50 protein-coding genes (1 of these 50 running past the window's edge) are annotated in these 56,659 nt (G+C 66.4%); 21 read left to right on the top strand and 29 right to left on the bottom strand.

The annotated features are described in order from the left end of the window. Both CupriaWKF_RS00470 and gatB read left to right on the top strand, forming a co-directional pair. On the top strand, positions 1–684 hold the 3' portion of the coding sequence (locus tag CupriaWKF_RS00470; RefSeq protein ID WP_276099104.1) for a dienelactone hydrolase family protein. The gene continues 387 nt to the left of window position 1, outside the view; 684 of the gene's 1,071 nt are visible here — the last part of the coding sequence; the start codon falls outside the window, past its left edge; its stop codon occupies positions 682–684. A gap of 87 nt (positions 685–771) precedes the next feature. Next, a complete protein-coding gene (gene gatB, locus CupriaWKF_RS00465) occupies positions 772–2,229 on the top strand; it encodes an Asp-tRNA(Asn)/Glu-tRNA(Gln) amidotransferase subunit GatB (protein WP_276099103.1) in 1,458 nt (485 codons plus the stop codon). 94 nt (positions 2,230–2,323) lie between these two features. Here the strand turns inward: gatB and CupriaWKF_RS00460 are convergent, their stop codons facing one another. The 6 genes from CupriaWKF_RS00460 to CupriaWKF_RS00435 form a co-directional block, all read right to left on the bottom strand. After that, positions 2,324–3,250 (bottom strand): alpha-E domain-containing protein, encoded by a 927-nt coding sequence (locus CupriaWKF_RS00460; RefSeq protein WP_276099102.1) that lies wholly within the window; start codon positions 3,248–3,250, stop codon positions 2,324–2,326. 63 nt (positions 3,251–3,313) lie between these two features. Then, positions 3,314–4,225: a transglutaminase family protein gene (locus CupriaWKF_RS00455; protein WP_276099101.1), complete on the bottom strand. Its 912-nt coding sequence runs from the start codon at positions 4,223–4,225 to the stop codon at positions 3,314–3,316. Continuing rightward, complete coding sequence (locus CupriaWKF_RS00450; RefSeq protein ID WP_276099100.1) at positions 4,222–6,861, bottom strand: circularly permuted type 2 ATP-grasp protein; 2,640 nt, start codon at positions 6,859–6,861, stop codon at positions 4,222–4,224. Before CupriaWKF_RS00450 ends, CupriaWKF_RS00455 begins: the two co-directional genes overlap by 4 nt. Before the next feature lie 57 nt (positions 6,862–6,918). Next, entirely contained in the window at positions 6,919–10,371 is a 3,453-nt protein-coding gene (locus CupriaWKF_RS00445) for a transglutaminase family protein (protein ID WP_276099099.1), read from the bottom strand. A 72-nt stretch (positions 10,372–10,443) separates the two neighbouring features. After that, positions 10,444–11,193, bottom strand: coding sequence for a tetratricopeptide repeat protein (locus CupriaWKF_RS00440; RefSeq protein WP_276099098.1), 750 nt, complete (start codon positions 11,191–11,193; stop codon positions 10,444–10,446). A gap of 150 nt (positions 11,194–11,343) precedes the next feature. Beyond that, positions 11,344–12,315 (bottom strand): magnesium and cobalt transport protein CorA, encoded by a 972-nt coding sequence (locus CupriaWKF_RS00435; RefSeq protein WP_276099097.1) that lies wholly within the window; start codon positions 12,313–12,315, stop codon positions 11,344–11,346. 198 nt (positions 12,316–12,513) lie between these two features. On the opposite strand from CupriaWKF_RS00435, the gene minC reads away from it, so the two are divergent. From minC to CupriaWKF_RS00415, 4 genes are all read left to right on the top strand, one after another. Continuing rightward, positions 12,514–13,314: a septum site-determining protein MinC gene (gene minC, locus CupriaWKF_RS00430; protein ID WP_276099096.1), complete on the top strand. Its 801-nt coding sequence runs from the start codon at positions 12,514–12,516 to the stop codon at positions 13,312–13,314. Positions 13,315–13,381: 67 nt separating this feature from the next. Then, on the top strand, positions 13,382–14,197 hold the full coding sequence (gene minD / locus CupriaWKF_RS00425) for a septum site-determining protein MinD (protein ID WP_276099095.1): 816 nt from the start codon (positions 13,382–13,384) through the stop codon (positions 14,195–14,197). Between the two features lie 24 nt (positions 14,198–14,221). After that, on the top strand, positions 14,222–14,476 hold the full coding sequence (minE, locus tag CupriaWKF_RS00420; RefSeq protein ID WP_006164360.1) for a cell division topological specificity factor MinE: 255 nt from the start codon (positions 14,222–14,224) through the stop codon (positions 14,474–14,476). A 294-nt stretch (positions 14,477–14,770) separates the two neighbouring features. Continuing rightward, the gene (locus CupriaWKF_RS00415; protein ID WP_276099094.1) at positions 14,771–15,886 is read left to right on the top strand and encodes a porin; all 1,116 of its coding nucleotides are present in this window, start codon (positions 14,771–14,773) and stop codon (positions 15,884–15,886) included. Positions 15,887–15,992: 106 nt separating this feature from the next. On the opposite strand, the gene CupriaWKF_RS00410 is transcribed toward CupriaWKF_RS00415, so the two are convergent. Beyond that, entirely contained in the window at positions 15,993–16,700 is a 708-nt protein-coding gene (locus tag CupriaWKF_RS00410; RefSeq protein ID WP_276099093.1) for a response regulator transcription factor, read from the bottom strand. 191 nt (positions 16,701–16,891) lie between these two features. On the opposite strand from CupriaWKF_RS00410, the gene CupriaWKF_RS00405 reads away from it, so the two are divergent. Beyond that, the gene (locus CupriaWKF_RS00405) at positions 16,892–17,593 is read left to right on the top strand and encodes a response regulator transcription factor (RefSeq protein WP_276099092.1); all 702 of its coding nucleotides are present in this window, start codon (positions 16,892–16,894) and stop codon (positions 17,591–17,593) included. Here the strand turns inward: CupriaWKF_RS00405 and CupriaWKF_RS00400 are convergent. Next, a complete protein-coding gene (locus CupriaWKF_RS00400; protein WP_276099091.1) occupies positions 17,580–18,566 on the bottom strand; it encodes a tripartite tricarboxylate transporter substrate binding protein in 987 nt (328 codons plus the stop codon). The two genes, CupriaWKF_RS00405 and CupriaWKF_RS00400, sit on opposite strands and share 14 nt — an antisense overlap. Before the next feature lie 86 nt (positions 18,567–18,652). Continuing rightward, on the bottom strand, positions 18,653–18,937 hold the full coding sequence (locus tag CupriaWKF_RS00395; protein WP_276100867.1) for a hypothetical protein: 285 nt from the start codon (positions 18,935–18,937) through the stop codon (positions 18,653–18,655). A gap of 360 nt (positions 18,938–19,297) precedes the next feature. On the opposite strand from CupriaWKF_RS00395, the gene CupriaWKF_RS00390 reads away from it, so the two are divergent. Then, positions 19,298–20,053: a hemerythrin domain-containing protein gene (locus tag CupriaWKF_RS00390; RefSeq protein WP_276099090.1), complete on the top strand. Its 756-nt coding sequence runs from the start codon at positions 19,298–19,300 to the stop codon at positions 20,051–20,053. Here CupriaWKF_RS00390 and CupriaWKF_RS00385 read toward each other — a convergent pair whose 3' ends face one another. The 3 genes from CupriaWKF_RS00385 to CupriaWKF_RS00375 all read right to left on the bottom strand — a co-directional run bounded on the left by CupriaWKF_RS00385 (position 20,054) and on the right by CupriaWKF_RS00375 (position 23,313). Then, positions 20,054–21,427, bottom strand: a complete 1,374-nt coding sequence (locus tag CupriaWKF_RS00385) for a GAF domain-containing protein (protein WP_276099089.1) — start codon at positions 21,425–21,427, stop codon at positions 20,054–20,056. Positions 21,428–21,449: 22 nt separating this feature from the next. After that, positions 21,450–21,968, bottom strand: coding sequence for a hypothetical protein (locus CupriaWKF_RS00380; RefSeq protein ID WP_276099088.1), 519 nt, complete (start codon positions 21,966–21,968; stop codon positions 21,450–21,452). A gap of 112 nt (positions 21,969–22,080) precedes the next feature. Next, a complete protein-coding gene (locus tag CupriaWKF_RS00375) occupies positions 22,081–23,313 on the bottom strand; it encodes an MFS transporter (RefSeq protein WP_276099087.1) in 1,233 nt (410 codons plus the stop codon). A 126-nt stretch (positions 23,314–23,439) separates the two neighbouring features. Here CupriaWKF_RS00375 and CupriaWKF_RS00370 point away from each other — a divergent pair, with 126 nt between their 5' ends. Continuing rightward, a complete protein-coding gene (locus tag CupriaWKF_RS00370) occupies positions 23,440–24,267 on the top strand; it encodes a helix-turn-helix transcriptional regulator (protein WP_276099086.1) in 828 nt (275 codons plus the stop codon). A 32-nt stretch (positions 24,268–24,299) separates the two neighbouring features. On the opposite strand, the gene CupriaWKF_RS00365 is transcribed toward CupriaWKF_RS00370, so the two are convergent. The 3 genes from CupriaWKF_RS00365 to CupriaWKF_RS00355 all read right to left on the bottom strand — a co-directional run bounded on the left by CupriaWKF_RS00365 (position 24,300) and on the right by CupriaWKF_RS00355 (position 27,377). After that, positions 24,300–25,523: a M20 aminoacylase family protein gene (locus CupriaWKF_RS00365; RefSeq protein WP_276099085.1), complete on the bottom strand. Its 1,224-nt coding sequence runs from the start codon at positions 25,521–25,523 to the stop codon at positions 24,300–24,302. A 277-nt stretch (positions 25,524–25,800) separates the two neighbouring features. Continuing rightward, positions 25,801–26,643 (bottom strand): fumarylacetoacetate hydrolase family protein, encoded by an 843-nt coding sequence (locus CupriaWKF_RS00360; RefSeq protein WP_276099084.1) that lies wholly within the window; start codon positions 26,641–26,643, stop codon positions 25,801–25,803. Continuing rightward, entirely contained in the window at positions 26,640–27,377 is a 738-nt protein-coding gene (locus CupriaWKF_RS00355) for a GntR family transcriptional regulator (RefSeq protein ID WP_276099083.1), read from the bottom strand. The genes CupriaWKF_RS00360 and CupriaWKF_RS00355 overlap by 4 nt, the downstream gene beginning before the upstream one ends. Before the next feature lie 180 nt (positions 27,378–27,557). On the opposite strand from CupriaWKF_RS00355, the gene CupriaWKF_RS00350 reads away from it, so the two are divergent. The 6 genes from CupriaWKF_RS00350 (at position 27,558) to gstA (ending at position 33,910) form a co-directional block, all read left to right on the top strand. Beyond that, the gene (locus tag CupriaWKF_RS00350) at positions 27,558–28,856 is read left to right on the top strand and encodes an MFS transporter (protein ID WP_276099082.1); all 1,299 of its coding nucleotides are present in this window, start codon (positions 27,558–27,560) and stop codon (positions 28,854–28,856) included. Positions 28,857–28,943: 87 nt separating this feature from the next. After that, a complete protein-coding gene (locus CupriaWKF_RS00345) occupies positions 28,944–30,140 on the top strand; it encodes a serine hydrolase (protein WP_276099081.1) in 1,197 nt (398 codons plus the stop codon). Positions 30,141–30,205: 65 nt separating this feature from the next. Continuing rightward, positions 30,206–30,934 carry an aspartate/glutamate racemase family protein gene (locus tag CupriaWKF_RS00340; RefSeq protein WP_276099080.1) on the top strand — a complete coding sequence of 243 codons (729 nt, stop codon included), beginning with the start codon at positions 30,206–30,208 and terminating at the stop codon, positions 30,932–30,934. Between the two features lie 32 nt (positions 30,935–30,966). After that, on the top strand, positions 30,967–32,388 hold the full coding sequence (hydA, locus tag CupriaWKF_RS00335) for a dihydropyrimidinase (RefSeq protein WP_276099079.1): 1,422 nt from the start codon (positions 30,967–30,969) through the stop codon (positions 32,386–32,388). A 24-nt stretch (positions 32,389–32,412) separates the two neighbouring features. Next, a complete protein-coding gene (locus CupriaWKF_RS00330; RefSeq protein ID WP_276099078.1) occupies positions 32,413–33,150 on the top strand; it encodes an aspartate/glutamate racemase family protein in 738 nt (245 codons plus the stop codon). A gap of 133 nt (positions 33,151–33,283) precedes the next feature. After that, positions 33,284–33,910, top strand: coding sequence for a glutathione transferase GstA (gstA, locus tag CupriaWKF_RS00325; protein ID WP_276099077.1), 627 nt, complete (start codon positions 33,284–33,286; stop codon positions 33,908–33,910). Here the strand turns inward: gstA and CupriaWKF_RS00320 are convergent, their stop codons facing one another. The 8 genes from CupriaWKF_RS00320 to CupriaWKF_RS00285 form a co-directional block, all read right to left on the bottom strand. Beyond that, complete coding sequence (locus CupriaWKF_RS00320) at positions 33,911–34,702, bottom strand: MBL fold metallo-hydrolase (RefSeq protein ID WP_276099076.1); 792 nt, start codon at positions 34,700–34,702, stop codon at positions 33,911–33,913. It abuts the gene before it with no gap. Positions 34,703–34,837: 135 nt separating this feature from the next. Further along, complete coding sequence (locus CupriaWKF_RS00315; RefSeq protein ID WP_276099075.1) at positions 34,838–35,476, bottom strand: glutathione peroxidase; 639 nt, start codon at positions 35,474–35,476, stop codon at positions 34,838–34,840. A 91-nt stretch (positions 35,477–35,567) separates the two neighbouring features. Then, the gene (locus CupriaWKF_RS00310) at positions 35,568–37,133 is read right to left on the bottom strand and encodes an MDR family MFS transporter (protein WP_276099074.1); all 1,566 of its coding nucleotides are present in this window, start codon (positions 37,131–37,133) and stop codon (positions 35,568–35,570) included. Positions 37,134–37,422: 289 nt separating this feature from the next. Continuing rightward, positions 37,423–37,860 (bottom strand): CBS domain-containing protein, encoded by a 438-nt coding sequence (locus CupriaWKF_RS00305; RefSeq protein WP_276099073.1) that lies wholly within the window; start codon positions 37,858–37,860, stop codon positions 37,423–37,425. 149 nt (positions 37,861–38,009) lie between these two features. After that, positions 38,010–39,428, bottom strand: a complete 1,419-nt coding sequence (dbpA, locus tag CupriaWKF_RS00300) for an ATP-dependent RNA helicase DbpA (RefSeq protein WP_276099072.1) — start codon at positions 39,426–39,428, stop codon at positions 38,010–38,012. A 36-nt stretch (positions 39,429–39,464) separates the two neighbouring features. Then, positions 39,465–40,400 (bottom strand): DUF72 domain-containing protein, encoded by a 936-nt coding sequence (locus CupriaWKF_RS00295; RefSeq protein WP_276099071.1) that lies wholly within the window; start codon positions 40,398–40,400, stop codon positions 39,465–39,467. Positions 40,401–40,554: 154 nt separating this feature from the next. After that, the gene (locus tag CupriaWKF_RS00290; protein ID WP_276099070.1) at positions 40,555–41,769 is read right to left on the bottom strand and encodes a DUF4382 domain-containing protein; all 1,215 of its coding nucleotides are present in this window, start codon (positions 41,767–41,769) and stop codon (positions 40,555–40,557) included. A 145-nt stretch (positions 41,770–41,914) separates the two neighbouring features. Beyond that, a complete protein-coding gene (locus CupriaWKF_RS00285; protein WP_276099069.1) occupies positions 41,915–42,082 on the bottom strand; it encodes a hypothetical protein in 168 nt (55 codons plus the stop codon). 198 nt (positions 42,083–42,280) lie between these two features. On the opposite strand from CupriaWKF_RS00285, the gene CupriaWKF_RS00280 reads away from it, so the two are divergent. After that, positions 42,281–44,080: a methyl-accepting chemotaxis protein gene (locus CupriaWKF_RS00280; RefSeq protein WP_276099068.1), complete on the top strand. Its 1,800-nt coding sequence runs from the start codon at positions 42,281–42,283 to the stop codon at positions 44,078–44,080. Positions 44,081–44,110: 30 nt separating this feature from the next. On the opposite strand, the gene uraD is transcribed toward CupriaWKF_RS00280, so the two are convergent. Beyond that, entirely contained in the window at positions 44,111–44,638 is a 528-nt protein-coding gene (gene uraD, locus CupriaWKF_RS00275; protein ID WP_276099067.1) for a 2-oxo-4-hydroxy-4-carboxy-5-ureidoimidazoline decarboxylase, read from the bottom strand. A 127-nt stretch (positions 44,639–44,765) separates the two neighbouring features. Further along, positions 44,766–45,713 (bottom strand): LysR family transcriptional regulator, encoded by a 948-nt coding sequence (locus tag CupriaWKF_RS00270; protein WP_276099066.1) that lies wholly within the window; start codon positions 45,711–45,713, stop codon positions 44,766–44,768. Positions 45,714–46,118: 405 nt separating this feature from the next. Here CupriaWKF_RS00270 and CupriaWKF_RS00265 point away from each other — a divergent pair, with 405 nt between their 5' ends. Genes CupriaWKF_RS00265 through uraH (CupriaWKF_RS00255) form a run of 3 tightly spaced genes read left to right on the top strand, consistent with a single transcriptional unit; the run spans position 46,119 to position 48,334 of the window. After that, entirely contained in the window at positions 46,119–47,459 is a 1,341-nt protein-coding gene (locus CupriaWKF_RS00265; protein ID WP_276099065.1) for an MFS transporter, read from the top strand. 1 nt (position 47,460) lies between these two features. After that, positions 47,461–47,967: a hydroxyisourate hydrolase gene (uraH, locus tag CupriaWKF_RS00260; protein WP_276099064.1), complete on the top strand. Its 507-nt coding sequence runs from the start codon at positions 47,461–47,463 to the stop codon at positions 47,965–47,967. A gap of 31 nt (positions 47,968–47,998) precedes the next feature. Further along, entirely contained in the window at positions 47,999–48,334 is a 336-nt protein-coding gene (uraH, locus tag CupriaWKF_RS00255) for a hydroxyisourate hydrolase (protein WP_276099063.1), read from the top strand. 174 nt (positions 48,335–48,508) lie between these two features. Here the strand turns inward: uraH (CupriaWKF_RS00255) and CupriaWKF_RS00250 are convergent, their stop codons facing one another. Both CupriaWKF_RS00250 and CupriaWKF_RS00245 read right to left on the bottom strand, forming a co-directional pair. Then, a complete protein-coding gene (locus tag CupriaWKF_RS00250; protein WP_276099062.1) occupies positions 48,509–49,387 on the bottom strand; it encodes a restriction endonuclease in 879 nt (292 codons plus the stop codon). Positions 49,388–49,524: 137 nt separating this feature from the next. Further along, on the bottom strand, positions 49,525–49,848 hold the full coding sequence (locus CupriaWKF_RS00245) for a nucleotide pyrophosphohydrolase (protein WP_276100866.1): 324 nt from the start codon (positions 49,846–49,848) through the stop codon (positions 49,525–49,527). 277 nt (positions 49,849–50,125) lie between these two features. Here CupriaWKF_RS00245 and CupriaWKF_RS00240 point away from each other — a divergent pair, with 277 nt between their 5' ends. Together CupriaWKF_RS00240 and CupriaWKF_RS00235 are read left to right on the top strand one after the other, a co-directional pair. Further along, on the top strand, positions 50,126–51,772 hold the full coding sequence (locus CupriaWKF_RS00240; RefSeq protein ID WP_276099061.1) for a hypothetical protein: 1,647 nt from the start codon (positions 50,126–50,128) through the stop codon (positions 51,770–51,772). Between the two features lie 129 nt (positions 51,773–51,901). Beyond that, complete coding sequence (locus tag CupriaWKF_RS00235) at positions 51,902–52,561, top strand: isoprenylcysteine carboxylmethyltransferase family protein (protein WP_276099060.1); 660 nt, start codon at positions 51,902–51,904, stop codon at positions 52,559–52,561. A gap of 109 nt (positions 52,562–52,670) precedes the next feature. Here the strand turns inward: CupriaWKF_RS00235 and ltrA are convergent, their stop codons facing one another. Beyond that, positions 52,671–54,035 carry a group II intron reverse transcriptase/maturase gene (gene ltrA / locus CupriaWKF_RS00230; RefSeq protein WP_276100660.1) on the bottom strand — a complete coding sequence of 455 codons (1,365 nt, stop codon included), beginning with the start codon at positions 54,033–54,035 and terminating at the stop codon, positions 52,671–52,673. Between the two features lie 504 nt (positions 54,036–54,539). Beyond that, positions 54,540–56,471 (bottom strand): hypothetical protein, encoded by a 1,932-nt coding sequence (locus CupriaWKF_RS00225; RefSeq protein ID WP_276099059.1) that lies wholly within the window; start codon positions 56,469–56,471, stop codon positions 54,540–54,542. Positions 56,472–56,659 lie beyond the last annotated feature (188 nt).

The raw sequence follows: 56,659 nt of genomic DNA, 5'->3' as shown, positions 1-56,659 counted from the left end.
GCCGGCCACGCCGGCGACGGCGATGCCGCGTCCGCGCTGCAGCCGCGTTATCGCGAGTACGCCCAGTGGCTGGCCGAGCGCGGCTACGCCGTGCTGATGCCCGACAGCCTGTCCGCGCATGACAGGCTGCAAGGCTGCGGCGATTCGCCCGAGGCGCGTGGCCTGGACGATCGCCTGCGCCGCGCCGATGCGCTGGCGGCGCTGCGCTGGGTGGCGCGTCAGCCCGGCATCGATGCCGCGCGCATCGTGCTGCTCGGCTGGTCCAACGGTGCGCAGGCGGTGCTGGCCACCGTCGATGCGAGCCGGCCGTGGCCGGCCAACACGCCGCAAGTGGAACGCGCCGTGGCGTTCTATCCCGCCTGCAAGCGGGCCGTGCAGCAGCACAATTTCCGCTTGCGCGCACCGGTGCTGCTGATGATCGGCGGCGCCGACGACTGGACCCCCGCCACGCGCTGCGCCATGCTGCAGAGCGCGGTGCTGGCGCGCCAGCCGAACGCACGTTTCCGGCTGGAGATCTACCCTGGCGCATATCACGGCTTTGACGGCACCAGCGAATTGCAGGTGCGCCGCGACGGGCCGGGCGGATCGCGCGCCGGCCGCGGCGTGACGATCGGCGGCGATGCCGTGGCCCGCGTGGCCGCCATGGCCCAGCTAGACTCCTGGCTCGCCAGTCCCGACCCCTGAGCGCGCGCCAACACAGATACATGGGCCCGGCGCCTGCGCCGGCCCTTTGCAACAGACAGAACCCAAGAACCGAACAGGAATACCGCCATGCAATGGGAAGTGGTGATCGGCCTCGAAACGCACACGCAGCTCTCGACGGCCTCCAAGATTTTCTCCGGGACCTCCACCGCCTTCGGCGCCGAGCCCAATACACAGGCCTCGCCGGTTGACCTCGCGCTGCCGGGCGTGTTGCCCGTGCTCAACAAGGGCGCGGTGGAACGCGCCATCCAGTTCGGGCTGGCGATCGGCGCCACTATCGCGCCGCGCAGCATCTTCGCGCGCAAGAACTACTTCTACCCCGACCTGCCCAAGGGCTACCAGATCAGCCAGTACGAGATCCCCGTGGTGCAGGGCGGCAGCATCACGATCCAGGTCGAAGGCAAGAAGGGCGAGGTGTACGAGAAGACCGTGCAACTGACGCGCGCCCACCTGGAAGAAGATGCGGGCAAGTCGCTGCACGAGGACTTTGCCGGCATGACCGGCATCGACCTGAACCGCGCCGGCACGCCGCTGCTCGAAATCGTGACCGAGCCCGACATGCGCAGCTCGGCCGAAGCCGTGGCCTACGCCAAGGCGCTGCACTCGCTCGTGGTGTGGCTGGGCATCTGCGACGGCAACATGCAGGAAGGCAGCTTCCGCTGCGACGCCAACGTCTCGGTGCGCCCGGTCGGCCAGAAGGAATTCGGCACGCGCCGCGAGATCAAGAACCTGAACTCGTTCCGCTTCCTGCAGCAGGCCATCGACTACGAAGTGCAGTGGCAGATCAACGAGATCGAAGATGGCCGCAAGATCCAGCAGGCCACGGTGCTGTTCGACCCGGACACCGGCGAAACGCGCGCCATGCGCACCAAGGAAGACGCGCACGACTACCGCTACTTCCCCGATCCCGACCTGATGCCGCTGGAGATTGACGCAGCCTGGGTCGAGCGCGTGCGCGGCGAGCTGCCGGAACTGCCGGCCGCCATGCAGGCGCGTTTTGTTTCGCAATACGGCCTGTCGGCCTATGACGCCAGCATGCTGACCGCCACCAAGGCGCTGGCCGGCTACTACGAAGCCGTCGTCACCGACGCCGGCGCGGCCAACGCCAAGCCCGCGGCCAACTGGCTGATGGGGGATGTCGCCTCGCAGCTGAACCGCGAAGGCATCAGCATCGATGCCGCACCGGTCAGGCCGGCGCAGCTCGCCAGGCTGCTTGCACGCATTGCCGACGGCACGGTGTCGAACAACACCGCCAAGAAGGATGTCTTCCCGGCGATGTGGGCTGGCGAATCCGACGGTGACGCCGATGCGATCATCGCCGCCAAGGGGCTGAAGCAGATGTCCGACACCGGTGAACTTGAAAAGATCATCGACGATGTGCTGGCGGCCAACGCCAAGTCGGTGGAAGAGTTCCGGGCCGGGAAGGAGAAGGCCTTTAATGCGCTGGTCGGGCAGGCTATGAAGGCGACCAAGGGGAAGGCTAATCCGGCGCAGGTGAATGAGTTGTTGAAGAAGAAGTTGGGGTGATCCCCGTGGTTTGATTGCCGCCTCGTGCTTTGGCAGATGCTGCTGTTCCGGCGGAACAGCAGCATCTGGAAGCACACCTCCCCCATCCGACAAATCAAGCCAACAAAAAGTCCCCCCGGATCCCCTCCCCCACCTCCCTGACCTTCCCAAGAAAGTCCCCAAGCCACCCGTGGATTCCCACGGCAAGGATGTCATCGATACGCGCGAACTTCAGTTCAGCATGGAGCCGTCCCGCCCGCCTCTCGGTGTTGGTCGAATGCCGGTTCCGAATCTGCGCGAGGATCGCCACCACCTCCTGCATGCTCGCCGCCAGTGAGCGCGGCATGGCCGGATTCACGATCAGCAGTTGCGCCACCCGCTCCGGCGTAATGGCGGAACGATAGACCTTGCGATACGTTTCCAGCCCCGACAGCGCGCGCAGCACCGCCGCCCAGTAGTAGGAATCCTCCTCCTGCGGCACACCGCCGGCGGTGTGGAATTTCACGTCGAGCAGCCGCGCGGTGTTGTCGGCACGCTCCAGGAATGTCCCTAGCCGCAGGAAACAGAAGGCTTCGTCCTTGAGCATCGTGCCGACTTCGACGCCGCGCGCGAGGTGCGAGCGGAATTTGACCCATTCGAAGAATCCGGAAGGATCGTGCACCGGCATGCCGTCGCCGACCCGTTGGTTCGCTTCGAGCCACGTGGCGTTGATGGTTTCCCACAATGGCGTGGTGAGCGCGCCCCGCACCGCACGCGCGTTCTCGCGCGCGGCGCGCAGGCAGGAGAGGATCGATGCGGGATGGCTCTGATCGCCCGACATGAAGGCGATCATGGCCTCATGCCCGAGACCGCCATGGCGCGCGGCATAGCAGGGCGTGAGTTCGGTGATGTCGAGCATGGCGCGCCAGCCCTGCTCGGCCGCGTCCGCGCCTTGCGGCAGCAGCGCGGTCTGGTAGTTGACGTCCAGCATGCGCGCGGTGTTTTCCGCGCGTTCGGTGTAGCGGGCCATCCAGTACAGGTGGTCGGCGGTGCGGCTCAGCATGGCGGCTCCCGTGGTATTGCCCATCATCGGTCAAGCAATTGCCTTGCCAGCCTGCGGGATCGCTCAGTCCACCGGCACCACCGTCACGCCGACGTCCACGCCGTGCGCGCCACCGCCTACGATCACGCCATGCAGCAGCGGCACGTCGCTGTAGTCGCGGCCCAGCGCCAGCGTCACGTGGCGCGTATCCGCCAGCACATTGTTGGTCGGGTCGAGGTCGACCCAGCCTGCGACCGGGCAATACACCGACACCCACGCGTGCGAGGCGTCGGCGCCGACCAGGCGCGGCTCGCCGGGCGGCGGCTCGGTGCACAGGTAGCCGCTGACGTAGCGGGCCGCCAGCCCCACGGAACGCAGGCAACCGATCATCACCTGCGCAAAGTCCTGGCACACGCCGCTGCGCTGCGCGAATGCCTGCATGGCCGGCGTGTCCACTTCGGTGGATTCGCTGTGATATTCGAACTCGGCATGGATGCGCCCCATCAAATCCATCGCGCCGGCCACGACAGGCACGCCTGCGCCAAAACTGGGCAGCGCGTACTCGCGCAGGCTCGGATGCAGGGCAATGTTGGGCGAGGCAAAGACGAACTGCGTGGCCGGCTCGAACGGCTGGCCCGCGTGGAAGCGCAGCGATTGCGCCACCGTCTCCCACGGCGCGGACGCGGCCGGGTCCAGCGCCTGCCAGCGCGGCGTGAGCACCACGGTGCTGGTACAGGTCAGCTGCATCTGCGTATGCGGTACGTCGAGCATGAAGTGCAGTACGCGGTTGCCGAACGCATCGGTACGCACATGCTGGTGCGTGGGCGCGGGCTCGATGCGGGTGTCGTGCTCGGTCACGGCCTGCCACGGCAGGTCCGGCGGCGTGGCCACGGCACGCTGTTGGGCATGTTCGACCGGCTGCGAATAGCGGTAGGCGGTGGTATGCAGCACGTGGAGCGTGCTGCCGCCGGCGGGAGATATCACGGCGTCGGTCACGGCTGGTCGGCTTCCGGGTTGGCGCCGGCATGGCTGAAATAGCGTGCGCTGATCTCGTCGGAGATGCGTGCCATGCGCTCGAGGAACTGGCCGCACAGCGCCGACAGCGCGCCCGCATCGCCGCCCGCAGCGTTTAGCGCCTCGCACAGCGCCGCGCGCGTTGGCAGGGCGCTGGCCGCGGGCAGCAGTTCCGCGAGCGGCACACGTGCCTGCGCGCTGCCTCCGGGCGCAAGCTGCTCGAGCTTGCTGCGCAGCCGTTCCAGCAACCCATAGAGGCAGCGCGGGTTGGTCGGCTCCAGCACGAGCAGGTCGACCAGCGCGGCCAGGTCGCTGCGGCCCGGATAGAGCGAGCGATAGGTCAGGGTGCAGTCGAACAGGTGCAGCAGCAGCTCGAAGCCACTGCGCGAGCGCAACGCGCCCGTGTCGATCGCGGTCAGCAGGAAGCTGCTCATGGTAGCCAGGCGCTCGATATGGCGCCCGATGAATACCAGGCGCCACGCTTCGTCGCGCGACATGCGGTCGCCCTGCGCGCCGTTGATGGCGCCAAGCTGCATGGCCAGGTGCTCGAGCGCGGCCAGCACGCGCGCGCGGTCGTAGCTGGCGGTACCGCCGTCGTCGAGAGACAGCGTGGCCTCCATCATGGCGTCGCCGAAATCGTTGCGCGCGGCGAGGATGGTGCGCCAGTGGTCGTTGGACAGGCGGTTGCGGATCTCATTGGCCGCGGCGGCATGCGCGGCAAGGTTCTGCACAAGGCCAGTGCTGCCTCGAACGTCGGCCAGCGTGGCAACCAGGCTGCGCTCGAACAGGCGCAGCGACATTTTTGGCGACGGCGCCTCGGCGGGCACCAGGCCCGCCATCTGCGCGAGCTGGCCGAGCATCGATAGCGTGCCGTCATCGGTATCGTCGCTGCTTTCGATGGAACCGAGGATCTGCCGGCACAGCCTCACATTGTTCTCGGCGCGCTCGGCATAGCGCCCGGCCCAGAACAGGTTCTCGGCAGCGCGGCTCGACACCACCAGCGCCCGCGCCGGTGTCGGCGCCGCGAGCCCCGCGCGCCCGGCCAGCGGCGCGGCCGGCACCGGCTGGCTGGACATCACCCAGGTATCCGCGCTGGTGCCGCCGAGCTGCATCGATACCGACTCGAGCTGCGGCGCCGCGAGCCGGCTGAAGCCGCCCGCCATGACCTGCCAGCCGCCATTGCCATCCGCCACCGCGAATACGCGCAGCATGGCCGCGCGCGAACCGATCCGGTCCCCTTCCCAGCATGGCGTGTGCGACAGCGGCAGGGGCGGCTGCAGCGTGTAGCGGTCGGGCATGCGGGCGATGCGCTCGCGCCAGCCGTCTAGCGCCTGCAGGCCCAGCTCCATGCCCACCGCGGGCTCGTCGCTCAGGTCGGCGCGGCGCGGGTAGGTCGGCATCACGAAGGCTTCGGGCAGCGTGGCCAGCGCCTGCTCGCGCGCGGCGTCCTCCCCGCACCACCAGCTGGGCACGCCTGGCAGCAGCAGCGGCTCGCCCAGCAGCGCTTCGGCAATGCCGGGCAGGAAGCCGTGCATGGCCGGGGATTCCAGGAAGCCGGCGCCGGGCACGTTGGACACCATGACATTGCCCGCGCGCATCGCCTCCAGCAGCCCGGGCACGCCCAGCGTGGAGTCGTGGCGCAGCTCGAGCGGGTCGCAGAAGACATCGTCCAGGCGCCGCAGCACCACGTCCACGCGTTCGAGTCCGCCGAAGGTCTTGAGGTAGACCACGTCATTGCGCACGGTCAGGTCCTTGCCCTCGACCAGCGTGATGCCAAGGTAGCGTGCGAGAAACGTGTGCTCGAAGTAGGTCTCGTTGTAAGGACCAGGCGTGAGCAGCACGATGTGGTGGCCGGTAGCGGACGCAGCCGTCCCGTCGCGCCCGCTGCCAGCCTCGGTCGCGGCGGCCAGTGGCGCATGCGCGAGCGTGGACACCAGTTGCGCGAACGCCGGCGGCAGGCGGCGCACATGCAGGTCGCGGAAAGCATCGGTGAACAGGCTGGAGATGATCAGCCGGTTCTCGAGCGCGTAGCCCATGCCCGAAGGCGTATCGGTACGGTGCGCCATGACGGTCCAGCCGTCTTCGGTGTGCACCAGGTCCACCGCGACGATCTGCAGGAAGCTGCCGCCCGGCGGCTGGTAGCCCCGCAGCGGATGCAGGTAGCCCGGATGCCCATACACCAGCCCGGGCGGCAGCAGCCCGCGCGCGAGCAGCGTCTGTTCGCCATAGATGTCGGCCAGGATCGCATTGGCCAGCGTCGCGCGCTGCGCGGCGCCGCGCTCGATGACCTGCCAGTCCTGTTCGGTGACCAGGAACGGAAACAGCTCCAGTGGCCACGCGCGCGCCGCGCCCTGGTCGGCATAGACGTTGTAGGTCACGCCGTTGTCGCGGATCTGCCGCGCCATGGCCGCCGCGCGCGGGGCCAGCTCCACGGCGCCGGGCTCGCCTACCACGGCGAAGAAGCGCGCCCACGCCTCGCGCAGCGTGCCGGCCGGCAAACGCAATTCATCCAGGTGTCCGGCAGGCACCGGCTGCGCGAGGCGGGCAGCGGCGGCAATGGCCGCCGTGGCGTGAGGGGCGTCGGTGTCGTCGGCGGGCCGCGACAGGGGCTGGGCCAAGGTCTGGTCTCCTGTTGGCGGCTGCGCCGGTCCCGGCGCAGCCGCGCTGCTGCATGTCTACCCCTGGCGCAGGTCCAGCGTGAAGGGAAACTCGAGGCTGCGCCGCGGCGCCTGCGCAACGGTGCGCCCCGGCGTGTGCCCGTAGGCCGAAAAGCGTGCCAGGCGCCGGCTTTCCGCCTCATAGGCGTTGACGGGGAAGGTCTGGTAATTGCGCCCACCCGGATGCGCCACATGATACTGGCAGCCACCGATACTGCGCTCGCTCCAGGTATCGACCACGTCAATGGTCAGCGGCGCATGCGGCGCAATGGTCGGGTGCAGCGACGACGCCGGCGCCCATGCGCGGTAACGCACGCCCGCGACGAACTCGCCCGTGCGCCCGGTGGGTTGCAGCGGCACGGCCTGGCCATTCACGGTGACCACATGGCGGCTGTCATTCATGCCGAGCACGTGCACCTCGAGGCGTTCCACCGACGAATCCACGAAGCGCACCGTGGTGCCGGCCGCGCCTTCCTCGCCCATTACATGCCACGGCTCCAGCGCGCCGCGCAGCGTGAGTGCCAGGCCACCGGCGGCAAGTTCGCCAATGCGCGGGAAGCGGAATTCGAAATGCGGGGCAAACCAGCCGGCATCGAAGGCAAAGCCGGCAGCGCGCATGTCGGCCAGCACGTCGTCGAAATCCATCTGCACGAAGGTGCCCAGCATGAAGCGGTCGTGCAGCGCCGTACCCCAGCGCGTGAGCGGCGCCTGGTACGGCTCGCGCCAGAAGCGTGCCACCAGCGCGCGCAGCAGCAACTGCTGCACCAGGCTCATGCGCGCATGCGGCGGCATCTCGAAGGCGCGCAGTTCCAGCAGGCCGAGCCTGCCGGTCGGGCCGTCCGGAGAGTAGAGCTTGTCGATGCAGAACTCGGCGCGGTGCGTGTTGCCGGTGACGTCGATCAGCAGGTTGCGCAGCACGCGATCGACCAGCCACGGCGGCACGTAGCCGTTCGTGCCGTCCAGTTCGCGCCCGGCAAGCTGGCGGCGCAGTTCGGCGAATGCGATTTCCAGCTCGTAGAGCTGGTCGTTGCGTGCCTCGTCCACACGCGGGGCCTGGCTGGTCGGCCCGATGAAGAGCCCGGAGAACAGGTAGGACAGCGACGGATGGTTGTGCCAGTACGCAATCAGGCTGGCCAGCAGGTCCGGCCTGCGCAGGAACGGGCTGTCGGCCGGCGTGGCCCCGCCCAGCACGAAGTGGTTGCCACCGCCGGTGCCGGTATGCCGGCCGTCGAGCATGAACTTCTCGGTCGACAGGAAGCACTCGTGCGTGGCCTGGTAGAGGAACTCGGTGTGGTCGACCAGTTGTTCCCAGTTGGCGGCGGGATGGATGTTCACCTCGATCACGCCGGGATCGGGCGTGACCTGCAGCACCTTGAGCCGCGCATCGCGCGGCGGCGGATAGCCTTCCAGCACGATCTGCACGCCAAGGGAGGCGGCAGTGGCTTCCACTGCCTGCAGCAGAGCGAGGTAGTCTTCGAGCCGGGGTAGCGGTGGCATGAAGACGTAGATGACGCCGCGCTTGTCGTCCGCCTGTTCGGCCTCGACACGCGGGCCTGCCGCGCGCGCCGGATGGCGGACCTCGACGCACAGTGCCGTGCGCACGACGCCGGTCGCGGATTGCCCGCGTGCGGGCTCGACCTGCGCTGTGCCACTGGTGCCGCTGCCCGTACCCATTGCAGCGGTAGTGGTGGCGGCGTGCCGCGCCGGCGCCGCCGATGTCGCGGACAAAGGTGCTGGTGACTGTCGGCGCAGACCCGCTGCTGCCGGCAGCGGCGCGCGCGGCGCGAAGGGATCCTGCTCGAACTGCTGCTCCCGGTCGGCCGGACTCGACCACGGGAGGGCATCGAGCGGCAGCCGGTAGCCCATCGGCGAATCGCCGGGCAGCAGATACAGCCGCTCGTCGCGCAGGTACCAGCGGCCGCTGGTCCAGCCGCCCGCTTCGCCAGCCTGCTCCGCCTGGCTTTCGTCCCGTGCCAGCGGCAGCACATAGCCAGTCACGCTCGCCAAGCCCGCATCGAACACGCGGCGCAGGCGCATGCGCTCCATTTCGTCATCCAGGCGCGAAGCATGCGGATCGACGTTGACGGGCAGCCGCCGCTCGCGCCACAGGTAGTACCAGGCATCCTCATAGCCTGGCAGCGCATAGGAGGTGTCGAGCCCGAGCCGGTCGCACAGGGCCATCATGAAGCGGCGCGCATCGGCGTCGGTATAGTCGCCGGGATGGCGCTCGTCGGCAAAAAGCGCCGGGTCCTGCCAGCAGGGCGCGCCGTCGGCGCGCCACGCAATCGTCAGCGCCCAGCGCGGCAATTGCTCGCCCGGATACCACTTGCCCTGCCCGAAATGCAGGAAGCCACCCGCTCCGTAGCGCTCGCGCAGGCGATGCACCAGTTCGGCGGCCAGGCCGCGCTTGGTCGGCCCGAGCGCATCGGTATTCCACTCGGCGCCGTCACGGTCGCGCGCCGAGACGAAGGTCGGCTCTCCTCCCATCGTCAGGCGCACGTCCATCGCCTGCAGTTCGCGGTCCACCGCGGCGCCGGCGGCGCTCACAGCCTGCCACTGGTCCTCGGTATAGGGCAGCGTCACGCGCGGCGACTCATGGACGCGCGTGATGGTCATCGCATGGCTGAACTCGGCTTCGCATTCCTCGACCTCGCCGGTCACTGGCGCGGCGCTGCCGGGCTCGGGCGTGCACGCGAGCGGGATATGCCCCTCTCCCGCAAGCAGGCCGGAGGTGGGATCCAGCCCGATCCATCCTGCGCCAGGCAGGTAGACCTCGCACCAGGCATGCAGGTCGGTGAAGTCGCGCTCGGCGCCGCTCGGGCCGTCGATGGCCTTCACGTCAGGCGCCAGTTGCAGCAGGTAGCCTGAAACGAAGCGCGCCGCCAGGCCGAGGTGGCGCAGCGTCTGCACCAGCAGCCAGCCCGAATCGCGGCACGATCCCGAGGCATTGGCGAGCGTGGTTTCCGGGCTCTGCACGCCCGGCTCCATGCGGATCAGGTAGCGGATTTCTCGTTGCAGGCGCTGGTTCAGCGCCACCAGGAAATCGAGCGTGCGGCATTCGGCGCGATCGATGCTGTCGACAAAGGCCGCGAAGCGCGGTGTCAGTTCTTCGCGCACCAGGTAGGGCGCCAGGTCATGTGCGAGGCCGGCGTCATACGCGAAGGGAAAGCGCTCCGCCGAAGGCTCCAGGAAGAAGTCGAACGGGTTGTAGACCGACATCTCGGCCACCAGGTCGACCGTGACCTTGAACTCCGTCGTCGCTTCCGGGAAGACCAGGCGCGCCAGGTAATTGGAGAACGGATCCTGCTGCCAGTTGATGAAGTGCTGCGCCGGCTCGATGCGCAGCGCGTACGACAGGATCGGCGTGCGGCAGTGCGGTGCGGGCCGCAAGCGCACCACCTGCGGCGACAGCTTTACCGGACGGTCATAGCGATAGTGCGTGACGTGATTCAGTGCGACATGTATGGCCACGGCGCCCTCCCAGGCGGTTGCTGCGATTGGTGTCGCCCTGCCTCAAGCAAGACTTGTTCCCTCTCCGGCCGCTCACATCGAGCCGCCGGCCTTCGCGCGCACGGACTCCTCCAGCAGCGAGCGCAGCTTGGCCAGCGCGCCCGGATCGCCATGGGCCGCCGAGCGTGCATACCAGATCTTGGCCTGTTCGATGTCCTTGCCCACCACGCCGGGTTCGCCGCGCTCGTAGTAGCTGCCGACAATGTACTGGGCCCCGCCGTCTCCCGCGCTGGCGGCGCGGCTGTACCACTCGAACGCCTTGGCATAGTCGCGGGACATGCCGCGGCCGGTGAAGTAGTTGGTGGCCAGCGCCATCTGCGCCTGCACATGGCCGCCCTGCGCGGCGCGCTCATACCAGCGATTGGCCTCTTCCAGCGAACGTGGCACCAGCTCGCCGCGCTCGTACAGGTCACCAAGCGTGAACTGCGCGTGTGTCATCTGGTTGTCGGCAGCCTTGCGCAACCAGACCAGTGCCTCCTGCGGCTTGGGCGCCGTACCCTCGCCGCGCAGCAGCATCATGGCGTAGTTGAACTGGGCTAGCCGGTTGCCCCCCCGCGCCGCGGCGGCAAAGCCACGGAGCGCGGTATCGAACGCCCCGGCCTCATAGGCGGCGAGCGCTTCGCGGGTCTGCGCCTGGGCCGGCTGGGCAGGCGCGGGCGTGGCCTGGACCAGGACGCTGGGGCAGATAGCCAGCACGATTGCCAAGAGGGCAATGGCCAGCGCACGACGAGGGGCCGGGCCGGCTGTTGCGGCGGGCCAGAGCGAGGGGCGGGCTAGTGGCATGGCGGACTCCGGATGCGCTGGGCCTTCTTGAATCCAGTGTAGGAGGCGGCGATGCGGCCCGGAAGCCAATGACGATGGCGCAATTATTCAAGCGAATAATCAACAACCAAAAAAATCACAGAAGGAAATCCATACAACTAATAAGCCCCCTCAGATCCATCCGGCGCGATGCAAACGCCGCCATAGTCCGCCGCACGCGACGACTGTTACGCCGATCACAACCGGGTACGCGTAGTGGAACTTGAGCTCTGGCATGAACGAGAAATTCATGCCGTAGAGGCTGAACACCACCGTCGGGATCGCCAGGATGGCGCCCCAGCCGGCGAGACGCTTGACCACCTCGTTCTGCCTGACCGTGACCAGGGCCAGGTTGACCTGGACGGCGGTGGTCAGCATTTCGCGCACGACGTCGAGCGTGCGCACCAGACGGCTCGCGTGGTCCTCGATATCGCGGAAATAGGCGCGCAGTTCCTTCGGCACAAGCTCTTCGTGCAGGCGGATGAGCTGGCTGCAGATATCCTCGACCGGATTCACCGCATTGCGCAGGCGCAGCACTTGCCGCTTGATCTGATAGAGGCGCTCGATCGCCGCGCGGTCGAATTCGTCGCGGAAGATGCCCTGCTCCAGTTCAGCGAAAGTGTCCTCGAGCCGCGTTACGATCGGCAGGTAGTGGTCGACCACGAAATCCATCAATGCATACAGCACATAGCCCGGGCCATTGGCCAGACCCTGCGGGTCATGCTCGCAGCGCTCGCGCACCGGCGCGTAAGTGCTGCTGGCGCCATGTCGCACCGAGACCACATAGTTGGGGCCGACAAACAAGTGGGTTTCGCCTACCACGACCTCGTCCCCAACGAGCTGGGCAGTGTTCAGCACCACAAACACCGAGTCGCCATAGGCCTCCAGCTTGGGCCGCTGGTGTGCGTCAAGCGCATCTTCCACCGCCAGGTCGTGCAATCCGAATGACTGCTGCACCTGGCGCAGCAGAGACAGGTCCGGTTCGTGCAGGCCCAGCCAGACAAAGGTGCCTGGCACGCTGAGCGCCTGCGGAATCTCTTCAATGCCAACGGTGCCGAGCCGCTTGCCTGCCCGGTAAGCCACACAATTGACGATCGCACCCATGACGGCTCCCCTCTGCAGATGGCGCAATCGTAACAAGGTGACGTGACGAGCGTCTGGACGGCCTGATCGCGCTGCCGCCGGCACCACTTCTGCGCGTCCAATGGATTGCGTGCGGCACCTGGGGATAAAGTCGGCCTATTTGTTACAGTTCGCACCGAAGACGCAGTTAGAATGTGGCATTTCCACGGTCACCCGGCTATGTCACAGAAGAAATCGCCACGCTTCGAGCTGCGCAGTGGCAATGTAGACGCCCTCCTTCTCGCCCTCCAGACCGCCGACATGGCTGCACTGCGAGACGACCTGCTCTCCCGGTTCGAAGCCACCCCCGATTTCTTCTCCAATGACGTGATTGCGCTGGACCTGCGCGCGCTTGAAAGTGACGATGAGATCTCTCTCGACACGGTGATCGGCACGCTGGCGACGCTCAAGGCCCGTGCGATCGGCGTGGTCGCGCGCCCTGGCCAGCACGAGTGGGCGCAGCGCTTCGGCCTGCCGTTGCTTGACAGCCAGAGCCGCCGCGGCCTGCGGGAATCGGCAGAAGCCGTCGAGGCTGCCGAACGCGCCCTGGCAAAAGCCGCCGCCGAACAGGCCGCGCGCGAGGAAGCGGCCCGCACCGCTGCCCAGTCCGCCACCGAAGCCGCCGTCAAGGCCGCCATCCAGCAGACCCAGACCATCCTGATCGACAAGCCGCTGCGCTCGGGCCAGCAGGTCTACGCGCAGGGCGACGTGGTCATCATGGACGTGGTCAGCTACGGCGCCGAGGTGATCGCCGAAGGCAACATCCATGTCTATGCCCCGCTGCGCGGCCGCGCGCTGGCGGGCGTGAAGGGCAACACCAGCGCGCGCATCTTCAGCACGTGCATGGAACCCGAACTGATTTCCATTGCCGGCATCTATCGCACGGCCGAGCAGACGCTGCCGGCCGACGTGCTCGGCAAGACCGCCCAGGTTCGCCTGGCCGATGAAAAACTGATTCTGGAAGCCATCCGGTTCAAATGATCCGGCGACCAGTCACCACCTGAATTACTGCAGCGCAAGCTTCAACCTAATTACGGACCAAAGAGCCATGGCAAAAATCATCGTTGTGACCTCCGGCAAGGGAGGCGTCGGCAAGACCACCACCAGCGCCAGCTTTGCCGCGGGCCTGGCCCTGCGCGGCCACAAGACGGCCGTGATCGACTTCGACGTCGGCCTGCGCAACCTCGACCTGATCATGGGTTGCGAGCGCCGCGTGGTGTATGACCTGATCAACGTGGTGCAGGGCGAAGCCAACCTGAACCAGGCCCTGATCAAGGACAAGAAGTGCGAGAACCTGTTCATCCTGCCGGCCTCGCAGACGCGCGACAAGGACGCGCTGACCAAGGACGGCGTCGAGAAGGTCATCAAGGGCCTCGTCGACATGAACTTCGAGTACATCGTCTGCGACTCGCCGGCGGGCATCGAGTCGGGCGCGCTGATGGCCATGTATTTCGCCGACGAGGCGCTGATCGTGACCAACCCGGAAGTGTCCTCGGTGCGTGACTCGGACCGCATCCTGGGCATCCTGGCCTCCAAGACCAAGCGCGCCAGCGAAGGCGGCGAGCCGATCAAGGAACACCTGCTGATCACGCGCTACAACCCCAAGCGCGTGCACGGCGGCGAGATGCTGTCGCTGACCGACATCCAGGAAATCCTGCGCATCAAGCTGATCGGCGTGGTTCCCGAATCCGAGGCCGTGCTGCACGCGTCCAACCAGGGCACGCCCGCCATCCACCTGGAAGGTAGCGACGTGGCGGACGCCTACGGCGACGTGGTGGACCGCTTCCTGGGCAAGGACAAGCCGATGCGCTTCACGGACTACCAGAAGCCTGGCCTGCTGTCGCGCATCTTCGGCAACAAGTAAAACAAGTACGGAGGACTCATCCCCATGTCGATCCTGTCCTTCCTGCTGGGGGAAAAGAAGAAATCGGCCTCGGTCGCCAAGGAGCGGCTGCAGATCATCCTGGCCCATGAACGCACGGGCCATTCGGCCCCGGCCGACTACCTGCCGGCCCTGCAGCGCGAGCTGGTCGCCGTGATCTCGAAGTACGTCAAGATCAGTGACCAGGACCTGCGCGTGAGCCTCGAGCGCCAGGACAACCTGGAAGTGCTCGAAGTCAAGATCGAGATCCCCCAGGGCTGATTCGCCAGTCCTGCCCCCACCGGCGCCCCCTTGCAGCAAGGGGGCGCCGGTGTCGCTTCCTCCCTCCCCACACGACCAACTAGTGTCCGATGCTGGTGCAACGCACCAACACGGTATTGTGTAGCGGCCAGACAACGGATTTGCACCAAAATCCTGCTCGAATCCGGCCTCCCACGCGTATTTGTGTCCTTCGCTCTGACGTTTTGTTAAATTTTCGCGGCGTTTACAGGAAACGTAGACCCCGTGCCCCGCCGTGATCCGGCGGAGACCAGAACAGAACAGAAAAGGAGCACCATGAAGAAATCGGCCATCGTCCTCGCCGCCGGCAGCCTGCTGGCAGGTTCCGCTTTTGCACAAACCTCCGTCACGCTGTACGGCATCGCCGACGTCAGCCTGCGCTATACCAACCACGCCGACGCTGCGGGTCACGGCCTGACCGAACTGACGGACGGCGCCATCACCCAGAGCCGCTGGGGCCTGAAGGGCGCCGAAGACCTCGGCAACGGCCTGAAGGCGATCTTCCAACTGGAAAACGGTTACAGCCTCGACACCGGCAAGATGAACGGCGCCTCGACCGGCCAGCTGTTCAATCGTCAAGCCTATGTCGGCCTGAGCGGCAACTTCGGTGCGATCAAGCTGGGCCGCCAGAACTCCGAAGCATTTGCGTTCTTCGGCGACTACGATCCTCTGACCGTCGGTAACTACTTCCAGAACTCCTGGATGTACGGCACCCTGGCCCGCCTGCGCAACAACAATGTCGTCAACTACAGCGGCAAGTTCGGTGGCCTGGACGTCGGCGCCAGCTACGCCTTCGGCGAAACCCCGGGCAGCTTCACCAAGGCTTCGGGCGCCCCGACTTCCAATGGCTCGTCGGTTCCGTACTGGGGCGTTCACGCCGCGTATGAGTACGGCCCGTTCGGCTTCGGCGGCGTGTTCCAGGAATCGCGCGACCAGGTTGGCAACAAGCAGCAGTTCTGGGGCGTTGGCGGCAAGTACACGGTCCAGGCATTCAAGCTGTTCCTGGGCTACCAGGGTGGCAAGGACCGCACCGGCGCAGCTGACATCAACCTGAACCAGAGCATCAGCTCCCCGGCGGCTACGGCAATTATCGCCGGCGCAGCCAACAACCCGCGCAAGGACAACATCGCCTACGCTGGCACGACCTGGCAAGCCAGCCCGGCCCTGGCTGTGACGGGCGCGTTCTACTATGACTGGGCTCAGAACGTGAACGGCACGACCGCCAGCGGCAAGCGTTACACTGGCGCGCTGATCGCCGAGTACTCGCTGTCGAAGCGCACGCAAGTCTACGGCGCTGCCGACTACAACCACGTTTCGGGTCAGTCGATCACCGAACTGCCGAGCTCCAACAACCAGTTCGGCGTGGCCGCTGGTATCCGCCACATTTTCTGATCGTTTCCCGATCAGTTGACTGTTTGGCAGAAAGGCACCTTCGGGTGCCTTTTTTTATTGTCGGGCCGTTTACCATGCTTGGCAGGTGGCGCAGCAAGGCACTAGCTCACGCAGCTTCGCTCTCCGCCAGCTCCAGCCGGTACCCATGCGTATAGACGGGCGTCAGCCGGAGTCCATTCTCGGCATGCAGTCCCAGCTTGCTGCGCACACGCGACACATGCGTGTCGATGGTGCGTGACAGCGGCGAGATCTCGCGGCCCCAGACCGTGGCAATGATGTGGTCGCGTGTGACGATGCGGCCCTCGTTGCGGAACAGCAGTACCGCCAGGTCGAACTCCTTTGGTGTCAGGCAGACCGGATGCCCATGGAACGTCGCCTGCCGCGCCGAGCAGTCGAATACATAGCCGGCCAGGCGCAATGGCGCGTTGCGCGCAAAGTCCCCGGGACAGGTGCGGCGCAGCACGGCGCCGATGCGCGCCGCCAACTCGGCGGCACGGACGGGCTTGGCCATGTAATCGTCTGCGCCGGCGACCAGTGCGCTGACGATATCGGCCTCGGCACTGTGAGCGGAAAGGAAGATGACGGGGATGCGCCGGTCGAGATTGCCCCGCACCCAGCTCAGCACCTCGCGGCCGGACATGCCTGGCATCTGCCAGTCGAGCAGTAGCAAGTCGAACGCGGTGTCATGCAAGGCCAGCAGCAGGCGCCGGCTCTGGCTGAAGCTCACGCATTCATAGCCGGCTTCATTGACGATCCTGCGGACCAGTGCCGCATGGACCGGATCGGCTTCCAGCGAGGCAATCGTCTTTCCCATAGTCTGTCTTCCTCAGCGTTTGCGCGTGAGGAAATTAGAAACCGGGAACCGGGACATCAGAATAGGAGGTGCCTCAAAACTGGATTTCAACAATCGTTTACTCCGTGCCGCAACGCGGGTCCCTACCATGGGCACTGCCATGCCGGCCTTTGCGCCGGCTTCCTGCATTCAGAAGCGCCAGGAGACTCGACGTGAGAATTGCCGTTTTGGAGGCCGACCCGACCCGGGCCGTCAGCATCGACCAGACCCTTCGCCTCAACGGGCACCAGTGCTCGCGCTACATCCACGGCAGGTCCCTGATCCAGGCACTGCGCGCCGGCACCTTCGAGATGCTATTGCTGGACGGCGATGCGCCGGGCATTTCGGCGCTGGACGTGCTGTCATGGGTGCGCCGCACGCTCGGGCACGAGTTGCCGGTGATGCTGCTCGGGGACAGCGACGACGAATTGCATATCGCCGCCTGCCTTGGCGAAGGTGCCGACGCCTATCTGCGCAAACCCGTCGGCATGGCGGAACTTGCCGCGCGGGTGATGGCGCTGCTGCGCCGCGCATGTCCGGCCGGTGCGCACGCCTGCGATCTCAGCCACGGCGCCTTCCGCTTCGCCACGGCCGACCGCCGCGCATGGGTCCACGGCCGGCCGGTGGCGCTGGCGCCAAAGGAATTCGACCTGGCCGTGCTGCTGTTCCGCAACCTCGGCTCGCTGGTGCTGCGCCAGACCATGGTCAACGAGGTCTGGCGCTATCACGTCGATGCGGCTTCGCGCACGGTCGACAGCCATCTGTCCCGGGTCCGTACCAAGCTCGCGCTATGGCCGCACAACGGCGTACGGCTGTCCGCCGTCTACGGCCTCGGGAACCGGCTGGACCCGGTGGAGAGCGTCAGTCGGCCTTGATGCCGGCTTCCTTGACGATGCGGGCGTTCTCCACGGATTCGTCATGGATGGCCTTGGCGAACTGCGCGGCCGTGCCGCCGGTCGGCACTTCACCGCCCTTGAGCAGGCGCTCGCGCACCCCGGGCTCGGCCAGCGCCTTGTTGAGTTCGGCGTTGAGTTTGTTGACGATCGCCGCCGGCGTCTTGCCCGGGGCAAAAATGCCAAAGGTCGAGGTCAGGTTCGCCTGCGGGTAACCGAGTTCCGCGAGCGTCGGCACGCCGGCCAGGCTCTCGATGCGCTTCGGTGCGCCCACGGCGAGCGGGCGCAACCGGCCAGCCTCCATGTGCTGCGTCAAAGCGGGACTGGCATTGGTGCTCATCACCTCGAACTGGCCGCCGAGCGCGTCGTTCATCTGCTGGCCTGCGCCCTTGTATGGGATCAGCGTCAGCTCGGCCTTCGACTTCGCCTTCACCTGCTCGAGCACGACATGGCCAACCGTGCCGAGGCCCGAAGTGGCCCAGCGCACCGAGCCCGGCTTGGCCCTGGCTAGTGCGACGAGGTCCTGGAACGTCTTGCCGGCAAAGCTCGGCGTGGCGACGATCAGCACCGGCGAGTACATCACGCTCATGACGGGCGCCACATCGCGCTGCGGGTCGTAGTTGACATGGCCCACATGCGGGTTCAGCGTGAGCGGGCTGGTCGAGGCAAAGCCGAGCGTGTAACCGTCCGGCGCGGCCTTGGCCACCGCATCGATGCCGATGCTGCCGCCGGCACCGGCCTTGTTCTCGACCACCACGGAGGTGCCCATCTGGGCCGAGAGCCGCTCGCCTAGCGCGCGCGCCACGGTATCGCTGATCCCGCCGGTGGGATAGGCGACGATCATGCGGATCGGGCGGCTCGGGTAGTTGTCGGCGGCTGCAGCGGGCAACGCTGTGGCCATCAGGCCGGCAGCGCCAAGCGCGGCCAGTACGGGCAAGCGGGAATGAAAAGCCATGACAGGTGCGGGAGATAGAAGGGCGCGGGGCGTGGCACGTAGCCGCGTCGCGTATCTTAGCCGATCGACTGGCGCGGCTTGCCGCCTTAGCGCACCAGCGGGTGTTCCGGCACCCATGAGACAAAGAGCTCGTTGGCGCGGTCATACAGGCGCCAGACCGTGCCGCAGTCGCGGCAACAGAAGGTCAGCATGCTGTACGGAACGCCAGCCACGCTCTGGCTGACCAGCGGCGCGGTACTGCGCAGCGCCAGGCAGGACGGCGGCTCGCGGCGCCGCGGATCCGCCGCCAGCGCCAGGCAGCGCTCACAGGCGGGAACAGCGGTGGAAGGGGAAGCGGGAAGCGAAGGTACGGCGGACGTCATGCCCGCCATGATGCCGCAAAACACGCGCTTGCTGCGCGCCTCGCAGCATGCAGCGGCAATTCGCGCCGTCGTGCGTCGTATTCACTACATATATCGCAGCCAATCCAATTCGCGCGCATGCACACACGCGGCACGCGCGGTCCCTGATGCCATTCGCGCCCATTCGCTCATATTCGCGCTTTAAGGAACAGTTAAGATTTCCTGAGCGAACTTTTACGAACCCGCGCTCGTGCCGCTTCCTAGACTGCCTTGCATGCGGCGGCCAGCACCGGCCTGATGGCGCCGCGATCCGGATCGCCACTGGCGCCGGACTTGCCAATCGCAGGCCGCCCGGGCACCGATGGTGCCCCTGAAGGAGACAGGTTCATCATGGCAGTCACAGGCAACACCCACGGCTTCACGCAATCACACCAACATGCACAAGCAGCGCCGCGCTTCGATATCTATGGGCGCATCCACAAGGCGCTGCGCGCCTTTATGGCCGACACGCTGTTGCGCGTCGGCCGCACCGACACCGACGACGAGGCCGAGCTGCGCGGCACGCTGAGTCAGGTACGCGATCTGCTGTCGGCTTGCGAGCAGCACCTACATAAGGAAGACGACTACGTGCACGCCGCCATGGAAGCGCGCGTGCCGGGTTCCACGGCGCGCATCGCCCACGAGCATGTGACCCATATGGCCGAGATCCGGGCGCTGCTGGCGCTGACCGACCGCGTGGCCGCCACCATGCCGGCGGCACGCCCCGACGCCATCCGCGAGCTGTACCGCCAGCTCTCGCTGTTCGTTGCCGAGAACTACGAACACATGCATTTCGAGGAGACCCGGCATAACGCCGTGCTGTGGGCCAGCCATACCGATGCCGAGCTGCTCGATGTGGAGAACCGCATCGTGGCCTCGCTGCCGCAGGAGACGGTCGGCGTGATCGCCCGCTGGATGCTGCCCAACGTCACGCCCGCCGAGCGCGCGCTGATGCTCGCCGGCATCCGCGAGAACGCGCCGGCGGAGGCCTTCACCGGCCTGCTCGAGGTCTGCCGCACGCTGCTGCCGATGCCGGACTGGATGAAGCTCACGCGCGCGCTCGGTCTGCCGTCCGGGTCGACGCAGGCCATCTGGGCGGCGGGCTGATCAGCCGCCGCGCTCAACGTGCTCGATCCGCAGCGGCCGCGCCACGCGCAAGGCGAAGCGGCCGCGGCCGGTGCGCTCGATGCGCACGCTGGCGTCGCGCTCCACCAGCCGGCGCGCCAGCAGCACCAGCCGCGCCTCGAGGTTGTCGCTGATGTCCGGCAGGCCAAGCGCGGGATCGAGCCGCAGTTCGCGATTGGTGAAGGCTTCGCGCCCGGCGTGGAGGTAGTCGCAGACCAGGCGCCGGAAGATGGCGCCGGCCACGCCCTTGATGAGGTAGTCATCGTCGAGGAAGACGCTGCCGTCGGCCTCGAAGTAGCGCACCAGCACCGGCTGCGGCGCGGGCGGCGGCACATCGCCGGGCATCGCGGCCACGGCGGATTCGTCGGCCGCGGCGTCGGCGCTGGCCTGCAGCCCGCGCATGGCGTGGCCGAGCTGCGCGGCAAGGATCACCAGGGCGTCCTCGTCCTCATAGGTAAAGCGCTGTTCCCGCTCGCTTTCGACGAACAGCACGCCCAGCAGCGTGTGACCGGCACAAACCGGCACGGCGAGCTGGCTGCCCGGCGCGCGCAGCCCCGGCAGCGGGATCTCGGTTTCGAGCCGCGCCGACAAACCCGTGTCGATCACGCTGTCGCGCATGGCGCGGCTGTAGCTGCGGTCGGAAGTCATGTGCATGATGCGGATCGGCGTACGCTCGCGCGCGGCCACGCCGATGACGCCCTCCCCCAGCGCGATCTCGGAACCGACGCCAGACACTGCGTAGCCGTGGCTGGCGACGGTGTAGAGACGTCCGGCAAGTGCGTCGTGCATGAGCAGCATGGCATGGTCGACGCCGAAGTCTGCCGCCAGGCCGCCCATCGCCACGTCAAAGAGCTGGCCGGTCTCGGTGCAGGCCGCCAGCCTTTCCGTCATGCAGCGCAGTGCGCCGAGCCGTTGCCGGCGAGCCTGGCCCGACGGCACAGCCAGGCGCCCGCCGCCCGGCACGGCTTCGATGGCCGAGACCCGGTACACGTCCGCGCCCTGCAGCCTGAAGACATTCTCCATGCCCGAATGCGAAGCAATGCCGGCGAGCCTGGCCCTCATGTGCTCGAACAGCGGGCCGGCGGTCTCGGTGCGCAGGTAATGCACGGTCAGGCGGTACATGGCCGCCGTGTCCGGATCAATCATCAGCACCGTACCCACGGGATTGCCCAGCACGTTCTCGCGCGTCTTGTTGAAGAACTGGAACGACAGCGCGACATGCTCGGGATCGACGTACTGCACGTGCGAGAGATACGCGACGTTGGGCGTGCCGTCCGCCGCGCAGGTGGCCATCACGGCGGGAATCACGCCTTCCAGGCAATCGCGGATATCGGCGGCGTTCAACGGGGCCGTCATGGTTGCGCGCGCGGCTTCGGTGTCACGTTGTTGCCGGGCTGAGTGCCTGCCCGGCCTGGGCACCGGGCGTCTGCTGGAATGCCTGGGCGGGGGTGAAGCTGACGGCGACGAGGTCATCGTCCGGGCACGCCAGGAAGGCGTTGGCAAGCGCCGCTTCCAGTCCGATCAGGCTGATCTCCTCGCCAAGCGCCAGGCGGTAGGCGGCCACGCGCGCGCAATCGCCAGGCTGCAGAGGCGTTTCGCGCGCGTCGAAGCCCTTGAGCTGCAGCGTGCGGTGCGTGGTCGGTTCACTGAACACCACGGCGATCGACCGGTTGGCCGCGATATCGGCCAGCACCTGCCGCGACTGCTGGCGGCACAGGAATACGGTCACGATGGCATCGTCGTCATCGATGCGGAAGCCGACCGCGCGCATCAGGTGCGGCACCATGGCGGCGTCGCGCGTCGCCGCGATCACCGATACACGGCGTTCAAGCACTGCGGCGTGGCCATCCGCGCGCAGCGCCGCCAGCGCCGAGGATGGCGCGGCTGGCACTGGCATGGGTGGGGATGACCGGCGTGCAGGCATGGTCATGCCAGTGTAGAAGACACCGGCCCCAGTGAAAAAGCCCCGTCCGGGTGGGGCGCGATGGCGCTTGGTGCGCCGGCGCGCGTCAGGCGGTCTTGCGCTTGCCGCCCAGGTCGGGCAGGAACACCGCCAGCAGACCCAGCAGCGGCAGGAACGCGCACAGCCGGTAGACAGTCTGGATGCCGTGCGTGTCGGCCAGTCCGCCCAGCACCGCGGCGCCGATGCCACCCATGCCGAAGGCCAGGCCAAAGAACAGGCCCGACACCATGCCCACCTTGCCGGGAATCAGCTCCTGCGCGAACACCAGGATCGCGGAGAAGGCCGACGCCAGGATGAAGCCGATGATGAAGGTCAGCACGCCGGTCCAGAACAGGCCCGCGTGCGGCAGCACCAGCGTGAACGGCGCCACGCCAAGGATCGAGGCCCAGATCACCCGTTTGCGCCCGATGCGGTCGCCGATCGGCCCGCCCAGGATGGTGCCCGCCGCCACCGCGAACAGGAACACGAACAGGTAGACCTGCGCGGTCTGGCGCGCCAGGCCGAACTTCTCCATCAGGTAGAAGGTGTAGTAGGTGGTGAGGCTCGCCATATAGAAATACTTGGAGAACACCAGCACCAGCAGCACCAGCATGGCCCGCACCACCACGCGCGTCGGCACCGGGCTGGCCGTGGCGCCGGCCGCCTTGCCCTTGCGCGCGCGGTGCGCGAGCTGCTGCGCGTACCAGCCGCCGATTTTCCACAGCACCCCGATGGCCAGCAGCGCCGCCAGCGAGAACCACGCCACGCTGGCCTGCTTGTGGACAATGCCCGCCGCCAGCAGCGGCCCCATGGCGCTGCCGCCATTGCCGCCGACCTGGAAGATCGACTGCGCCAGCCCGTGCTGGCCACCCGACGCCATGCGCGCCACGCGCGACGACTCCGGATGGAAGATCGACGACCCGGTGCCGACCAGCGCCGCTGCCACCAGCAGCACGCCATAGGTCGGCGCGACCGACAGCAGCAGCAGCCCGGCCAGCGTAAAGCCCATGCCGATGGCCAGCGAGTGAGGCTTGGGATGCTTGTCGGTGTACAGGCCCACCACCGGCTGCAGCAGCGATGCCGTGACCTGGTAAGTCATGGTCAGCAGGCCGATCTGCACGAAGTTCAGGTTGAAGCCGCTCTTGAGCATCGGATAGATCGCCAGGATCAACGACTGGATCATGTCGTTGAGGAAGTGCGCGAAACTGATCGCGGACAGGACGCGGAAGCCGGTGCGCTCGGCGGCTTGCTCAAAGTGAACGCCGGACGCTGCAGCGTTGGAGTCGATGGTTGTGCTCATTGGCGGTCTCGACAGGACGGATGACGAACCGCTGGGGGCGCTCGTCGGGACAGTAGAAATGCGATGCTATCTGGCCCTAAATCGCCTGTCCTGCGAGAATGGGTCCGCAACTCTGGAGAAAAGGACATGCCTGCCTCACGTGTGTGGAAGCCCGCACCGGCGCAAACCCAGGCCCTGGGAGACACGCACACCCACCCGCCGCGCTATGTGCACTTTGATCGGGGCCCAATGCCGGTCACGGCCATGGCGGCCGACTACCATTCCGGCGACGTCACGGCCCGGCACCAGCATCCGCATGCCCAGCTGATCCACGCCGTCCGCGGTGTGATGGTCGTATCGACCGACGAGGGCCAGTGGATCGTGCCGCCCACGCGCGGCATGTGGATGCCCGGCGGCACGCTGCACTGGATCCGCATGGTGGGACCGGTGCAGATGCGCACCGCCTATATCCGGCCCGACGCGGCGCCGGACCTGCCCCAGCGCTGCACGGTGCTGGGCATCTCGCCGCTGCTGCGCGAACTGATCCTGGCCGCGATCGACATGCCGCTGCCCTACTCCGCCGATTCGCGCGACGGCCGGCTGGCGCGCTTGCTGCTCGATGAGGTGGTCCTGGTGCCGACGCTGCCCTTGCACCTGCCGCATCCCGTCGATGCGGGACTGCGGCAGATCTGCGACGCCATCGTCGCCGCGCCAGATATCCCCCTGACGCTGGCCGATTGGGGCGCACGGCTTGGCGTCGATCCCAAGACCATCCAGCGCCGCTTCGCGCGGGAAACCGGGATGACGTTCGGACAGTGGCGGCAGCAGGCGCGGTTGCTGGCGGCGCTGGAGAAACTGGCCGCAGGCAGCAAGGTGGTGGATGTGGCGCTCGATCTCGGCTACGAGAGTCCGAGCGCGTTTGCGACGATGTTCAAGCGGCAGTTCGGGGTGCCGCCGAGTGCGTTTTTTCGCTGAAGCCGCTGATCGATGTGTACCGGGCCACCGGCCTACCGGGCCAGATAGCGCTCCACCAGCCTGGTCCAGTACGCCGCGCCAACCGTCAGGTTCTCGTCATTGAAGTCGTAACCCGGGTTGTGCAGCAATGGCTGGTTGGCGCCATTGCCCAGCCGCACGAAGCATCCGGGCCGCTGCTGCAGGAAGTAGGCGAAGTCCTCGCTGCCGGTAATGCGCGCCGCCTGCGTCACCACCTTGTCGGCGCCGACCAGTTCCTCGGCGATCTGCCGCGCGAAATCGGTTTCCCGTTCGCTGTTGATCAGCACCGGGTAGCCATGCACATAGTTCACCTCGGCCACCGCGCCGTAGCCCTCGGCGTGCGAGATCGCAAGCTGGCGGATGCGGGTCTCCAGCGACGCCCGCACTTCCGGGCTGAACGAGCGCACGCTGATTTCCATGCGCGCGCTGTCCGGGATCACATTGGGAGCATGGCCCGCGTGCAGCGTGCCGATGGTGACCACGGCGGTTTCGTTCGGGTCGACATAGCGCGACACCACCGACTGCAGCGCCAGCACCAGGCTGCCGGCCACCAGGATCGGATCGACCGACTGGTGCGGGCGCGCGGCATGGCCGCCCTTGCCGCGGATGGTGATGGTGACGGTGTCGCAGGCCGCCATGAACGGGCCCGCGCGGAACAGGAAGTGGCCCTGCTCCACGCCGGGATGGTTATGCAGGCCGAAGATGGCGTCGCACGGGAAGCGTTCGAACAGGCCGTCGGCCAGCATGCGCTCGGCCCCGCCGCCGGCGCCGATTTCCTCGGCCGGCTGGAAGATCAGTTGGACAGTGCCATTGAAGTTGCACGTACGCGCGAGCTGCTTCGCGGCACCAAGCAGAATGGCGGTGTGGCCGTCATGCCCGCATGCGTGCATGCGCCCCTCGTGCGCACTCGCGTATGGCAGGCCGGTGCGCTCGTGGATGGGCAATGCGTCCATGTCGGCGCGGATGCCGATGCTGCGCCCACCGGTGCCCGCCTTCAGCGTGCCGACCAGGCCGGTGCCGCCCACGCCGCGCGTGACCGCGTAGCCCCAGCTTTCCAGCAGGCTGGCGACCAGCCCGGAGGTCCGGACTTCATCGAAGGCTAGTTCAGGGTTCTGGTGGATGTTGCGCCGTATGGCTTCCAGTTCGGCGCGGCTGTCCAGGGTGTCGGCCAGCGCGCAGAAACGGCGCTTCAGCGTGGTACCGAGGTAGGTCTCGATCTCGGGGGCGTGCTCGGACATGGCATTGCTCTTCTGGCAGAGACTGCGGGACGGTCAGGACGCCGTCCTTACAATCAGTATTTCACGCAGAAATCGCAACGGAAACGTCAAAGGCGGGATTTGATGTAAATCGATGTAACCCGGCCGTTTTCGACACCGGAACTGTTGCTCTCATGGCACGCTTTGTATGGGAACCCAACGCTTTGTATGAAAGCGTTTCGACGGGGAACCTGGCGGGCGCCTTGCACGCCCGCCCTGCGCGACGCATGTCGTGCGCTGTGCCGCCCGGGCGGATCACTCAGGCGTAAGGCACCACCTTCTGCGCCTGCACGCCCAGGCCCTCGATGCCCAGACGCATGGTGTCGCCCGCCTTCAGGAAGCGCGGCGGCTTGAAGCCCATGCCTACGCCCGGCGGCGTGCCCGTGGCGATCAGGTCGCCGGGTTGCAGCGTCATGAAGCGGCTGACGTAGCTGACCAGCGTGGCCACGTCAAAGACCATGGTCGCGGTGCTGCCCTTCTGCACGCGTTCGCCATTGACCTCCAGCCACAGGCCGAGCGCCTGCGGATCCGGCACTTCGTCGCGCGTCACCAGCCACGGGCCGACCGGGCAGAAGGTATCGCAGCCCTTGCCCTTGTCCCAGGTGCCGCCGCGTTCGATCTGGAACTCGCGCTCGGAGACATCGTTGACCACGCAATAGCCCGCCACATGGCTCAGCGCGTCCTCGCGCGAGACATTGCGCGCCGTGGTGCCGATCACGACGCCCAGCTCCACCTCCCAGTCGGACTTCTGCGACCTGTACGGCAGCATCACGTCATCGTCCGGACCATTGAGCGAGCTGTTGGCCTTCAGGAAGACGATCGGCTCGGCGGGAATCGGCATGCCGGCCTCGGCCGCGTGGTCCGCATAGTTCAGGCCGATCGCGATGATCTTGCCGATACCGGTCCAGGGCACGCCGAAGCGCGCACCCTCCACCACCGGCAGCGTGCCGGCGTCCACCTGCGCCAGGCGCGCGAGCGCCTCCGGCGACAGCTGCGATGCGGAAATGTCCGCCACCACGCCGGACAGGTCGCGCACCTTGCCCTGCGCGTCGATCAGGCCCGGGCGCTCGGCGCCGGGCTGGCCAGTTCTTACCAGTTTCATTGTCTTCCCTTGGATGGATGGGCCTGACGGTCGGCCGCCCCTGCGAGCGAGCGCGCGACCACCGTCAGCACTTCATTGGCGGTGTTCTCGGAATGCCGGCGCAGTACCTGCGCCAGGCGCGGACGACCGGGCTCGCGCAGGGCCGCCATGATCTCCTCATGTTCCTCATGCGACTCCTGCCAGCGCAGCGTATCCGCATTGGCGGCGCCGCGCGCGCGGTGCACCTTGCTCATCAGCGCGGCATAGACGGCGGCCAGCACTGGGTTGGCGGCCCCGTCGATGATGAGCTGGTGGATTTCCTGGTTGATGCGGAAATAGTCGGTACGCCGCCCCGCCGCATGCGCTTCGATCATGGCCACGTGACGGCGCTCCAGCTTCGCCTGCGCCGCTTCATTCAGGCGCTGTGCGGCCAGTTCGCCGGCGGTCGCCTCCAGGCCGTGCAGCGTCTCGAAGGTGGCGCGCAGTTCGTCCAGGTCCAGCGGCGCGACGCGGTAGCCGATGTACTGCCGGTGCAGCACCAGCCCTTCGGCCACCAGCACCTTGAGGGCCTCGCGCAGCGGCGTCTTCGAGACATCGAACGCCTCGCAGAAGGCCCGCTCGTCGATTCGCTCGCCGGGTGGCAATTCGCCCTCTTCGATCATCGTGCGCAGCCGCGCGGCGATTTCGGCGGACATGCCCAGCGTGCGCAGACGGGCGGTTTTCGGAAGCGTTTGTGTCACGGACGTCACCAGCATGGGGAATTTGCACCAAACGAAGGCTATCACACCCAGAATTGTGCTACCGCAATCTCGCAAAATCAATGACTTACGAGAGTTGTAATTACAGATTACGTATCCTATACTCCGAACCAGTTGCGCGACACCCACTACAAGCGCCTCAATCGAAGGACCCAAGGAGTAAGGAGACACCTCGTCATGCAAACGACAAGCCAAGCCGGCACCCTCACGGCCACGCGCAGCAGCGTGCGCTGGAAGATTTTCCTGATGATGCTGATGCTCGTCGCGATCAACTACATCGACCGCGCGTCGCTGTCGGTGGCCATGCCGCTGATCGCCAAGGAGTTCGACCTCAGTCCCGCCATGCAGGGGCTGATCCTCAGTTCGTTCTTCTGGACCTACGCATTCATGCAGATCCCGGGCGGCATGCTGGCCGACAAGTACAAGCCGCGCATTGTGATCGCCTGCGCCACCGTGTGCTGGGGCTTCTTCCAGGCGATTGCGGCGGTCTGCACCAACGCCACCTCGCTGCTGCTCACACGGCTCGGGCTGGGCGCCTCGGAGGCGCCGATCTACCCGGCCGGCGGCAAGCTCAACGCCATCTGGATGACGCAGAACGAACGCGGCCGCGGTGCCACGCTGCTTGACGGCGGCGCACCGCTGGGAGCGGCGCTCGGTTCGCTCATCATCGCCGGGCTGATCAGCGAACTCGGCTCGTGGCGCATGTCGTTCGTCGTCGCCGGCGTCGGCACCGTGCTGGCCGGCTTCGTGGCCTGGTGGTACATCCGCAATTCCCCGCGCGAACACAGCGGCGTCAATGAACTCGAAGCGCGCCACATCGAGGAAGCCCACGCACGCGAGCACAGCACCGAGCCGACCAACCTGTCCGGTCGTTCGCTCGATTTCTTCAAGTACCGCTCGGTGTGGTGCATGGCCATCAGCTGGATGTGCTTCAACGCCGTGTTCTATGGCCTGCTGACCTGGATGCCGACCTACCTGAGCAAGGCGCGCGGCTTTGACCTGAAGACGATGGGCGGCGCGAGCTTCCTCATCTTCATGAGCGGCTTCGTCGGTGAACTCGTCGGCGGCTGGATCGCCGACAAGTGGAAGGAAGCCGGCGGCCGCCCCAACGTGGTCATGCGCACGCTGTTCGGCATCGCGGCCGTGGTCGCCACCGTATCGATCTTCTCGGTGGCTTATGTCGCCAACGCGGTAGCCGTGGTGGCGCTGCTCTCCTCCACCATGTTCTTCCTGCGCTGGTGCGGCCTGTTCTGGTCCGTGCCGTCGATGCTGGGCACCCGCAACAAGATCGGCTTCCTCGGCGGTCTGATGAACCTGGGCGGCAATATCGCCGGCATCAGCGTGCCGATCATCGTCGGCCTGATCGTGCAGGCCACGGGCTCCTACTTCCTGGCGCTGATGTTCTTCGCGGCCGCCGGCGTGGGTCTGCTGCTGGCTTCCACCTCGATCGACTACGAAACCAAGCTTCCGGTCTGACCGGCACCGGTCCCCAAAAAAAGCCATATCCGCACCCGTCGCGCAGGCGTCCGTCCAACGGACGGCGCGCGATGGAGGAGACACATCATGACTCGCATCCCCCGCATGCTGGCCGCCGCCGTGCTTGCCGTCGGCGCCCTGCAGGCACACGCCGCCCCGGCGGCACCCGCCCGTGCAAGCGCCGACGGCATTCCGAGCGCGCAACCCGAAGCTGTCGGCGTCGACTCGGCCAAGCTCGTGGCTTTGTCCGAATGGATCCGCCGCGACAAGCTCGACGTGCGCAGCCTGCTCGTCATCAAGGACGGCAAGCTCGTGTTCGAGCGCTACGGCGACGGCCTCTCGCGCGACTACAACCATGAGCTGTATTCCGTCACCAAGTTCATCAGCGCCCTGCTGGTAGGCACGCTGGTCGGAGACGGCAAGCTCAACGCCGAGGACGCGCCGGCCGCACGCCTTGCCGCCGCGCGCCCCGACCTTGCGCCGGCGCTTGCCAACAAGCAGGCGATCCAGTTGCGTCACCTGATGTCGATGTCGAGCGGGCTGTCGTACAAGCTCGTGGAAGGCACCGACACGCTCTACTACGGCGTGCCCGACCGGCTCAAGGTCGCGGCCTCCGCCAGCGTGCGCGTCGCGCCTGGCACCGAGTTCGATTACATCGACGTCAATCCCGTGCTGGTCGGCGCCACCATCAGCCAGGTCACCGGACTGCCCGAGCAGCAATATGCCGAGCAACGCCTGTTCAAGCCGCTCGGCATGCAGCACTACCGCTGGGACGGCGCCGATGGCAAGGGCGCGGTCTCGGGCGGCTGGGGCCTGCGCCTGCGCTCCATCGATATGGCGCGGCTCGGCATGCTGATGCTGAACCAGGGCCGCTGGAACGGCGAGCAGGTCGTGCCGGCATCATGGGTCGCACGCATGACCACGCCGTCCGGACCGGCGCCGGACTATGGCTTCTACTGCTGGGTCAATAACATCGTGAAGAGCGAGCGCGAATTCAGCGCCATGGGCTACAAGGGCCAGTTCATCACCGTGCTGCCGAAGCAGAACGCGGTCATCGTAATGAACAGCATCATGTCCACGCAAGGCGGCCTGCGCGACGCGGCCTACCTCGACCTGTACCGGCGCATGGTGAACGACTACGTGCTGCCCGCGCTGCAGGCAGGCAAGGCCGTGCACCCGGACGCCGCGCGACAGGCGGCGCTGCGCAAGGAGCTCGAGCTGGCACGCACCAGCCAGCGCGTGCCCGGCACCGCCCTCGCCTTCAACGACAAGCCCGAACAGTAAGCCCAAAAACAAACAACGGAGCGCCGCGCATGACGGCGCCCGCACCACTCCTGAGAACCATTGCAATGACCAAGCAAATCCGCCTCGGCATGCTGACGCCGTCCTCCAACACCGCGCTCGAACCGATCACCAGCGCGATGGTCAGCGGCCTGCCCAATGTGAGCGCGCATTTCTCGCGCTTCACCGTCACCGAGATCTCGCTGCGCGACCAGGCGCTGGGCCAGTTCGACCTGGAGAAGATCCTGGCCGCCGCGCGCCTGCTCGCCGACGCGCGCGTCGACGTGATCGCGTGGAACGGCACGTCGTCGGGCTGGCTCGGCTTCGACAAGGACGAGGCGCTGTGCAAGCAGATCACCGAAGCCACGGGCATCCCCGCCACCACCTCGGTGCTGGCGCTCAACGAGATCCTGGAGAAGACCGGTGCGCGCCGCTTCGGCCTGGCCACGCCGTATCTCGATGACGTGCAGCAGCGCATCGTCGCCAACTACCAGCGCAGCGGCTTCGACTGTTCGGCCGAGCGCCACCTTGACCTGCACGTGAACTACAGCTTCGCCGAGGTCGAAGAGGACATCATCCGCACCATGGTGCGCGAACTCGCCAAGGATGCGCCGCAGGCCATCACCACGTTCTGCACCAACCTGCGCGCGGCGCACCTGGTGGAAGCGCTGGAAGCCGAGACCGGCATTCCCGTGTACGACACCATCTCCACCGTGGTGTGGAAGTCGCTGCGCCTGGCCGGCGTCGACACGCGCGCGCTGACCGGCTGGGGCCGGCTGTTCCGCGAAGTCCAGTAAGGCAGCGACATCAACGAACCGGAGTGATGACCATGCCCGCAGACAACAACCTCGACCTGGTGATCCGCAATGCCGACGTGGTCACCGCTTCCGACCGCTTCCAGTGCGATATCGGCGTGCGCGACGGCCGCATCGTCGCGCTCGGCCAGGGCCTGCCGCAAGGCAATCGCGAAATCGATGCCACCGGACTGCTCGCGCTGCCCGGCGGCGTCGATGGCCACTGCCACCTGGACCAGCCCATGCCCGACGGCATGCGCATGGCCGACGACTTCTTCACCGGCACGCGCGCGGCCGTCTGCGGCGGCACCACCACGGTGATCCCGTTCGCCGCGCAGGAAAAGGGCGCTTCGCTCAAGGCCGCGGTCGCCGATTACCACAGCCGTGCCGAAGGCCGCGCCGTGATCGACTACGCGTTCCACCTGATCGTGGCCGACCCGACGCCCGCGGTGCTGCAGGACGAACTGCCGGCGCTGATCCGCAAGGGCTACACCTCGTTCAAGGTCTACATGACCTATGACGACCTCAAGCTGTCGGACCGCGAAATGCTGGAGGTGCTCGACGTCGCGCGCGAACACAAGGCGCTCGTGATGGTCCACGCGGAGAATTCGGACTGCATCTCGTGGCTCACCGACAAGCTGACCGGCGAAGGGCGCATCGCCCCGCGCTTCCACGGGCTCGCGCGTCCCGCGCCGGTCGAGCGCGAGGCCACGCACCGCGCCATCACGTTCGCGGAACTCGTCGATGTGCCGATCCTGATCGTGCATGTCTCGGGCAAGGAAGCGATCGAGCAGATCCGCTGGGCACAGGGCCGGGGGCTGAAGATCCTCGCCGAGACCTGCCCGCAGTACCTGTACCTCACCGCCGAGGACATGGGCCTGCCCGGCGATGACGGCTACGAAGGCGCCAAGTGCGTCTGCAGCCCGCCGCCGCGCGACCCCGAGAACCAGGCCGCCGTGTGGCGCGCGCTGGTCAACGGCGTGTTCAGCGTGTTCTCGTCGGACCATGCACCGTTCAACTACGACGATCCGCAGGGCAAGAAGCTCGGCGGCAGCACCGAGCATTCTTTCGACCACATTCCCAATGGCGTGCCGGGCATCGAAACCCGCCTGCCGCTGTTGTTCGACGGCGTGGCGCGCGGCAAGCTGTCGCTGCACCAGTTCGTCGAGCTGACCTCGTACCGCCCGGCCAAGATCTATGGCCTGTATCCGCGCAAGGGCACCATCGCGGTCGGCGCCGATGCCGACATCGTGCTGTGGGATCCCGCACGCAAGGTGCGCATCACCAACAGTGCGCTGCATCACGCGGTCGACTACACGCCGTACGAAGGCATCGAAGTGACGGGCTGGCCCGTGACCGCCTTCTCGCGCGGCGACATGCTCGTGCGCAATGGCGAGTATCTGGAGCCCGCGGCCGGACGCGGCAGGTTCCTCGAAGCGGGGCAACCCGAGGTCTGAACCAGAATCCATCGCAAACCCAACATGAATCTCCTGATCGTCAACCCCAACATCAGCGAGTCGGTCACCGACCTGATCCACGCGGAAGCCCTGCGCACCGCCGCGCCCGAAACGCAGATCACCATGGCCACCGCGCAGTTCGGCGTGGCCTATATCGAAACGCGCTTTGAAGCGCTGGTCGGCGGCTACGCCACCGCGTGCGCGGCCGCCGAACATGCCGGCAAGTTCGACGGCCTCGTGGTCGCCGCGTTCGGCGACCCGGGCCTGGCCGGCCTCAAGGAGCTGTTCGACGTGCCCGTGGTCGGCATGACCGAAGCCGCGCTCGCCAGCGCCTGCCTGCTGGGCCAGCGCTTCTCGATCATTGCGATCTCGCATCGGATCGAGGCGTGGTATCGCGAATGCGTGGCCAGCAACGGGCTCGCCTCGCGCCTGGCCAGCATCCGTTCGCTGCAGGAGCCGCTGCGCGATATCGGCAGCGTGCAGGAAGACCATGCCGCGCGCCTGGAAGAACTGAGCCTGCAGGCCGTGCGCGAAGACGGCGCCGACGTGATCATCGTCGCCGGCGCGCCGCTCGCGGGACTGGCGCGTTCGCTCAAGGGCCGCATTCCGGTGCCGGTCGTCGATGGCGTCAGCAGCGCCGTGCGCCATTGCGAATCGCTGGTCGCGCTGCAGGCCGGCACCACGCGCGAAGGCAGCTTCGCGCGCCCGCCGCGCAAGCCCAATGCGGGCCTGCCGGCAGCGCTCGCGCAACTGCTCGCCTGAGCGCACGCCCCTGTGCAAATTTGCAGGGCCGCTCCGCGCCCCTGCGCATTGCCTCTCACCGGGGCGAGTCCTAGACTGCCTGCACGGCCACTGCATGATGCAGTGGCCGCCCAACGCGACATAGGACACCCTGATGAAGCTCTACTATTCCCCCGGCGCCTGCTCGATGGCGGTCCACATCGCCCTGCGTGAAGCGGGCCTGCCCGTCACGCTCGCCAAGGTCGACCTGATCCACCACAAGCTGGTGGAAGCCGAGCACGGCACCGACGACTACTACACGATCAATCCGCGCGGCTACGTGCCACTGCTGCAGCTTGACGATGGCTCGCGCCACAGCGAAGTCTCGGCACTTCTGCAGTACATCGCCGACCTGGTGCCCGAGCGCAAGCTGCTGCCGGCTGCCGGCACGCGCGAGCGGCTCGAAGCAAACGGCTGGCTCACGCTGGTCTCCACCGAGCTGCACAAGGTGTTCAGCCCGTGGCTGTGGCACAAGGAAACCGCCGACAGCACGGCGCAGGCGTGCAAGGCCAAGCTGCAGCTGCGCTTCGCCGAACTCGACCGCCACCTGCAGTCCCGCGAGTACCTGACCGGCAGCACCTTCACCGTGGCCGATGCCTACTGCTTCACGATCATGGGCTGGGCACGCATGCTGATGATGCCGCTGTCGGCCTACCCGTCGCTGCAGCAATACCTCTCGCGCGTTGCCGCGCGCCCTGCCGTGCAGGAAGCCATGCGCGCGGAAGGCCTGGTCCGCGACTGATCAGGCCATCGCGGCGCGGGCTGGCGGCACGCGGTAGTGGTTAGGCGTGAGCAGGTCCAGCCCGCATTGCAGGTTCTCGACCCAGTCGATAAAGCGCGCCGCCATGGCCTTGCCACGAAACGACGGCCCGTGCTGCGGCACGATCCAGTCAATGTCGAGCGTTCGCGCCATGGCCGCCCACAACCGGCAGGCGCGGTTGCCGCTCATGTAGCGCTGATGGAACGGCAGCATGCGCGGTGCATGGGCATCGAAATCCGTGACCGTGGTGCCGGCTTCGCCGGCGCTCGTCATGGCAGCACCCAGGTCGCCCGAGAACAGGATCTTGCTGACGGGGTCGTAGAACTGGAAATTCCCCTCCGAGTGCAGGAAGTGCGCCGGCAGGGCAAGCAGCGAACCGCGGCCCAGCGGGATATGCGCGCCGGCATCGGGAATCGTGACGATGCGGCCGGCGGTCTTGCCCGCCTGGCAGAAATGCGGAAGAAAGCGTGCCCAGACCTTGGAGATGAGCACCTGGCAATCCGACCCCGTCAGCCAGCGCCCGACCGAGGCGACGATATCCGGATCCGCGTGCGAGGCCAGGACGTAGTCAAGCTGCTTGGGCGGAAAGTAGCGGCTGATGGCCAGGTACAGCTCGCTGTAGGTCATGTTCCCGCCGGGATCGATCAGCGCGCCGTGGCCATGGTCCACCACCAGGAACTGGTTGGTCTGCACCACCTCGCCATGCGCTTCCTCGACCAGGTCGGCAAACATCAGGCAGGTGTGTCCGTCTGCGTCGTACAAGGTGATGCCCATCGTCGCGCTCCGCCATCTGAAAGCGGCGACGTTAATCAGCGGGCAACAATGGGAGCTTGATGCAGGTCAATTTCCGTAAGCAAAACAGCCCGGCCATGGCCGGGCTGTCGCAAGCGAAAGACAGGTACGGACCGCTCAACGCGGGCTGGACAGCAACTGTTCGATCTTCGCCACGAACTGCTTGTCATCGGGCTTGGTCATGCTGTTGTAGCTGGCCACGACCTTGCCGCTGCGGTCGATCAGGTACTTGTAGAAATTCCATTTCGGCGCAGTACCGGTTTCCCTGGCCAGCAGCGCGTACATCGGATTGACTTCGCCGCCGCGCACGTGCGACTTGCCGAGCATCGGAAACTTGACGCCGTAGGTGTTGTAGCAGAAATCGGCGATTTCCTTGGACGACCCCGGCTCCTGCGCGAAGTCATTGGACGGGAACCCCAGCACCACCAGTCCGCGATCGCGATACTTGGCGTAGAGCGCTTCGAGCCCTTCGTACTGCGGCGTGAAGCCGCAATAGCTCGCGGTATTGACTACCAGCACGACCTTGCCGGTGTACTGGCAGAGGTCCTGCGGCGCTTCGTCCTGCAGGCGCGGGAACTGGAAATTGAGCGAGGCCGGGCAGTTGCCGGCCGGTGCGGCGGCCGGGATGGCGGCTGGCTTGTCGGCGGCACGGGCGGGGTGCGGCAGCAGGGCAGCGCTGGCAGCGGCAAGCGCAAGCACCGCGGCAAGCATGGCAGGGCGAACGGAAGCGGCGAGGGCGGTGTGACGGCGGGTCATGCGGAGTCTCCTGTCTCGGGAATCGGGACGGCTCGCTGTATCGGGTACGCGATAGTTTACGCCGATGCCGGGCTTGCCGCCGGCCGGCCGCTCAGTCCATGGCCAGCGTGGCGGCGTGTTCGGTGACGCTGCCGCGCAGTTCCAGGTCCGGCATGCAGCGCACGATGCCCAGTGCCAGGAGGGCCGCCACAGCCCCTACGGCAAAGATCAGCTGAAAGCCCGATTCAACGCCCGCGGCAAGCACCTGCCGCACCATCGGCGACAACTGCGCGAGCGCTTCGCTGCCATGCCGCAGCGCGCCCAGGTCCAGCGCCTGCGTGACACCGGCCGCAGCCGTGGCGTGACGGAATTCCACCGTCAGCAGCGTGCCGGCCAGTGCGCCGCCGAGCGCGCTGCCGAGCGAGCGCAGCACCAGCAGCGCGCCCGTGCCGGCGCCCGTGTCGCGGCGCTCGAGCACGTTCTGCACGCTCATCAGCGTGCCGACCATGGTCATGCCCAGGCCGGTGCCGCCCACAGTCATCGCCAGCAGCACCACCGCCAGCGGCACGGCGGGCGTGGACAGCGCCAGCACCGCGAGGCCCAGCACCCCAGCCACGAATCCAGCCGTCAGGATGCCGCGCATGCGGCCCACGCGCGGCGCCAGCCACGCCACGATGAAATTGCCCGCCACGGTGGCCAGCAGGAAGGGCATCACCAGCAGGCCCGACATCGATGCATCGGCGCCGCGCACGAGCTGGAAATGCAGCGGTAGGGCGAAGATGCACAGGAAGATGTTCAGCGCGGCCAGCGCCGAAGCCGCCACGCCCATCACATAGGCGCGGTTGGCAAAAAGCCGCGGCGGCAGCATCGGGTCGGCGGCGCGGCGCTCCTGCCAGGCCAGCGCGGCCACGGCGGCCACCGTCAGCAATGCCAGCAGGCCAAGCTGCGGCGACAGCCAGTCGAACACATCGCCGCCCCAGCTCATCGCCAGCAGGAACGCGACGATGGCCACGGCCAGCAGCAAGGCGCCCAGCCAGTCCACGCGCGCGCGGCCGCCGCGCGCGGGCAGCATGGCCAGGCCGCGGTAGCACATCAGCATGGCCAGCCCGCCCAGCGGCAGATTGATCCAGAACAGCCAGCGCCAGGACAGGTTGTCGGACACCCAGCCGCCCAGCAGCGGCCCGGCGATCGACGCCACCGCCCACACCGTGGCCATATAGCCCTGGTAGCGCCCGCGCTGGCGCGGTGCGACCACGTCGGCAATGGCGGCCTGCGCCAGCGACATCAGCCCGCCGCCGCCAATGCCCTGCAGCGCGCGGAACAGGATCAGCTGCCCCAGCGACTGCGCCATCGCACACGCGACCGATGCCAGGATGAACAAGGTGATCGCCACCATCAGCAGCCGGCGCCGCCCGAAACTGTCGGACAGCTTGCCATACAGCGGCGTGGCGACGGTCGAGGTGATCAGGTACGCGGTCACGATCCACGACAGGTGCCCGAAGCCGTTCAGGTCATTGGCAATGGCCGGCACGGCCGGGATCACCACGGTCTGGTCCAGCGCCGCGAGCAGGATGCACAGCACGATGCCGCCAATGACGCGCATGATGGCGTGGTGGTCGTGGGCGGGGGCGATGGGACTTGAAGCGTTGGCCTTGCTGGCCGGGGTAAGCGAGGACATGGGGAGACAACAGCAGGCACGCAGCCAGACGGCCGCAAGCGGGCAACAAAGCAGGGGACTGGCCGGCCGGAAGTCCAGGCGCGCGGCGTCTGCCGCGGCAGACGGCCGGAATCACGAATTCAGTAACCGCATAATTATATGCCGGTATCGCATATGGCGCGCGTGCGTCAGTGCATCAACACGACAGGTCCGGAACGCGCTTGCGTCCGACCGAATGTGTCAGATCAGGCACGTGAAGGCAGATGAGCGGAAGAGCGGTGCGCGAGGTGCGCACCGCTTTTTGGGCCAGCTAGCGGCCGCCGTGGATATAGTGCTCGAGCTGCTCGATGATGAACTGCTGCTCGGAGATGATGTCCTTGACGAGGTCCCCGATCGACAGCATGCCGATCAGTTCTTCGCCGTCCATTACCGGCAGGTGGCGCATGCGATGCTTGGTCATCAGCGCCATGCACTCGTTGGTGGTCTGGTCACCGCTGACATAGATGACCGACGAGGTCATGATGTCGCGCACCAGCGTATCTCGTGACGAGCGCTGCATCAGGATCACCTTGCGCGCATAGTCGCGCTCGCTCAGGATGCCAACGATCTTGCCATGCTCCATCACCAGCACGGCACCGATGCCTTTTTCCGCCATCAGCTGCAGCGCGGCATACACCGTCGCCGTGGGCGGAATGCTGAAGATGGCCTGGCTCGGCTTGGACTCTACGACCTGGCGTGCGGTTGTCATCACCCACTCCTCTTCTGTCGATCATGCGCTGCGGCAGAAATGCCATGTCCATCCAGATTAGCAAAGGATCGGGCGCCGTTACAGGGTGACTTACACGAATCTTCGTGAAGTCAGATCTGAGCGAAACTATGCGGTGGCCCGTGGACTGCTCACTCCGTCAGCATCCTCACCTTCACTTTCTTCCCTTTGACCTTCCCGGCATTGAGCCGGCGCACCGCTTCCCGGCCGATGGCGCGATCCACCGCGATGTAGGTCGACATCTCCATCACGTTGATCTTGCCGATCTGTTCCTTGGTGAAGCCGGCCTCGCCCGTCAGTGCGCCGAGGATGTCGCCCGGACGTATCTTTTCCTTGCGCCCGCCCAGCATCTGCAGCGTGACCATGGCCGGTAGCAACCGCTCGTTGCTGGCCGGCCGCAGTTCCGCCAGCGCATGCCATTCGAACTCGCCGCCGTGGTGCTGCTCCAGGTTGCCCACGCGCCCCATCTCGTCCATGCTGACCAGGCTGAAGGCCCAGCCCTCCTCGCCGGCACGGCCGGTGCGGCCGATGCGGTGGATGTGGACTTCGGGGTCGGGCGTGACTTCCACGTTGATCACCGCTTCGAGCTGCGCGATATCGAGTCCGCGCGCGGCCACGTCGGTGGCCACCAGCACCGAGCAGCTGCCATTGGCGAACTGCACCAGCACCTGGTCGCGGTCGCGCTGCTCCAGGTCGCCGTGCAGGGCCAGCGCCTGGAAGCCCTGCGCGCGCAGCAGGTCCACCAGGTCGCGGCAGCGCGCCTTGGTATTGCAGAACGCCAGCGTGCTCGCCGGACGGAAATGGTCCAGCAGGCGGCCCACGGCGCCCAGCCGCTCGCCTTCGTCGACCTCATAGAAATACTGGCGGATGCTGGTGCTGTCGTGCCGCTCGGCCAGCTTGACCTCCTGCGGCTTGCGCAGGAACTTCTGGGTCAGCTTGTCGATGCCGGGCGGGTAGGTGGCCGAGAACAGCAGCGTCTGGCGCTCGCGCGGGCAGCGGCTGGCGACGTAGGCAATGTCGTCGAAGAAGCCCATGTCGAGCATGCGGTCCGCTTCGTCGAGCACCAGCGTACTGATAGCGGACAGCTCCAGGCTGCCACGGTCGATATGGTCCAGGATGCGGCCCGGCGTGCCCACCACGACATGCGCGCCATGGACCAGGCTGTCGACCTGCGGGCGCATCGGCGAACCGCCGCACAGCGTCAGCACCTTGACGTTCTCTTCGGCGCGCGCCAGGCGGCGGATTTCCTGCGTGACCTGGTCGGCCAGCTCGCGCGTGGGGCACAGCACCATGGCCTGCACGTCGAAGCGGCGCGAGTCCAGCCGGTGGAGCAGGGCCAGCGCAAACGCGGCGGTCTTGCCGCTGCCGGTCTTGGCCTGGGCGATCAGGTCGTGGCCGGCAAGCGTCAGGGGCAGGCTGGCGGCCTGGATCGGCGTCATCTCGTCATAGCCGAGCTGGGCCAGCGTGGCCAGCATGGCCGGCGACAGGGACAGGGCGGAAAAATCCGCGGCGGGGGCGCCGGCTTGCGGCGATTGGGAGTTTTCGTTCATGCCGGATTGTAGCAACGGGGTTTCGGACAACCGCCCTCAGGCGCGCTTTTTCACCGGCACCGGCTCCCGCGGCTCCCACCCCAGGCGCGACAGCAATGCCTGCGCGGCCGCCGGGGCGCGTTCCTTGGCGCCGTTGATGAAGAAGATGAAGACTTCGCGCCGCGTGGCCGCCGGCTGTTTGTCTTCCACTTGCTCCAGCTCCGCCGGTGCCTTGCCCGCGGCCCAGGTATGCGCGTGCCCGGCCCACGCATCCAGCGCCTTGGGCCCGTAGCCGGTCTTCAGCTTCTCGCTGCTGTCCATCAGGCGCGCATAGACAAAGTCCGTGGTCAGGTCCGCGATCGACGGAAACTTCGGCGAATCCGTGTAGACCGTCGCGGCCTTGTGCTTGCGCGCGAGCTTCAGGTACTCAGACGACATGAAACTGTCATGCCGCACTTCGAGCACGTGGCGCAGCTTCACGCCTTCCACCGAATCGGGCAGCAACTGCAGGAAGGCCTCGAAATCCTCGGCGTCGAATTGCTTGGTCGGGGCGAACTGCCAGACCAGCGGCCCGAGCTTCGGGCCAAGTTCCGCAATGCCGCTGTCGATGAAGCGCGCAATCGAGTCGCCGGATTCCGCCAGCACGCGGCGGTTGGTGGCAAAGCGCGAGGCCTTCACCGAGAACACGAAATCATCGGGCGTCTCGTCGCGCCACTTGGCGAAGGACGTGCGCTTCTGGGTGCCGTGATAGGTGCTGTTGATCTCGATGGCCGTCAGGTGGCGGCTCGCGTATTCAAGCTCGCGCGACTGCGCGAGCCCTTCGGGATAGAAGTTGTCGCGCCACGGCGCGTAGCTCCATCCGCCGATGCCGACGCGTATCAAGGTATCGGCCGTGCCTGACGCACCGGCCTTGCGCCGCGAAGCGGGCTGCCGTGCAGAGGCTGGCGACTCATCTGGCTTGGCGGCGGACCTGCCCGCGGTACGTGCTGCCATGGCGCGATACTCCGGGGACGCGAGACTCAAAGTCTAGCGGGAATCCACGGCCAGCGGAAACGAAAACACGAAGCTGCAAAAGAGAGGCCAACAACAAGAAAGCCGGAAGCAGGCTTGCGCCCCTTCCGGCTCTTCAGACCGCTGCTGGCTTCGCTCAGAACGAGAAGTTCTGAACCACGTCGGCGGCGTTCACATCCACCTGCTGCGTTTTCACCACGCCTGTGGAGCTGGTGGCCTGCACGCCGTACTTGCCGCCTGCGGCAGCGTCAGGCTGCAGCGGAATCGGCAGCGCTGCCTGGTACGTGCCGATCACCGGCGCGGCAACCGGCAGCGCCGGCGCGGCCAGGAAGAAGCTGTAGGCACCGGTATCGGAAGCGGCAGCCGTCGCGGCGATCTCGAAGGTACCGCCGCTGACCAGCTGCAGCGCGCGCAACGTCGCTTCGGCAGATGCCGGCGACACCGTCCCCGAGACCCGGCGGTACGTCGAAGTCGGCAGCGACATCGGTGACGCAGAGGTCGAGATCGCGGTGCTGCCGCCTGCCACCACCGGCACGCTGCGCACGATACCCGTGGCGCGACCATTGGCGGAGCCCGGCACCACCACCACATCCACCGGACCTGCAGTGCTGCTCTGCTCGATCGGCGACAGCGTGAAGTTGCCGTTGGCGTCCGCCACCGTGGCCTTCACGACCACGCCATTGCGCTCGGCATAGACGCTTGCGCCCGGGGCCGAAGCCACCACGCCGGTCACGGCGCCGCTGACCACGGTCGGTACCGCCGTCACCACCGGCTTCAGGCCAAAGCTGCCATTGCCACGCTTCACCACCGACTTGCAGGCATCGAAATCCAGCACCAGGTCGGTCAGCGTGCCGGACGATACCGTGAATGGCCGGTTGATCTTGATGCCCGATTGCACCGCGCTCGGCGTATCCAGCGTCTGCTCGCTTCCACCGGTAGGTACGACGGAATTGGCCAGCGCAGCCGCACCTCCACCGGTGTTCGCGTCGAGCACCAGCCGGATCTGCTGGTAGTTCCCAGCCGACAGCGCGGTCTGGCCCAGCGTGGTGAGCACGCCGTTGGTCAGCGACAGCAGATCGATCTTGCGCGCGGGCGACACATCGATATTGACCCAGCCGCTACCGTTGGGATCGGCATTGGCGTCGGTATGCACGCGCACCCTGTTGACGGTCACGAAGACGTGGTCGAAGCCGCAAGACGGCGCGTCGGTCATGGAAACGTTCAGCGTTCCCTGGCCACCACCGCTGCCACCACCATCACCGCCGCCGCCGCATGCTGCCAGCCCAAGGGCGCCGGCCAGTGCGACGATGCGCAATGCGCTGGAAGAATAAGAAAAAGAAAGAGCTGACACGGTGTCTCTCCACCTGTTTGGTTGTGGGGTGACCGCAGAATATGCGCCAGACGGCATAAGCGTTGTAAGTGTTTGTAATGAGCCGTAAGGGAATGTGGTCTATTGCCTGCATGACCGCTCAGCCAGACTTTACCGCTGGCAGGATTTATGCGTCGGCGCGCGCAGCACAGCGCGGCGACGCAATTGCTGCGCCGCCATCGACCGTGCAATGGCCGCTCGCCGCGATATCGCGCTGCAGCGCAATGCCAGTTGCACGCAATGCATCGTCACGCATTGCGCCCTGCGACATCATGCAGTGAAGGGAGACTTGCATTCGCGAATGCACGCATTCACGACAGCATCAAGTGCCGGATCGCGCACCAGGTTGGCGTGTTGAATCCGCAACATGCGCCGATTTTCACGATGACCGGCCGGGCAGCCTCAAGTCAGCGGAACGGACTCCGTTTACCTGCCGGTGTGGAGACCCCACGCTCAAACGCCCCCAACGATTCCCTACGAAGGAACTGTCCCGATGTTCACCACCATCCGCGCGCGGATCATGGCCCTATGCGTGGCCATTGTCGTCGCCGCACTGGCCCTCAACGCTGCGCTCAGCCAGATCGTCGCCAACCGCTACAACAACGAAGCGATCGACAGCAGCCTCACGGCCGTGCAGAACGGCCACGCCGCCGCCATCACCGACTGGGTCGCTTCCCACAGCCAGATGATCAACTCGCTGCAGGACGCCGTGCTGCAGCCTGAACCCGACGCCGCGCTCAGGCAGATCGCCGATGCCGGCGGCTTCACCAACGTCTACGTCGGCTACGCGGACAAGACCGCCAGGTTCTCGAACCCGGCCGGCATTCCGCCCGGCTACGATCCCACCGGCCGCCCCTGGTACAAGCAGGCCGTCGGCGCCGGCAAGCCGGTAGTGACGCCGCCCTATGTCGATGCGGGCACCGGCAAGCTGGTGGTCGCGTTCGCGGCGCCCGTGGTGCGCGACGGCGGCGTGAAAGGCGTTGTCTCGGGCGACGTGGCCATGGACACCGTGATCGCCAACGTCAAGGCGATCCGCCCGACGCCGGCAAGCTTCGGCATGCTGGTGTCGAAGAACGGGCTGATCGTCGCGCACCCCGACGACAAGCTCACGCTCAAGCCGGTGTCGGAACTGGTGCCGGCACTGGGCGCCGACAAGCTCGCTTCGCTGCCCGGCGCGACGCAGCCGCTTGAGGTGAAAGTCGCCGGCGTCGCCAAGCTGCTGCGCGCGCGTGAGATCCCGAACTCCGACTGGATGGTGATCGTCGCGCTGGACAAGTCGGAGGCCACCGCCGGCATGCGCTCCGCGCTGGTTGCCGCGGTGCTGGCGCTCATCATCATCGCCTGCGTGGCGGCGATTGTCGCCGGCGCCGTGACGGCGGTGTCGTTCCGGCGCCTGTCGCAGATCCGCGATGCCATGCGCGCGATCGGCTCCGGCGATGGCGACCTCACGCAGCGCCTGCCCGCCGACGGCCGCGATGAAGTTGCGCAGATCGCCGTGGCATTCAACACCTTTGCCGACAAGCTCTGTACCGTCATGCGCGAGATCCGCGACGCGAGCGAATCCGTACGCGCGGCGTCGGAGGAAATCGCCGCCGGCAACATCGACCTGTCGCGCCGCACCGAAAGCGCGGCGGCCAGTCTCGAGCAGACTGCAGCTTCGATGGAAGAGATCACGGCAACGGTATCGCAGTCCTCGAACTCGGCTCAGCAGGCCAGGGATTCTGTCGGCACGGCATCGCGCGTGGCACAGGACGGTGGCGTGGTGATCGGCGAAGTGATCACCACCATGGGTGAAATCGAAAGCGCCTCGGTGCGCGTGGCGGACATCATCAACGTGATCGAAGGCATTGCCTTCCAGACCAACATCCTCGCGCTGAACGCCGCCGTTGAAGCCGCGCGTGCCGGCGACCAGGGACGCGGCTTTGCCGTGGTGGCGGGTGAGGTGCGCGCACTGGCGCAACGCAGCGCGCAGGCCGCCAAGGAAATCAAGACGCTGATCGAAACGACCGTGGGCAGCGTGACCACCGGCTCGGGTCAGGTGCAGCGAGCCGGCGAGACCATGAATGAGATCGTCAGCAATGTCTCGAAGGTGACCAGCATCATCTCCGAGATCACGCATGCGGCTATCGAGCAGACACGCGGCATCCAGGAAGTGAACAAGGCCGTGACCCAGCTCGATGAGATGGTGCAGCAGAACGCGGCGCTGGTGGAGCAATCCACGGCCGCGGCTTCGGCGCTGCAGTCGCAGGCGGCGAGCCTGGCGGGGGCGGTGGGACAGTTCAGGCTCGGTTGAGTCAGCCGGCACTGGCTGCGTGCCCGGCAATCATGACGCCAGCGCGTTCAGGCGCGCGTTGAGCCGCCCTCGCGTAATCGCCGCGATCTGCGCCAGCGCCTCATCCAGCTCCACTGCCGTGCTGCGGTCGACGCGGCGCTCCAGCGCGGCGAAGATGCCTTCACGCGTGTAGTGCCGCACGCAGATGATGAACGGGAAGCCATGGCGCGCAAGGTAGGCCGCGTTCATGCGGTCCAGCGACGCTTCCTGCTGCGCCGACATCGCATCGAGGCCCGCGCTCTTCTGTTCCGCGTTCGAATCCGCCGTCATCGTGCCCGCGCGGATGTTGGCGCCGGACAGCAGCGGGTGCAGGTTCAGGAAATCGCGCTGGCCCTGGTCGTCGAGCTTGCGCACCACGTCCATCATCGCGTCATGCAGCGCGGCCACCGACGCAAACGGGCGCTGCGCCCAGGCCCCTGCCGCCGCCTGCGGAAAGTGCTCGAACACGCTGCCGAACACGCGCGCGAAGCCCGCCTGGTCCAGCGCGTTGACCGGCGCGAGATCGATTGACTGTGACATGGACTGCTCTCCCGTAGAGCCCGCCGCTTGGCAAGGCATGGCGTTGAATACGGGGCGAGTATAGGAAGCGCACCGGGCAGCGGCGAGGCCCGCTGCCCTATAGGTCGCATAACAGAATCCGATAGGGCTAGGCCTGCTGCATGTCGCGCAGATTGCGCAGCTCCTGCGAGGCAGCCGTCAGCATGCCGCGCAGCCACATATGGGCGGCCGAGCGATGGCGCGACGGATGCCATAGCTGGTAGAAGCGCATGAACGGGAACTCGATCGGCGGCCTGAGCACCGCCACCGGCACATGCTGTGCGTGATAGTTGGCAAAGTGACGACCAGTGGTCAGGATCAGGTCGGTGCCGGGTATCAGGCTCGGCGCGAGGTTGAAGTAGGGGCAGCTCACGCGGTTGTCGCGGTGTACGCGCATGGTGCTCAGTCCCGAATCGACCAGGCCGCGCTGGTCGCGCGAATAGGGCGTGGGCACGATGTGCGCCGCACCCAGGTAAGCCTGCGCGGTGAACTTGCCGGGCTGGTTGTGCGCGCTGTCCTGCGCCACCATGCAGACCACCTCGTCTTCCAGCAGCACCGACAAATGCAGGTGTTCCGGCGGGTTGGGCCAGTTGCCGATGACAATGTCCGCCGCACCTTCCGACAAGGCCTGTTCGTAGTCGAACGATGCGCTCAACGGCATGGCCACCAGGCGCGCGTGCGGCGCCGCGCGGCGGAATTCGCGCACCACGTGGGCGAAGAACGGCGGCGCCAGGTAATCGGGCATCGCCACGGTAAAGGTCTGCTCCGTGGTGGCGGGATCAAAGCGGTCGTCCGACACCAGCAGGTTGTCCAGCGCGCTGAGCGCGGCCTGCGCATTGCGCGCGATCTGCAAGGCGCGCTCGGTCGGCACCATCACATTCTTTTCTCGCGTGAGCAGCGGGTCGTTGAAGATCGCGCGCAGCCGCTTGAGCGCCGAGCTGATCGCCGGCTGCGACTGGTTCAGGCGGATGGCCGTGCGCGAGACGCTCTGCTCGGCAATGAGGATGCACAGCACGCGCAGCAGGTAGGTATCGAAGGGGTCGTCGGCGCGGATCATGGTCGGGTCCTGGGCGAGGATGGCGGCCGGGTGCGGCTGGCGATGCAATCACCGCATTATCCCGGTCCATCAATGGCCACTTTGTAGCGTGTCGCGCACCGCACGGCAACGCGGTCGAACCCGCAGGCGCTCCGGGCTTCCCGGAACCGATGTCCGTCCGCGGGCCATGAACCCGCCGACTAGGGTAATCCATAGGTCCGCGAACGCGCCCCGCCAACACCCGCAAACCCGCGCCACATAAGGCTTTCCGCCCCATATCGATGCTGATATAGGGCCTATACCAGCACTCCCGTTCCCCCTTGCCGGGCCGTTCCTATACTTGCTTCCAACCAAACGGACGGCGCCCGCCGCCCCGCCTCCGGGCAGCCGGGCCGCACGACGCAAACTGACGAGACAGGAGACACCATGTCCATTACGAAGCAAGGCGTGCCGATCTTTGCCGGCGCGACTGAAGACGCCGAAGCCAGCGTCTACCGCAAGGTCTCCTGGCGCCTGCTGCCCTTCCTTGGCGTGCTGTGGGTGCTGGCCTGGCTGGACCGCGTGAACATCGGCTTCGCCAAGCTGCAGATGCTCGATTCGCTGCAGTTCAGCGAAGCGGTGTACGGGCTCGGCGCCGGCATCTTCTTCATCGGCTACTTCCTGTTCGAAGTGCCGTCGAACATGCTGCTGCAGAAGATCGGCGCCAAGAAGACCATCATGCGCATCACCATCTGCTGGGGCGTGATCTGCATGCTGCAGACCCATGTCACCACGCCCCTGCAGTTCTACACGCTGCGCTTCCTGCTCGGCGCGTTCGAGGCCGGCTTCTATCCGGGCGTGATCCTCTACCTTACCTACTGGTACCCGTCGGAGCGACGCGCCCGGGCGTTCGGCACGTTCATGTCGGCCTCGGCCATCGCCGGCGTGCTCGGCGGCCCGCTGGCCGGCTGGATCATGACCTCGATGGGCGGCGTGCAGGGCATGCACGGCTGGCAGTGGCTGTTCATCATCGAAGGCATTCCGTCCGTGCTGGCCGGCATCTTTGCCTGGTTCTACATGACCGACAAGCCCGAGCAGGCCAGCTGGCTCACCGACAGTGAAAAGCGCGTGGTGCTCGATGCCCTCAAGCGCGACAACGCGGCCATGGGCGAACGCGGCCATGACTGGCGCGGCGTCTTCACCAACCCCAAGGTGTGGCTGCTGATCGCGATCTACTTCTGCCTGCTGTGCGCCAACTCCACGCTGACGTTCTGGATCCCGACCATCATCAAGGACACCGGCTTCACCACCCCGATGGCGGTTGGCTGGATTGCCGCGGTGGCCTATCTGTGCGGTGCCATCGGCATGATCGCCAACGGCGCGCATTCCGACCGCCGCAATGAAGTGCGCTGGCACTTCAGCGGCGCGGCGCTGATCGGTGGCGTGGCCATGGCCGTACTGGCCGTGCTGCTTGGCATGAATGCGCTGTCGCCGGTGATCGCCCTGCTGGCCATGACCGCCTCGCTGGTCGGCACCATGAGCGCGATTCCCGTGTTCTGGCAGCTGCCCAACCGCTACCTGGCCGGCAGCGCCGCCGCGGTGGGCGTGGCGCTGATCAACTCCGTCTCGAACCTGGCCGGCTTTGGCGCGCCGTATGCGATGGGCCTGATCAAGAACGCCACCGGCAAGGTCACCTCCGGGCTGTACCTGGTGGCCGTGATCGAAATCCTGGCAGCGGTGCTGGTGGTGGTCGGCATCCGCCAGCTCGGCAGCAAGCGTGGAGCCTGATATGCGCGACCAGCATGATTCCAATTTCGACGCCAGCCGTCGCCGCTTTGCGCTGCAATCCCTCACGCTGGGCGGCGGCGCCCTGCTGGCCGGCAGCGCGCTGGCCGAGACCGCGCCCAACCAGACCACCGGCCCGGTGCAGCAAGGCGGCCTGAGCCCGCGCCTGACCATGCACGCCCTCGACACCTGGCACGGCACGCCCGCCGCCGGCATGCGCGTGGACATGTACCGGATCGACAACGGGCAGCCGCGCCATATGCAGACCGTCACGCTGGCCGCCAATGGCCGCAGCGAACCGCCACTGCTGATCGGCGACACCTACCGTACGGGCACCTACGAACTGCTGCTGCACGCCGACGAATACTTTGCCGCGCGCAAGGCCAACCTGCCGCAGCCGCTGTTCCTGTCGAAGATCCCTGTGCGCTTCCGCGTGACGGACGCCAGCCAGCGCATCCACCTGCCCGTGCTGTTCGGGCCGTGGAGCTACAACTACTATCGCGGCAGCTGATGCAGCCCGCCCGCTGACAAGGAGACCGATCATGGCAGGCATCAGCACCCACGTGCTCGACGTATCGCTCGGCAAGCCCATCGCCGGCATGCAGATCGAACTGTTCGACCTGGGCACACAGCCCCCCAAACTCATTGCGCGCGCGCGCACCAACAGCGACGGCCGCACCGACACCCCGATGCTGCCCGCCGCGCAGGCGCGCACCGGAGACTTCGAACTGCGCTTCTGGGTCGCGGATTACTTCAAGACGCCGGACGTGTTCGCCGACATCGTGCCCGTGCGCTTCACCATTGGCGATGCCGCGCAGCACTATCACGTGCCGTTGCTGTGCTCGCCGTGGAGCTTCGGGACGTATCGGGGTAGTTAGGATTTCGTGGTGTTACTGCGCGGTTCTGCGCTTGGGCGGCTCGTCGAGTCCGCCCGTTTTTGTTTGTGGCACCTGATTCAAACCGGCGTCACGAGATCCGCGTGGTCGCGCTCCGGTGCAGGCTGTGAATGGAAGGGAGGCAGGCGACGGTGGGGAGGCAGGCCCGTCGCTCACCTAGAGTCCCCGCACACCCCGACACTTGGGGAATGTCGCGCAACCCCAGAACGAATTGCCGGCATTTGCCCCCTGCTTTGCAATACGCCGGACCATAGAGCCCCCACAGCGCGGACAAGCCGGGTCCGACGACTGAGTCGAAGGGGCTGGCGGGGCCGTTACCGGAGGCCTTTGTTCGTCCGGGGCGCCAGGCCGCTTAACGGCTCCGCCTGCGCGAGCGTGTTCGATCCATTTCGCCAGCGTCGCTCCATCGATCAGACGAATATTTCTACCCTCCGCAAACGACTGCGCATCCGTGGTGAAAATACCCGATGTGACAACGTAGCCGCCTGCCGCGCCTTCCGCCGCCATTGCGCCCAGCAGCTCCCGAACCACGGTGACCGATACCTTGTAGGCACGCCACTGCTTGCACTGCACCAGGAACACTTCATTGCCCTTGCGCAGTCTGAGGTCAACGCCGCCATCCGCCCCGCCGCCGCCCGTTTCTTCGACGGCGTAGCCGCGCAGCCTGAAGGCCTCTCCCACCAGCAGCTCGAAATCGCGCCAGTTCAATCCACATAGCGTGGCGCCGGAGCGATCCGACGCCGCATCCTGGACTAGCCCCCGGCGCTTGCGACGCTTCAGAAAGGATGCGGCAGCCCCCGCCAGCAAGATGAAGGGCACGATGTACTGCCCATAGGTCGCCAAGGCCTTGGTCATCTGCCCCACAACCATTTGCCCGATCTGACCTGGCTGTACCTGGACATGGATCTCCGCGACGGCGTAGCGATGCAAAACGCCATAGGCAACCACGGCCAGTACAGTGCCAACCCACCATGGCAGCAACGCTGCCAGCCCGAACAGATCTTCGAAGACGCTTGCGTTTTTTCTTCTTGCCATTGCGTTTTCCCATTTCGACGGCCACCGTGTGGCGAGACTTCTGTCACTACGGAATCAAACTCCGCAAGAATTGCGGTGAATGGCGGCAATTATCGCCGCACTGGGAAGTGAATGTGCGTCAGCCGCTATCCGTCGGCTTACCGCGGTGCCGGATACTTCTTCGCATTCATCTCCATCTTCGCCCGCACTGCGGCGTCCAGGTCCACGCCCAGCGCCGTCACGAGCTGCGTCAGGTAGATGGTGATATCCGCCAGTTCCTGCTCCACGTGCGCGCGCTCGTCCGTCGACATGATCCCGCGCGACTCCTCTTCGGTCTGCCACTGGAAGATCTCCACCAGTTCGGCTACCTCGACGCTAAGTGCCATGGCCAGGTTCTTGGGGCTGTGATACTTGCCCCAGCCGCGCGCCTCACCGAACGCGATGGCGGCTTGCTGGAGGTTCCTGATATCGATGAGGTGCATGGTCTGCGGCATTCCGTGTCTTTCCGGCAAAGCCGTATTGAACCACGGCATGACCGGCTTGCCTGCGTGTGCCGCCGCGCGCGCACCTCTGCCCGCGCCATCAATGTGATGGCTAGGCCCTTCCGATGTGGGGTGCCCGATCGCGTCGGAAGCGCCGATAAAGCCACGGTTCGCCCGCTGCCCCTTACCCAAAACTAAAACCAATGGGCGATCGCACGCCTGCGCGGGCTGCTGCCCCGCGCCGGTCCTCCTGACCAACTTCATAGGAAAAAAGCAATTGGCCACTCTCCACGCAAGAACCCTGCTTGCCACCCTGGCAAGCGCCGCGATGCTTGCCGCCTGCGGCGGCGGTGATTCGTCCACGCCGGCGGCAACTCCGCAGGCAACGCCCAACCTGACCGGCAAGGCGATTGACGGCTACCTGGTCGGCGCCACCGTCTGCGTCGACGTGAACGGCAACGGTGCCTGCGATGCCGGCGAACCGAGCGCCAAGACCGACGGCAGCGGCAACTTCGGCCTGGTGACCAACGGCAACGTCATCGGCAAGCGACTGCTCGTCATGGTCGATGCCAACACCAAGGACCTGTCGCGGCCGAACTACACGTTCCCGGCCAGCTTCACGCTGAGCACGGAGATCGACGGCGCCACCAGCCAGCACGTCACCCCGCTGACGACCATGGTGCAGGCGCTGGTCGATGCCGGCCAGAGCCGTGCGGCCGCCCAGCGCAGCGTGATCGCGCTGCTGGGCGGATCGGTCGACCTCAAGGATGACTACATCGCCAGCGGCAACAACACTGCCAGCGCATTCGCCAGCAAGGTCGTGGACAAGGTGACGTCGTTCGCCAAGTCCGGCAGCGCCGACCGCGACACCGTGCGCGGCGTCCTGAACGCCATCGCGGAAAAGGGCGGCGACTTCGCCTCCGTGACGCAGGCCGATGTGGACAGGCTTGCCGCGCGTCCGGTGTTCACCGACGACGTGGACCTGAAGGCGCTGATGGCCGAGCCGCTGTATACCGTTGACGGCGTCACCTACACGAACCCGCCGACCCTGCTGCGAATCCGCTACACGCTGGTCGGCAACGAACTGACCGGTAAGGATCAGTACTACAACGCCACCTCGAACGTTTGGGTCGATGGGATTCCTTCGGGCCCGTGGTCCAGCGAGTACCAGTTGCGTGCCGACGGCACGTGGACAGGTGTGCTGAGCGAAGCCGACCAGAACAGGCCTGTCCTGGTGCAGAGCATCGGCGGCAACCAGGCAACCGTGCAGGACCAGAACAGCGGCCTTGTCGAAAAGCTGGTCGTGCGCCGCGCGGAACTGGGCGGCAAGGGCATCGGCGCCACGCTCGCCGGCTGGATCGACGACACGCTCGCGCTGCGCGTCCCGGGCACCTTCGCCGCGGACAGCAACGCGTATCTCGGCGTTGTCTCGCACGAGCGTGACCTGGTGTCGGTGACGCTCTATTCGTGCGCGATCGGCACTCCGGTGACCGACGACGGCGTGCCGCACTGCAACTACATCGGCGACGCCAACCGGACCTACCAGTCCGTGGATGACGTGCTCGGCCTCCCAATCCCGTTCGGCACGGCCACGCTGACGCTCAACGCGAACGGCAAGGCGCAGTTGATCAGCGTGCAGGGCAACCAGGTGCTGCTCGACAGTGACAAGATCGGCTGGGAGCGCTACGCGGGCAACCGCGACATCCTCGTCATCAAGCTGAACCCGGATGACCTGCCTGCCGGTTCTGGCGTGCGCGGCAGCTCGTTCGTGGAGGAAGGTGGCCGCCTTGCCATCGCGCTGCGCAACGGCCGCCTGCAGTATGCGGAGATCGAGCCGGCGTCGATGGAGCGGACCATTCCGCTGTTCAGGCAGTCGGTGTTCGACCAGGTCGTGAATGCGATCCGGCAGGCAATCGGTGCCTGACCGCTAGCGCAAAGGCCTGCCGGCACTGCCTGCGCGGCAGTGCCGGCCCGGCCGCTGGTCTGTGCCTGCAACCGGCGGCCAAACGGCATACGCTGGAGGATATGAACTCTCCTCATGGCGGAGCCCGGCATGCGTTCTTCCCTTGGCATGGCTGTCTTCACCCTGGCAGGCACCCTTGCCTACCTGGCCCTTCCGGTGATCGGCTGGGGCGGCTTCGCCCCTTTCTTTGCCCATCCGGCGCGCATCGTACTGGCCGAAGCGACCATGGCACTGGCCGTGGTGGCCGTCTTCTCCCAGGGCAACATCAGCAGCGGCGAACGTGAAGACCGCGGCAATCGCTGGGTGCTCGCCGCGTTTGGCGTGCTCGGCCTGCTTTCCGGCTATGTGCCTGCCTGGAATGACCGGATTGGCTTCTGGATCCTCGACGGCGACACCCTGCGCTGGATCGGCGTGGCGCTGTTCGCAGGGGGCGGCGTACTGAGGCTGGTGCCCGTGTTCATCCTCGGCAAGCGATTCAGCGGGCTGGTTGCGATCCAGCCCGGGCACAAGCTGGTGACAACTGGCCTGTACGGCGTAATCCGGCACCCGAGCTACCTCGGCTTCGTCATCAGCTCGCTGGGATGGGTACTGGCGTTTCGCTCAGGCGTAGGCGTGATCCTGACATTGCTGATGATCCCGCCTCTGGTGGCGCGCATCCGTGCAGAGGAAGCGATGTTGCGGTCGGAGTTTGGGGCGGAGTACGAGGCGTATTGCGCGAGGACGTGGAGGATGGTGCCGGGGGTCTACTAGGCGCGCCCGGCACGGGGCCCCAATCGGCATAGGAGGCAGCCATCCGGGCTGCGCCCCTGCCACACCACCCGGCATGCGGGTCCGCACCGGGCGGTTCGAGAGGTTGAGGTTAAGCAAGGCGAGGCATCCCCAGTAGGTCGAAGAAGGCGATATTCAGCACGCGGTTTAGCTCGCCATCGCTGTTGCGCCACCAGCAGCGGCTGTTGGCCGCCACCCGCTGGGCTGTCGCATGCGCAGCCCCCAGCGCCCGCAATTCCCGGTAGATCGTAGTGCCGTAGCGCCAATGCTTGAGTTGGATCGCGCGCAACCGATGACGCATCCATTCGTCCAGCTTTCGCCAGACATGAGGTGTTTGCGCCAGCCGGAAGTAGGCCTTCCAACCCCGTACATATGGCTGCAGCCGCTCCACGACCGCACGTAGACTCCGGCCGCCTGAGCGACCGGTCAGTTCGCGGATGCGTTGTTTGAACGTCAGCAGCGGCTTAACGGCCACCTTGCGCTTGACCACTCCTGCGGCTACCCAGAAGCTGTAGCCGAGGAATTTGCGGCCAAACGCGCTCGCCACCGCGCTCTTTGCCTCGTTGACCTTCAGGCGCAACTTGCCGTACAGCCGCCGCAACAGCGCCATCACCCGCTCGCCCGCCCTCCGACTGCGAACGTACACGTTCGCATCGTCGGCGTAGCGCACGAAGCAATGGCCTCGGCACTCCAACTCCTTGTCCACCTCATCGAGCAGCACGTTGGCCAGCAACGGCGACAGGGGACCGCCCTGCGGCGTGCCCTCGTACCGTTGCAGCACCACCCCGCCATCCATCAGCCCGCTGTTCAGATACGCCCGGACCAGCCGGATGACTCCGGGGTCCTCGATGCGCTTCTGTAGGCGATCAATCAGGATGTCGTGGTTGACTCGGTCAAAAAATTTTTCCAAGTCCACGTCCACCACTATTCGCCGACCCGATTGCACGTACGACTGTGCGGCTAGCACCGCGTCGTGCGCACGCCTGCCGGGACGGAAGCCATAGCTATGCTCGCTGAAGGTAGGGTCCAGAATCGGCTGCAATACCTGCAACAGCGCCTGCTGGATCAACCGATCCGTCACCGTCGCGATACCAAGCTCACGCTCGCCTCCGTCCGGCTTCGGAATCGTTACCCGCCGTACCGGACTGGGCCGGTACGTCCCCTTGAGCAGTTGCTGGCGAATCTCCGGCCACGCCGACACCAGATGGCGAGCGGTCTGATCAATATCCAGACCGTCTACGCCAGCGGCACCCTTGTTGCGTCGGACCCGCCTGAACGCCTGCTTCAGGTTCTCTCGCGTCAGCGCCGCTGCCAGCAGCGCCGACCCTGTGTCCTCCGGTTCGCGTCGCGGGCCGCCGGCTTCGTCACGAGCGAGTTCCCGGCCGGCTTCACCGTCCGTTTCCCTCGCTCGCCCCGCTCGCGCGGGCTTCTGACGCAATGCCTGTTGCATCGACACGGCTTCGAACACTCCCTCTCGTTCGGTCCTTCGTCGGTGGACTCGAGCCTTCCCGGCGCTACCCCCAACTAATATGACCTCTGCTGAGACCCCGCTCCGGCTCGACGCCGTCGCCCTTTCAGGCGCAAGGCGGGGCGTCCCCAGGTAAGAACGCACTCCTTCGCTGCACAACCGCCGGATTTACGCCGCCTCCCCTTGATCACAAGAACTTCGCGGAATTGCGCCCGCTCGTCCTGGTCGGCACCGCCTTCTATCCGGTTCGTGTCCCTCGGCTCGCAGCTTCGCTCCACGCTTCCTCCCCACGCTCGGTCACCCTCACGCAGTTGCGCTTCGCTTCGTTCGCTGTGATCAACTTACGGTGGGACTTGCACCCACAAGAGTGCGCCCATGCTGGGCGCACGCAAAAAGGCCAGGGCGGGTAGCCCTGGCCTTCGATTGCCGATCCCTTGCTGCGCGGCAGCGTAACAGGCCACCGCTCAGCGCGAGGAGAATGACGTCACTGTTTCAGTGGTCGTATTCCACGCTGGTGCTGAAGTTCAGGTCGAACGCGTCCGACCAGTTCAGGTTGGCAAACGACATGTCGGTCGCGCCAGTCGCCGCCGCAACCGACGGGAAGGAGGCCCCCTGGTCGCCCGGCACAGCCAGCCTGACCACCGTGTTGGCCGCCGCCGGCTTGGCACGCGCCGTGCCGCTGACAAACACCTGCGGCGCGCCAATGGTCGACCGGATCTGCACGTTGGTCTTCTTTACGAACGGTACACCCGAAGCCGAGGTCCAGCTCATCGGGAAAGTCGCGCCGCCAGTGAACGTCGTGCTGGAACCCGGCGTCAGCAGGTCACGCGCCTCCTTGCTGACATCCTGCCATGCATACTGGCGCAGCGTATCCGGAGCCGGCGGCGGGGTGCGCAGACGGACCGGGTAGGAATAGACTTGCTTCGGCGTCCACGGAGTGGTGGTCTTGTCGTAGCGGTAGATGTCAAAAGTGTAGACGCTGAACGGGGTAATGGCCCCCAGGTCCGCGGCGCTCAGTTGTGGATTTGACCAGGCGGAGTTGTTCGGCCATGTGAACGAGCCCTGCGCAGACACATCCTGGGCAACTCCCGCCAGGCGGTAGTTATTCCGGCAGCCGGGCTGTACACCAGGGTATTTGGACAGTACGTCGCTGGCGGTTTCTCCCGCCTTGAGCTGGGCCTGAATATTGAGCGTGTCGCAGACGCCCGAGCTGGGCTTGAGCAGAACCCCATTGTGCAGCCCCGGACCCGACACGATGGCGAAGTCCACCGCTACCCCATCCTTGTCGACCGTCGCCACCTGCAGGGTCAACGAGCTGACATAGGCATTGGTCCCGGTGAACGGTTTGGCCGGATTCAACCAGTCCCAGCGCTGTGCATTGCCATTGACCTTGCTCAGAATCGCCCGTTGGTTGCCAATCAGGCGCCAGCCATTGTCGCTGCTGGTGCGCGCGGATGGCTGCAGGGCGATCTGCGCGATCTGCTGCATGCCATCGCGAATACCATCGGCACGCGTCCAGGACACCTTGATCCAGACCTTGTCGGCTGCCTGCACGCGGATGATTTCCGGCAAGCTGAAGACGGCGCCGTTCATGGCATCGTCGGCAACGATGCCGGCACCCAGATCCTGGTCGACGTTTGCGCCATTACTAAGGTAAGTGGCGGGAACACCTGCCTGCCGCACGCCGGGCGCCACGTCGTCAACGACGATCTGACTGCAGGCGGCGATGCTGCCGCTCTGCCGTGCCGATGCCGTCGACGAACCGCCAAAGCACTGGTTGAACGCAGCTTGCAGCCCGGCGAGGTCGCTGGCAACCGGCAGGTTGGACACAGGCGCACCACCAATCGTGGCCACGCTTGGCAGGCTGGCCGAGTCACTGGCCGTCGGCGCCACGCCCGGCGCCAGCTGGAGCACGGCGGGCGTATCGCTCGAAGCGCCCGCCACGGATGAAAGCTGCACGCCCCCATTGGGCAGCACGTTGACCTTCACCTGGTCCAGCAAACGGTCCAGCCCCGGTGCGCCAGCGGTCAGCGGGCCGGAGATCAGGTCCACGCCGGCATTGCCTGTGGCGGCCAGCAGATCGGCCAGCGCGTCCGAGTAGGCCTTCACCGTGGTGCTGATCGACGACGTCGTGACCTTGGACTGCAGCAGGCTCGTGTCGCTCAGCAGCTTGGTCGGGTTGTCACCGATGATCGTCGCCGCAATGGCGTTGGTCAGCGGCGTGATATTGATGGTCTGCGTGCCCGCAGTCGCACTCAGGCTGATCAGCGTTGCCTGCGAGTCCGCCACGTTGCCGGTGGCGACCAGCACGAACGGGGCGGCCAGGCCGGTCACATCGCACTGGAATGAGCCCGTGGTGGCGTCGGCCGGGCAGTTGACCGACTTGCCGCCCGCGTCCGTCAGCGTCACCGTAGCGCCCTGCATTGCCGCGCCGGTTGCCGCTACGCCGGTGACCGTTTGCTTGGGGGCGTTAGTCCCAGGTTGCGTGGTAGTGGGCGCGGTTCCTACCGACGAATCCCCGCCCCCTCCACAAGCCGATAACGCCAGCACCGCAACACTAAATGCAATGGGTGTAAACCTCATTATTTCTTCCCCGTACCGTTATTTAAAAA

Source organism: Cupriavidus sp. WKF15 (assembly GCF_029278605.1).
Taxonomy (GTDB): Bacteria; Pseudomonadota; Gammaproteobacteria; order Burkholderiales; family Burkholderiaceae; genus Cupriavidus.
This window is presented reverse-complemented; position numbering and strand designations above follow the sequence as displayed.

Bases quoted from the DNA above. Each gene is read 5' to 3' on its own strand.
- CupriaWKF_RS00435 (WP_276099097.1), bottom strand. From the start codon at position 12,315: ATGGGTGCGATCGTCAATTGTGTGGCTTACCGGGCAGGCAAGCGGCTC.
- CupriaWKF_RS00250 (WP_276099062.1), bottom strand. From the start codon at position 49,387: ATGGCAAGAAGAAAAAACGCAAGCGTCTTCGAAGATCTGTTCGGGCTG.
- CupriaWKF_RS00345 (WP_276099081.1), top strand. From the start codon at position 28,944: ATGACTCGCATCCCCCGCATGCTGGCCGCCGCCGTGCTTGCCGTCGGC.
- CupriaWKF_RS00235 (WP_276099060.1), top strand. From the start codon at position 51,902: ATGCGTTCTTCCCTTGGCATGGCTGTCTTCACCCTGGCAGGCACCCTT.
- uraD (WP_276099067.1), bottom strand. From the start codon at position 44,638: ATGTCACAGTCAATCGATCTCGCGCCGGTCAACGCGCTGGACCAGGCG.
- minD (WP_276099095.1), top strand. From the start codon at position 13,382: ATGGCAAAAATCATCGTTGTGACCTCCGGCAAGGGAGGCGTCGGCAAG.
- dbpA (WP_276099072.1), bottom strand. From the start codon at position 39,428: ATGAACGAAAACTCCCAATCGCCGCAAGCCGGCGCCCCCGCCGCGGAT.
- CupriaWKF_RS00310 (WP_276099074.1), bottom strand. From the start codon at position 37,133: ATGTCCTCGCTTACCCCGGCCAGCAAGGCCAACGCTTCAAGTCCCATC.
- uraH (WP_276099063.1), top strand. From the start codon at position 47,999: ATGGCAGGCATCAGCACCCACGTGCTCGACGTATCGCTCGGCAAGCCC.
- CupriaWKF_RS00370 (WP_276099086.1), top strand. From the start codon at position 23,440: ATGCCTGCCTCACGTGTGTGGAAGCCCGCACCGGCGCAAACCCAGGCC.
- CupriaWKF_RS00245 (WP_276100866.1), bottom strand. From the start codon at position 49,848: ATGCACCTCATCGATATCAGGAACCTCCAGCAAGCCGCCATCGCGTTC.
- CupriaWKF_RS00395 (WP_276100867.1), bottom strand. From the start codon at position 18,937: ATGGCGGGCATGACGTCCGCCGTACCTTCGCTTCCCGCTTCCCCTTCC.
- CupriaWKF_RS00365 (WP_276099085.1), bottom strand. From the start codon at position 25,523: ATGTCCGAGCACGCCCCCGAGATCGAGACCTACCTCGGTACCACGCTG.
- CupriaWKF_RS00270 (WP_276099066.1), bottom strand. From the start codon at position 45,713: ATGATCCGCGCCGACGACCCCTTCGATACCTACCTGCTGCGCGTGCTG.
- CupriaWKF_RS00360 (WP_276099084.1), bottom strand. From the start codon at position 26,643: ATGAAACTGGTAAGAACTGGCCAGCCCGGCGCCGAGCGCCCGGGCCTG.
- CupriaWKF_RS00295 (WP_276099071.1), bottom strand. From the start codon at position 40,400: ATGGCAGCACGTACCGCGGGCAGGTCCGCCGCCAAGCCAGATGAGTCG.
- CupriaWKF_RS00410 (WP_276099093.1), bottom strand. From the start codon at position 16,700: ATGGGAAAGACGATTGCCTCGCTGGAAGCCGATCCGGTCCATGCGGCA.
- CupriaWKF_RS00280 (WP_276099068.1), top strand. From the start codon at position 42,281: ATGTTCACCACCATCCGCGCGCGGATCATGGCCCTATGCGTGGCCATT.
- CupriaWKF_RS00265 (WP_276099065.1), top strand. From the start codon at position 46,119: ATGTCCATTACGAAGCAAGGCGTGCCGATCTTTGCCGGCGCGACTGAA.
- CupriaWKF_RS00225 (WP_276099059.1), bottom strand. From the start codon at position 56,471: ATGCAGGGCGCTACGGTGACGCTGACGGACGCGGGCGGCAAGTCGGTC.
- CupriaWKF_RS00285 (WP_276099069.1), bottom strand. From the start codon at position 42,082: ATGCAAGTCTCCCTTCACTGCATGATGTCGCAGGGCGCAATGCGTGAC.
- CupriaWKF_RS00440 (WP_276099098.1), bottom strand. From the start codon at position 11,193: ATGCCACTAGCCCGCCCCTCGCTCTGGCCCGCCGCAACAGCCGGCCCG.
- minE (WP_006164360.1), top strand. From the start codon at position 14,222: ATGTCGATCCTGTCCTTCCTGCTGGGGGAAAAGAAGAAATCGGCCTCG.
- CupriaWKF_RS00320 (WP_276099076.1), bottom strand. From the start codon at position 34,702: ATGGGCATCACCTTGTACGACGCAGACGGACACACCTGCCTGATGTTT.
- CupriaWKF_RS00315 (WP_276099075.1), bottom strand. From the start codon at position 35,476: ATGACCCGCCGTCACACCGCCCTCGCCGCTTCCGTTCGCCCTGCCATG.
- hydA (WP_276099079.1), top strand. From the start codon at position 30,967: ATGCCCGCAGACAACAACCTCGACCTGGTGATCCGCAATGCCGACGTG.
- CupriaWKF_RS00350 (WP_276099082.1), top strand. From the start codon at position 27,558: ATGCAAACGACAAGCCAAGCCGGCACCCTCACGGCCACGCGCAGCAGC.
- CupriaWKF_RS00375 (WP_276099087.1), bottom strand. From the start codon at position 23,313: ATGAGCACAACCATCGACTCCAACGCTGCAGCGTCCGGCGTTCACTTT.
- CupriaWKF_RS00330 (WP_276099078.1), top strand. From the start codon at position 32,413: ATGAATCTCCTGATCGTCAACCCCAACATCAGCGAGTCGGTCACCGAC.
- uraH (WP_276099064.1), top strand. From the start codon at position 47,461: ATGCGCGACCAGCATGATTCCAATTTCGACGCCAGCCGTCGCCGCTTT.
- CupriaWKF_RS00305 (WP_276099073.1), bottom strand. From the start codon at position 37,860: ATGACAACCGCACGCCAGGTCGTAGAGTCCAAGCCGAGCCAGGCCATC.
- CupriaWKF_RS00400 (WP_276099091.1), bottom strand. From the start codon at position 18,566: ATGGCTTTTCATTCCCGCTTGCCCGTACTGGCCGCGCTTGGCGCTGCC.
- CupriaWKF_RS00380 (WP_276099088.1), bottom strand. From the start codon at position 21,968: ATGCCAGTGCCAGCCGCGCCATCCTCGGCGCTGGCGGCGCTGCGCGCG.
- CupriaWKF_RS00385 (WP_276099089.1), bottom strand. From the start codon at position 21,427: ATGACGGCCCCGTTGAACGCCGCCGATATCCGCGATTGCCTGGAAGGC.
- CupriaWKF_RS00415 (WP_276099094.1), top strand. From the start codon at position 14,771: ATGAAGAAATCGGCCATCGTCCTCGCCGCCGGCAGCCTGCTGGCAGGT.
- CupriaWKF_RS00390 (WP_276099090.1), top strand. From the start codon at position 19,298: ATGGCAGTCACAGGCAACACCCACGGCTTCACGCAATCACACCAACAT.
- gstA (WP_276099077.1), top strand. From the start codon at position 33,284: ATGAAGCTCTACTATTCCCCCGGCGCCTGCTCGATGGCGGTCCACATC.
- CupriaWKF_RS00340 (WP_276099080.1), top strand. From the start codon at position 30,206: ATGACCAAGCAAATCCGCCTCGGCATGCTGACGCCGTCCTCCAACACC.
- CupriaWKF_RS00355 (WP_276099083.1), bottom strand. From the start codon at position 27,377: ATGCTGGTGACGTCCGTGACACAAACGCTTCCGAAAACCGCCCGTCTG.
- minC (WP_276099096.1), top strand. From the start codon at position 12,514: ATGTCACAGAAGAAATCGCCACGCTTCGAGCTGCGCAGTGGCAATGTA.
- gatB (WP_276099103.1), top strand. From the start codon at position 772: ATGCAATGGGAAGTGGTGATCGGCCTCGAAACGCACACGCAGCTCTCG.
- CupriaWKF_RS00460 (WP_276099102.1), bottom strand. From the start codon at position 3,250: ATGCTGAGCCGCACCGCCGACCACCTGTACTGGATGGCCCGCTACACC.